This window comes from Pseudoxanthomonas sp., from assembly GCF_036845285.1.
In the GTDB taxonomy this organism is placed as follows: Bacteria; Pseudomonadota; Gammaproteobacteria; order Xanthomonadales; family Xanthomonadaceae; genus Pseudoxanthomonas_A.
Genome location: NZ_DAIUEE010000003.1, coordinates 1 through 56,844, shown reverse-complemented (window position 1 = coordinate 56,844; position 56,844 = coordinate 1). Strand labels below are relative to the sequence as shown.

General features: G+C 65.4%; 48 protein-coding genes, 1 tRNA gene and 1 pseudogene (1 of these 50 only partly in view). 21 read left to right on the top strand and 29 right to left on the bottom strand.

Going from position 1 to position 56,844, the window contains the following annotated elements; all coding sequences use genetic code 11:
- The 4 genes from V7060_RS04935 to V7060_RS04920 all read right to left on the bottom strand — a co-directional run.
- Nucleotides 1-113, bottom strand: partial view of a thiopurine S-methyltransferase gene (locus V7060_RS04935; RefSeq protein WP_334178145.1) — the beginning only. The gene continues 544 nt to the left of window position 1, outside the view; only the first 113 of its 657 coding nucleotides appear in the window; its start codon is at nucleotides 111-113; its stop codon lies off the left edge, out of view.
- 254 nt (nucleotides 114-367) lie between these two features.
- Nucleotides 368-2,611 (bottom strand): DNA topoisomerase IV subunit A, encoded by a 2,244-nt coding sequence (gene parC, locus V7060_RS04930; RefSeq protein ID WP_334178144.1) that lies wholly within the window; start codon nucleotides 2,609-2,611, stop codon nucleotides 368-370.
- Nucleotides 2,612-2,667: 56 nt separating this feature from the next.
- The gene (locus V7060_RS04925) at nucleotides 2,668-4,488 is read right to left on the bottom strand and encodes an SLC13 family permease (protein ID WP_334178143.1); all 1,821 of its coding nucleotides are present in this window, start codon (nucleotides 4,486-4,488) and stop codon (nucleotides 2,668-2,670) included.
- Between the two features lie 157 nt (nucleotides 4,489-4,645).
- Nucleotides 4,646-4,730, bottom strand: a tRNA-Leu gene (locus V7060_RS04920).
- A gap of 92 nt (nucleotides 4,731-4,822) precedes the next feature.
- Here V7060_RS04920 and rnr point away from each other — a divergent pair.
- The 4 genes from rnr to V7060_RS04900 all read left to right on the top strand — a co-directional run bounded on the left by rnr (nucleotide 4,823) and on the right by V7060_RS04900 (nucleotide 9,950).
- Nucleotides 4,823-7,309: a ribonuclease R gene (gene rnr / locus V7060_RS04915; RefSeq protein WP_334178142.1), complete on the top strand. Its 2,487-nt coding sequence runs from the start codon at nucleotides 4,823-4,825 to the stop codon at nucleotides 7,307-7,309.
- Nucleotides 7,310-7,475: 166 nt separating this feature from the next.
- Complete coding sequence (locus tag V7060_RS04910; protein ID WP_334178141.1) at nucleotides 7,476-7,949, top strand: GFA family protein; 474 nt, start codon at nucleotides 7,476-7,478, stop codon at nucleotides 7,947-7,949.
- A gap of 51 nt (nucleotides 7,950-8,000) precedes the next feature.
- Nucleotides 8,001-8,744: a 23S rRNA (guanosine(2251)-2'-O)-methyltransferase RlmB gene (gene rlmB, locus V7060_RS04905; protein WP_334178140.1), complete on the top strand. Its 744-nt coding sequence runs from the start codon at nucleotides 8,001-8,003 to the stop codon at nucleotides 8,742-8,744.
- A gap of 12 nt (nucleotides 8,745-8,756) precedes the next feature.
- On the top strand, nucleotides 8,757-9,950 hold the full coding sequence (locus V7060_RS04900; RefSeq protein WP_334178139.1) for a P1 family peptidase: 1,194 nt from the start codon (nucleotides 8,757-8,759) through the stop codon (nucleotides 9,948-9,950).
- Nucleotides 9,951-9,960: 10 nt separating this feature from the next.
- Here the strand turns inward: V7060_RS04900 and V7060_RS04895 are convergent, their stop codons facing one another.
- A complete protein-coding gene (locus V7060_RS04895) occupies nucleotides 9,961-10,500 on the bottom strand; it encodes an XRE family transcriptional regulator (RefSeq protein WP_334178138.1) in 540 nt (179 codons plus the stop codon).
- 115 nt (nucleotides 10,501-10,615) lie between these two features.
- Between V7060_RS04895 and rhtA the strand changes: the two genes are divergently transcribed.
- Entirely contained in the window at nucleotides 10,616-11,503 is an 888-nt protein-coding gene (gene rhtA, locus V7060_RS04890; protein WP_334178137.1) for a threonine/homoserine exporter RhtA, read from the top strand.
- 12 nt (nucleotides 11,504-11,515) lie between these two features.
- On the opposite strand, the gene rnt is transcribed toward rhtA, so the two are convergent.
- The 10 genes from rnt to pstS (V7060_RS04840) form a co-directional block, all read right to left on the bottom strand.
- Nucleotides 11,516-12,145, bottom strand: a complete 630-nt coding sequence (gene rnt / locus V7060_RS04885; RefSeq protein ID WP_334178136.1) for a ribonuclease T — start codon at nucleotides 12,143-12,145, stop codon at nucleotides 11,516-11,518.
- A gap of 226 nt (nucleotides 12,146-12,371) precedes the next feature.
- Complete coding sequence (locus tag V7060_RS04880) at nucleotides 12,372-13,121, bottom strand: putative DNA-binding domain-containing protein (protein ID WP_334178135.1); 750 nt, start codon at nucleotides 13,119-13,121, stop codon at nucleotides 12,372-12,374.
- Nucleotides 13,114-13,965 (bottom strand): DUF692 domain-containing protein, encoded by an 852-nt coding sequence (locus V7060_RS04875; RefSeq protein WP_334178134.1) that lies wholly within the window; start codon nucleotides 13,963-13,965, stop codon nucleotides 13,114-13,116. Before V7060_RS04875 ends, V7060_RS04880 begins: the two co-directional genes overlap by 8 nt.
- A gap of 51 nt (nucleotides 13,966-14,016) precedes the next feature.
- Nucleotides 14,017-14,415, bottom strand: coding sequence for a hypothetical protein (locus V7060_RS04870; protein ID WP_334178133.1), 399 nt, complete (start codon nucleotides 14,413-14,415; stop codon nucleotides 14,017-14,019).
- A gap of 149 nt (nucleotides 14,416-14,564) precedes the next feature.
- Nucleotides 14,565-15,275 (bottom strand): phosphate signaling complex protein PhoU, encoded by a 711-nt coding sequence (gene phoU / locus V7060_RS04865; protein WP_334178132.1) that lies wholly within the window; start codon nucleotides 15,273-15,275, stop codon nucleotides 14,565-14,567.
- A gap of 138 nt (nucleotides 15,276-15,413) precedes the next feature.
- On the bottom strand, nucleotides 15,414-16,232 hold the full coding sequence (pstB, locus tag V7060_RS04860) for a phosphate ABC transporter ATP-binding protein PstB (RefSeq protein WP_334178131.1): 819 nt from the start codon (nucleotides 16,230-16,232) through the stop codon (nucleotides 15,414-15,416).
- The gene (gene pstA / locus V7060_RS04855; RefSeq protein ID WP_334178130.1) at nucleotides 16,225-17,076 is read right to left on the bottom strand and encodes a phosphate ABC transporter permease PstA; all 852 of its coding nucleotides are present in this window, start codon (nucleotides 17,074-17,076) and stop codon (nucleotides 16,225-16,227) included. The genes pstB and pstA overlap by 8 nt, the downstream gene beginning before the upstream one ends.
- Nucleotides 17,076-18,047, bottom strand: a complete 972-nt coding sequence (gene pstC, locus V7060_RS04850; RefSeq protein ID WP_334178129.1) for a phosphate ABC transporter permease subunit PstC — start codon at nucleotides 18,045-18,047, stop codon at nucleotides 17,076-17,078. Before pstC ends, pstA begins: the two co-directional genes overlap by 1 nt.
- Before the next feature lie 118 nt (nucleotides 18,048-18,165).
- Nucleotides 18,166-19,260 (bottom strand): phosphate ABC transporter substrate-binding protein PstS, encoded by a 1,095-nt coding sequence (gene pstS / locus V7060_RS04845; RefSeq protein ID WP_334178128.1) that lies wholly within the window; start codon nucleotides 19,258-19,260, stop codon nucleotides 18,166-18,168.
- A 209-nt stretch (nucleotides 19,261-19,469) separates the two neighbouring features.
- Entirely contained in the window at nucleotides 19,470-20,483 is a 1,014-nt protein-coding gene (pstS, locus tag V7060_RS04840) for a phosphate ABC transporter substrate-binding protein PstS (protein ID WP_334178127.1), read from the bottom strand.
- A 429-nt stretch (nucleotides 20,484-20,912) separates the two neighbouring features.
- Between pstS (V7060_RS04840) and V7060_RS04835 the strand changes: the two genes are divergently transcribed.
- Nucleotides 20,913-22,217 (top strand): porin, encoded by a 1,305-nt coding sequence (locus V7060_RS04835; protein ID WP_334178126.1) that lies wholly within the window; start codon nucleotides 20,913-20,915, stop codon nucleotides 22,215-22,217.
- 84 nt (nucleotides 22,218-22,301) lie between these two features.
- Here V7060_RS04835 and V7060_RS04830 read toward each other — a convergent pair whose 3' ends face one another.
- The 9 genes and pseudogenes from V7060_RS04830 to V7060_RS04790 form a co-directional block, all read right to left on the bottom strand.
- A complete protein-coding gene (locus V7060_RS04830) occupies nucleotides 22,302-23,342 on the bottom strand; it encodes a hypothetical protein (protein WP_334178125.1) in 1,041 nt (346 codons plus the stop codon).
- A complete protein-coding gene (nadE, locus tag V7060_RS04825; RefSeq protein WP_334178124.1) occupies nucleotides 23,339-24,340 on the bottom strand; it encodes an NAD(+) synthase in 1,002 nt (333 codons plus the stop codon). The genes V7060_RS04830 and nadE overlap by 4 nt, the downstream gene beginning before the upstream one ends.
- Entirely contained in the window at nucleotides 24,337-25,254 is a 918-nt protein-coding gene (locus V7060_RS04820) for a HemK/PrmC family methyltransferase (protein WP_334178123.1), read from the bottom strand. The genes nadE and V7060_RS04820 overlap by 4 nt, the downstream gene beginning before the upstream one ends.
- Nucleotides 25,251-25,508 carry an acyl carrier protein gene (locus V7060_RS04815; protein WP_334178122.1) on the bottom strand — a complete coding sequence of 86 codons (258 nt, stop codon included), beginning with the start codon at nucleotides 25,506-25,508 and terminating at the stop codon, nucleotides 25,251-25,253. Before V7060_RS04815 ends, V7060_RS04820 begins: the two co-directional genes overlap by 4 nt.
- A gap of 2 nt (nucleotides 25,509-25,510) precedes the next feature.
- The gene (gene asnB / locus V7060_RS04810) at nucleotides 25,511-27,481 is read right to left on the bottom strand and encodes an asparagine synthase (glutamine-hydrolyzing) (RefSeq protein WP_334178121.1); all 1,971 of its coding nucleotides are present in this window, start codon (nucleotides 27,479-27,481) and stop codon (nucleotides 25,511-25,513) included.
- Nucleotides 27,482-27,910: 429 nt separating this feature from the next.
- A pseudogene (locus V7060_RS04805) lies at nucleotides 27,911-28,012 on the bottom strand (endonuclease III); the annotation flags it as partial.
- A gap of 44 nt (nucleotides 28,013-28,056) precedes the next feature.
- A complete protein-coding gene (gene nth, locus V7060_RS04800) occupies nucleotides 28,057-28,722 on the bottom strand; it encodes an endonuclease III (RefSeq protein WP_334178120.1) in 666 nt (221 codons plus the stop codon).
- The gene (locus V7060_RS04795; RefSeq protein ID WP_334178119.1) at nucleotides 28,719-29,084 is read right to left on the bottom strand and encodes a hypothetical protein; all 366 of its coding nucleotides are present in this window, start codon (nucleotides 29,082-29,084) and stop codon (nucleotides 28,719-28,721) included. The genes nth and V7060_RS04795 overlap by 4 nt, the downstream gene beginning before the upstream one ends.
- Nucleotides 29,085-29,098: 14 nt before the next feature.
- Complete coding sequence (locus V7060_RS04790; RefSeq protein ID WP_334178118.1) at nucleotides 29,099-29,881, bottom strand: enoyl-CoA hydratase-related protein; 783 nt, start codon at nucleotides 29,879-29,881, stop codon at nucleotides 29,099-29,101.
- A 166-nt stretch (nucleotides 29,882-30,047) separates the two neighbouring features.
- Between V7060_RS04790 and V7060_RS04785 the strand changes: the two genes are divergently transcribed.
- The 3 genes from V7060_RS04785 to V7060_RS04775 all read left to right on the top strand — a co-directional run bounded on the left by V7060_RS04785 (nucleotide 30,048) and on the right by V7060_RS04775 (nucleotide 32,619).
- Nucleotides 30,048-30,749 carry an FKBP-type peptidyl-prolyl cis-trans isomerase N-terminal domain-containing protein gene (locus V7060_RS04785; protein WP_334178117.1) on the top strand — a complete coding sequence of 234 codons (702 nt, stop codon included), beginning with the start codon at nucleotides 30,048-30,050 and terminating at the stop codon, nucleotides 30,747-30,749.
- Nucleotides 30,750-30,961: 212 nt separating this feature from the next.
- Nucleotides 30,962-31,765, top strand: a complete 804-nt coding sequence (locus V7060_RS04780) for a CoA pyrophosphatase (protein ID WP_334178116.1) — start codon at nucleotides 30,962-30,964, stop codon at nucleotides 31,763-31,765.
- Entirely contained in the window at nucleotides 31,762-32,619 is an 858-nt protein-coding gene (locus V7060_RS04775; RefSeq protein ID WP_334178115.1) for a sulfurtransferase, read from the top strand. The genes V7060_RS04780 and V7060_RS04775 overlap by 4 nt, the downstream gene beginning before the upstream one ends.
- Before the next feature lie 12 nt (nucleotides 32,620-32,631).
- Here V7060_RS04775 and V7060_RS04770 read toward each other — a convergent pair whose 3' ends face one another.
- Nucleotides 32,632-33,408 (bottom strand): enoyl-CoA hydratase/isomerase family protein, encoded by a 777-nt coding sequence (locus tag V7060_RS04770; protein ID WP_334178114.1) that lies wholly within the window; start codon nucleotides 33,406-33,408, stop codon nucleotides 32,632-32,634.
- A 38-nt stretch (nucleotides 33,409-33,446) separates the two neighbouring features.
- Between V7060_RS04770 and V7060_RS04765 the strand changes: the two genes are divergently transcribed.
- Nucleotides 33,447-33,890, top strand: a complete 444-nt coding sequence (locus V7060_RS04765) for a copper chaperone PCu(A)C (RefSeq protein WP_334178113.1) — start codon at nucleotides 33,447-33,449, stop codon at nucleotides 33,888-33,890.
- A 94-nt stretch (nucleotides 33,891-33,984) separates the two neighbouring features.
- Here V7060_RS04765 and V7060_RS04760 read toward each other — a convergent pair whose 3' ends face one another.
- Nucleotides 33,985-34,404 carry a thioesterase family protein gene (locus tag V7060_RS04760; protein WP_334178112.1) on the bottom strand — a complete coding sequence of 140 codons (420 nt, stop codon included), beginning with the start codon at nucleotides 34,402-34,404 and terminating at the stop codon, nucleotides 33,985-33,987.
- Nucleotides 34,401-37,358: an excinuclease ABC subunit UvrA gene (gene uvrA / locus V7060_RS04755; protein ID WP_334178111.1), complete on the bottom strand. Its 2,958-nt coding sequence runs from the start codon at nucleotides 37,356-37,358 to the stop codon at nucleotides 34,401-34,403. The genes V7060_RS04760 and uvrA overlap by 4 nt, the downstream gene beginning before the upstream one ends.
- Nucleotides 37,359-37,801: 443 nt before the next feature.
- Here uvrA and rplU point away from each other — a divergent pair, with 443 nt between their 5' ends.
- The 3 genes from rplU to cgtA all read left to right on the top strand — a co-directional run bounded on the left by rplU (nucleotide 37,802) and on the right by cgtA (nucleotide 39,638).
- Nucleotides 37,802-38,110, top strand: coding sequence for a 50S ribosomal protein L21 (rplU, locus tag V7060_RS04750; RefSeq protein ID WP_062355039.1), 309 nt, complete (start codon nucleotides 37,802-37,804; stop codon nucleotides 38,108-38,110).
- Between the two features lie 12 nt (nucleotides 38,111-38,122).
- Entirely contained in the window at nucleotides 38,123-38,383 is a 261-nt protein-coding gene (gene rpmA / locus V7060_RS04745) for a 50S ribosomal protein L27 (RefSeq protein ID WP_062355042.1), read from the top strand.
- 202 nt (nucleotides 38,384-38,585) lie between these two features.
- On the top strand, nucleotides 38,586-39,638 hold the full coding sequence (gene cgtA, locus V7060_RS04740; RefSeq protein ID WP_334178110.1) for an Obg family GTPase CgtA: 1,053 nt from the start codon (nucleotides 38,586-38,588) through the stop codon (nucleotides 39,636-39,638).
- Between the two features lie 136 nt (nucleotides 39,639-39,774).
- On the opposite strand, the gene rpsT is transcribed toward cgtA, so the two are convergent.
- Entirely contained in the window at nucleotides 39,775-40,044 is a 270-nt protein-coding gene (gene rpsT, locus V7060_RS04735; protein WP_055935648.1) for a 30S ribosomal protein S20, read from the bottom strand.
- Nucleotides 40,045-40,171: 127 nt separating this feature from the next.
- On the opposite strand from rpsT, the gene murJ reads away from it, so the two are divergent.
- The 5 genes from murJ (at nucleotide 40,172) to ispH (ending at nucleotide 47,490) form a co-directional block, all read left to right on the top strand.
- The gene (gene murJ / locus V7060_RS04730; protein ID WP_334178109.1) at nucleotides 40,172-41,791 is read left to right on the top strand and encodes a murein biosynthesis integral membrane protein MurJ; all 1,620 of its coding nucleotides are present in this window, start codon (nucleotides 40,172-40,174) and stop codon (nucleotides 41,789-41,791) included.
- An 81-nt stretch (nucleotides 41,792-41,872) separates the two neighbouring features.
- Entirely contained in the window at nucleotides 41,873-42,820 is a 948-nt protein-coding gene (locus tag V7060_RS04725; protein WP_334178108.1) for a bifunctional riboflavin kinase/FAD synthetase, read from the top strand.
- Nucleotides 42,817-45,648, top strand: a complete 2,832-nt coding sequence (gene ileS / locus V7060_RS04720; protein ID WP_334178107.1) for an isoleucine--tRNA ligase — start codon at nucleotides 42,817-42,819, stop codon at nucleotides 45,646-45,648. The genes V7060_RS04725 and ileS overlap by 4 nt, the downstream gene beginning before the upstream one ends.
- Before the next feature lie 93 nt (nucleotides 45,649-45,741).
- Nucleotides 45,742-46,239: a signal peptidase II gene (gene lspA / locus V7060_RS04715; protein ID WP_334178106.1), complete on the top strand. Its 498-nt coding sequence runs from the start codon at nucleotides 45,742-45,744 to the stop codon at nucleotides 46,237-46,239.
- A 300-nt stretch (nucleotides 46,240-46,539) separates the two neighbouring features.
- Nucleotides 46,540-47,490 carry a 4-hydroxy-3-methylbut-2-enyl diphosphate reductase gene (gene ispH / locus V7060_RS04710; protein ID WP_334178105.1) on the top strand — a complete coding sequence of 317 codons (951 nt, stop codon included), beginning with the start codon at nucleotides 46,540-46,542 and terminating at the stop codon, nucleotides 47,488-47,490.
- A 186-nt stretch (nucleotides 47,491-47,676) separates the two neighbouring features.
- Here the strand turns inward: ispH and V7060_RS04705 are convergent, their stop codons facing one another.
- Nucleotides 47,677-48,051, bottom strand: coding sequence for a DUF2834 domain-containing protein (locus tag V7060_RS04705; protein WP_334178104.1), 375 nt, complete (start codon nucleotides 48,049-48,051; stop codon nucleotides 47,677-47,679).
- A gap of 133 nt (nucleotides 48,052-48,184) precedes the next feature.
- On the opposite strand from V7060_RS04705, the gene V7060_RS04700 reads away from it, so the two are divergent.
- From V7060_RS04700 to V7060_RS04690, 3 genes are all read left to right on the top strand, one after another.
- Complete coding sequence (locus V7060_RS04700) at nucleotides 48,185-48,712, top strand: hypothetical protein (RefSeq protein WP_334178103.1); 528 nt, start codon at nucleotides 48,185-48,187, stop codon at nucleotides 48,710-48,712.
- 625 nt (nucleotides 48,713-49,337) lie between these two features.
- Nucleotides 49,338-50,780: a hypothetical protein gene (locus tag V7060_RS04695; protein ID WP_334178102.1), complete on the top strand. Its 1,443-nt coding sequence runs from the start codon at nucleotides 49,338-49,340 to the stop codon at nucleotides 50,778-50,780.
- A 1,079-nt stretch (nucleotides 50,781-51,859) separates the two neighbouring features.
- Nucleotides 51,860-56,143 carry an RHS repeat-associated core domain-containing protein gene (locus V7060_RS04690; protein WP_334178101.1) on the top strand — a complete coding sequence of 1,428 codons (4,284 nt, stop codon included), beginning with the start codon at nucleotides 51,860-51,862 and terminating at the stop codon, nucleotides 56,141-56,143.
- The last annotated feature ends 701 nt before the right edge of the window (nucleotides 56,144-56,844 follow it).

The following is a 56,844-nucleotide window of genomic DNA, read 5'->3' as shown; positions in this document are numbered from 1 at the left end:
CCTTCCGGCAGCTTCAGCGACGGCCAGTGCTTCTGCAGCAGCGGCATCACGTCGTGGCGATGGAAGCCGATCTGCCCTTCCTGCCAGCGCTGCAACCAGAAATCGGCATCCATCGTGTGGTCCTCGCGGTAGATACATGGAAGCGAACTTGCCGGACAGCTATAGGAGGGGCTTCAGCCCCGACCGCTTCAAATGTGGAAAGCGTCGGGGCTGAAGCCCCTCCTACAACAGCGGTGCTATCACGAACGCGCTGCAGCGTGTCCGCTTGGCGAATCACTGGACATCCAGACCATCAACCTTCTGCCGCGCCACCTGAAAAGCGGGCGGTGGCGATGATGAACGCGCCGCAGCGCGCCCGTTTGGTGAATCACTGGACATCCAGACCATCCACCTTCTGCCACCCGCGCGGCAACAACCCGCCGCGCGTCGCACGCGCACCGACATACTCGTCCAGGTCCTTGAACGAGAGGCTCATCGTGCGCTGGCCGCTCTTGACCAGCAGCGTCGCGCCCGGTGACACGGCGGCGATCGCGACCACGCGTTCGGTGCCCAGCTTGGCCTTCGGGATCTCGATGATCTTGTTGCCTTTGCCCTTGTCGAGTTCCGGCAGTTCGCTGACCGGGAACGCGAGCAGGTGGCCGGCACTGGTGACGGCGACGATGCGGTCGGTGCCGGTGTTGGGTACCGGCGCCGGCTGCAGGACGTTCGCGCCGATGGTCAGGTTGAGCATCGCCTTGCCGGCCTTCTGGCGGCCGGTGAGGTTCTCGAAACGGGTGACGAAACCGTAGCCGTGCGACGACGCCAGCACGAAGCGCGCATCGTTGTCGCCGGTGGCCAATGCCTGGAACGACGCGCCGGCCGCCGGCGAGAAGCGGCCGGTCAACGGCTCGCCATTGCCACGCGCGGACGGCAGCGTGTGCACGGCGGTCGAATAGCTGCGGCCTTCGGAATCCAGGAACGCCAGCTGCTGGTTGCTGCGCGAGCGCACCGCGCCCAGCAGGCTGTCGCCATCACGGTAGGACAGCGTGGACGCATCCACATCGTGGCCCTTCGCGGCGCGGATCCAGCCCTTCTCCGACAGCACCACCGTCATCGGCTCGCTCGCGACCAGCTCGGTTTCGTCCAGCGCCTGTGCGGCATCGCGCTGCACCAGCGGCGACAGGCGCGCGTCGCCGAACTTCTTCGCGTCGGCGGTCAGCTCGTCCTTGATCAGCTTCTTCAGCTTGGCCTTCGAGTCGAGGATGCCGGCGATCTTCTCGCGCTCGGCCTGCAGCTCGTCCTGCTCGCCGCGGATCTTCATCTCCTCCAGGCGGGCCAGCTGCTTCAGCCTGGTGTCGAGGATGTAGTCGGCCTGTTCCTCGCTCAGCTGGAAACGCGCGATCAGCGCGGCCTTCGGCTCGTCCTCGGTGCGGATGATGCGGATGACTTCATCCAGGTTGAGGAACGCGACCAGCAGGCCTTCCAGCAGGTGCAGGCGACGCTCCACCTTGTCCAGCCGGTGCTTCAGGCGGCGGGTGACGGTGTCGCTGCGGAACGCCAGCCATTCGGTCAGGAACATCTTCAGGTTCTTGACCTGCGGGCGGCCGTCCAGCCCGATGATGTTGAGGTTGACCCGGTAGCTCTTCTCCAGGTCGGTGGTGGCGAACAGATGGCCCATCAGCTGTTCGGCATCCACGCGGTTGGAGCGCGGGATCAGCACCACGCGCACCGGGTTGGCGTGGTCCGACTCGTCGCGGATGTCTTCCAGCCAGGGCAGCTTCTTGGCGCGCATCTGGGCGGCGATCTGTTCGATCACCTTGGACGGCGACACCTGGTAGGGCAGGGCATCGATGACGATGTTGGTGTTGTCCTTGCGCCAGGTGGCTCGGGCACGGACGCTGCCATGCCCGGTTTCGTACATCGAACGCAGGTCGGAGGCTGCGGTGATGATCTCGGCCGTGGTCGGATAGTCCGGGCCACGCACGTGCTCGCACAGGTCGGCGACCGTTGCGTCGGGATCATCGATCAGGCGGACGCAGGCGCTGACGATCTCGTTGAGGTTGTGCGGTGGCACGTCGGTCGCCATGCCGACCGCGATGCCGGTGGTGCCGTTGAGCAGCAGGTGCGGCAGGCGCGCCGGCAGCCACGTGGGTTCTTCCAGCGTGCCGTCGAAGTTCGGCGTCCAGTCCACCGTGCCCTGGCCCAGTTCGCCCAGCAATACTTCGGCGATGGGGGTGAGCTTGGATTCGGTGTAACGCATCGCGGCGAACGACTTCGGGTCGTCCGGCGAGCCGAAGTTGCCCTGGCCTTCGATCAGCGGATAGCGGTACGAGAACGGCTGCGCCATCAGCACCAGCGCCTCGTAGCACGCGCTGTCGCCGTGCGGGTGGTACTTGCCGATGACGTCGCCGACGGTGCGCGCGGACTTCTTCGGCTTGGCGCCCGCATTGAGGCCAAGCTCGCTCATCGAATAGACGATGCGCCGCTGCACCGGCTTCAGCCCGTCGCCGATGAAGGGCAGGGCGCGGTCCAGCACCACGTACATCGAGTAGTCGAGGTAGGCGCGCTCGGCGTACTCGCGCAGCGGGATCTGTTCGAAGCCGTGGAAGGTGGGGCGGATCGTTTCGGTCATTGCGGGCGTGCGGTCTGCGGGGCGGAAAACCCGGCCATTCTACCCGCCGCCCCGTCTCAGCCGCCGATACGGGGCAGCAGCGGGCCGTCCAGCCACAGCCAGCGGGCCAGCCAGGCGGTGGTGAAGGCGATGGCCAGTGTGAGGGGCACGCCGACGCGCAGGAAATCGCCGAAGGTGTACCGCCCCGGATTGAGGATCAGCAGGTTGCCGTGGTGGCCGATCGGGGTGAGGAACGACGCCACCGCGCCCATCGCGGTGCAGACCACGAACGGCACCGGGTTCAACCCCAGTCCGGCGGCCAGGGCCAGCGCGATCGGCGCCAGCAGCACGGTGGTGGCGGCATCGGACAGGATCTGCGTCAGCAGCGCGGCGGTACCGAACATCACCAGCAGCAGCACCAGCGGCGACCAATGCGCGGTGTGGTTGAGCAGCAGGTCGGCGACCAGCGCGGCGGTACCGGTCTTCTCCATCGCGATGCCGAGCGGGATGACGCCACCGATCATCACGAAGATGCGCACGTCGATTTCCTGGTACGCGCGTTCGATGTCCACGCAGCGGGTCAGCACCATGGCGACCGCACCGGCCAGGAAGGCGATGTGCGGGGCCAGAGTCTCGGTGGCGGCGGCCGCCACTGCCGCGACCATGATCGCCAGCGCCACCGGTGCGCGCCGGCGCGGCTTCTCCTGGCCACCGAACGGCATCAGCATCAGGAAGCCGTGGTGCGTCGCCAGCGGTTCGAGCCGCTGTTGCTGGCCCCACAGCACCAGCAGGTCGCCTTCCTGCAGCACCATGTCCGACAGTTCGCCGTGCAGCCAGCCTTCGCGCCGCCACAGGCCCACCACTACCACGCCGAGGTTCCGCAGGAAATCGATGTCGGCGACGCTGCGCCCGACGAATTCCGAATGCGGCGCCACCACCGCCTGCACCAGTTGTTCCTCGCCGAGCGCTTCGGACTTGGGTTGCTCGCCCGGCTTCTCGCCGTACTTCGCCACCGCATGCAGGGCCAGGCCGGGTTCGTCGCGGATCGAGGCGATCTCGTCCGGCGACGCGCGCACCAGCAGTACGTCGCCGGCGGCCAGCAGGCTGTCGCTGCGCTGGTTGCGGCGGCGCATGCCATGGCGCAGCCAGTCCACCACCTGCAGGCGGCCGTCGAACGCCTCGGCGAACGCGCCCCGCGTCTTGCCGACCCAGGGCGACTCGGCTTCGACCAGCAGTTCGGTGTAGTAGCGGTCCAGTTTGAGGTAGTCGCCCTGCGGCGACTCGCCCTCGCGCTTGGGCACCAGCCAGCGGCCCAGCAGCATGTACACCGTGCCCAGCAGCACCAGCGCGATACCGATCGGCGTGATGGCGAAGATGTCGAGGGCGGGCAGGCCGGCGCGTTTGATCAGGTCGTTCGACAGCAGGAACGCGGGCGCACTGAACAGTGTCAGCGTCGTGCCCAGCGAGGCCGCCAGCGACATCGGCATCAGCAGGCGCGATGCGGCCAGTTTCTGCTCGCGCGCGATGCGCATCAGGATCGGCAGCATCATCGCGGTGACCATCACGTGGTGCGAGAACGCCGCCAGTGCCGCGGTCGCCGGCATCACCACGGCGATCGTCCGCCATTCGCTGCCGCCGGCCGCGCGGCCGATGCCCGCGCCGATGCGCTCGGTGATGCCGGTGGCCGACAGGCCGGCGGAGAGCACGAAGACCGCGGCGACGATGATCGCCGGCTCGCTGGCGAAACCGGACATCGCTTCCTTCGGCCCGAGGATGTCGGTCAGCGTCAGTGCGAGCAGCGCCAGCAGGGCCACCAGGTCGACGCGCAGTTTTTCGCTGATGAACAGAGCCAGGGTGATCGCCAGGATGGCGAGGAACAGGATCTGCTGGAACTCCATGCGCGCCCCCCGGGTGATGCGTCGTCGTGCGTGTATCGCCAGCCTAATCCGGGCCGGCGTGAGGGTGCGTGAGGCGCGACGACGCAGGCCTTTCTTCTCCTGCCTGGCCGACGCCAAAAACGAAAAACCCCCGCTTGCGCGAGGGTTTCGTTTTGCGTGGTGCCCAGGAGAGGACTCGAACCTCCACGGTTTTACCCGCTAGTACCTGAAACTAGTGCGTCTACCAATTCCGCCACCTGGGCAGGTAAGCGAGGCGCGCATTTTGTGGGGGTGACGGAGGAATGTCAACGGTTCCTTCGCATGGCGGTGTTCAGGCGAGGTGTACCATTCCGCCATGACCAAGAAAACACAGCACGGCGGCGGCAAGACCCCCGCCGGGAAGGGAAGCAAGCAGGGCGGTGCCTCCGCCTCCCGTACGACCGGCAAGCCGGCGGCATCGGGCAAGCCCGCCAAGAAAAGCCTGCCGCCCTGGATGCCCGACATGCCGGCGCGCGGGCCTTCGCGTCCACCGGCGGGCGGTCCGCCACCGCGCCGTTCCGGCCCGGCATCCCGTTCCGGCGCACGCTTCGTGGATCCGCACGCGCAGCGGGAAGCGCGGCGTTACGAACAACCCATCGCCAGCCGCGAAGCCATCCTCGGCTTCCTCGAAGCGGCCGAGGGTCCGCAGACCGCGGAGGAAATCGCCGGGCCATTGGGCCTCGACGCACCCGACCAGTTCGATGCGCTGTCCAAGCGCCTGGGCGCGATGGTCCGCGACGGACAACTGGTGCAGAACCGCCGCGGCGGTTTCGCGCCGGTCCAGCAGACCGACCTGATCGCCGGCACGGTGATCGCCAATCCCGATGGCTTCGGCTTCCTGCGGCCGGATACTGGCGGCGGCGACGACCTGTTCCTGCCGCCGTATGAAATGCGCAAGGTCATGCACGGCGACCGCGCGCTGGCCAACGTCACCGGCATCGACCGCCGGGGCCGCCGCGAGGGCAGCATCGCGCGCGTGCTGGAGCGTGGCGTCACCCGCCTGATCGGCCGTTTCGGTTTCGAAGTCGGCATCGCCTACGTGGCGCCCGATGACAAGCGCATCCAGCGCAACGTGCAGATCCCGCAGGACGCTACCGGCGGCGCGCGCGACGGCCAGCTGGTCGTCGTCGAGCTGACCCAGGCGCCCGACGCACGTCGTCCGCCCATCGGCAAGGTCATCGCCGTGCTGGGCGACAGCCTGACGCCGTCGCTGGTGGTCGAGGCCGCCATCCACGGCCACAACCTGCCGCATGAATTTCCGCAGGAAGTATTGGACGAAGCCACCGCGGTGCCGCTGGTGGTGGAGCCGTCGATGATCGGCGACCGCGTCGACCTGCGGTCGATGCCGCTGGTGACCATCGACGGTGCCGATGCCAAGGACTTCGACGATGCGGTGTATTGCGAGAGCAACCGCCAGGGATTGCGGATGAAGAACCGCAGCGGCTACCGCCTGGTGGTGGCCATTGCCGACGTCTCCCATTACGTGCGCCCTGGCACCCCGCTGGACGATGAAGCGCAGAAGCGCGCGACCTCGGTGTATTTCCCCGGCTACGTCGTGCCGATGCTGCCGGAGACGTTGTCGAATGGCATCTGCTCGCTGAATCCGAACGTCGACCGCATGTGCTTCGTCTGCGACATGCAGGTCAACGGCGAGGGCGAGGTCGTCCAGTCGAAGTTCTACGAGGCGGTGATGCGTTCGCACGCGCGCCTGACCTACGACCAGGTGTGGAAGGCGGTCGGCGAGAACGACGCCGACGCGCGCCAGTCGATCGGCGCGCTGTTGCCGCACGTCGAACGGCTGCATGAACTGTACGGCCTGCTGTCCAAGGCACGCGAGCAGCGCGGCGCGATCGAATTCGAGACGTCCGAAGTCCGTTTCGAGCTGGACAACCGCGGCGAGGTCGCCCAGGCGGGCATGCTGCAGCGTAACGACGCGCACAAGCTGATCGAGGAGTGCATGATCGCGGCCAACGTGCAGGCGGCCCGTTACCTGCTGGGCGCGCACATTCCTGCGCCGTACCGCGTGCACGACCGTCCACCGGAAACCAAGTACGCCGACCTGCTCGAATTCCTCAAGGAGTTCAAGCTGAGTCTGCCGCCGTGGGGCAAGGTCCAGCCTCGCGACTTCACCCAGCTGCTGAAGAAGATCCGCGAGCGTCCCGATGTGGCGCTGCTGGAATCGGTGGTGCTGCGCAGCCAGAGTCTGGCGGTGTATACGCCGGACAACGCGGGCCACTTCGGACTGGCCCTGGACGCCTACGCGCACTTCACCTCGCCGATCCGCCGCTACCCGGACCTGCTGGTGCACCGGGCCATCAAGTACGCACTCACCAAGGGCCGTCCGGACAAGTTCCTGTACTCGGCCCACGAGATGGCGGCGCTGTCGCTGCAGTGTTCCGAGCGTGCCCGCCGCGCCGATGAAGCCGAGCGCGAAGTGGACGAACGCTTCCGCGCGGCGTGGATGGAAAAGCACGTCGGCGGCCAGTTCGATGGCGTCATCAGCGGCGTCACCAGCTTCGGCCTGTTCGTCGAACTGGACCAGTCCAAGGTCAACGGCCTGGTCCACGTGACCCAGCTGCCGCAGGACTACTACCACTTCGACCCGGTCCGCAAGACGCTGTCCGGCGAGCGCCGTGGCCTGTCGTACCGCCTGGGTGACCGCGTGCGCATCATCGTGCTGAAGGCCAGCCTGGAGGAGCGCAAGATCGATTTCCGCCTGGTCGAGGACAAGACGAAGGACGGTGGATTGCCGCCGCCTGCGCCACGCGGCCAGCCGGCGAAGCGCACGAAGAAGAAGTATTGATTCAGGGCCGTCATCCCGGCGAAAGCCGGGACCCAGTGTCTTTGGCTTCCATCGCAGTGTCCGAGCACAGGCGTCATCGCGATGAAAACGAAAGTCGCTGGGTCCCGGCCTTCACCGGGATGACGGCGTTGGTTTACTTGTTTTCCCTTGCCTGATGGGAGCGAGCATGTCTTCCGAAATCCACACCGGCGGTTGCCAATGCGGCGCGATCCGCTTCCGCATCACCGGTGCGTTGAAGGACGCGTCGATCTGCCATTGCCGGATGTGCCAGAAGGCCTTCGGTGCGTACTACGCGCCGTTGGTCTCCACGCGCGGCGCATCGCTCGAATGGACGCGCGGGGAGCCGAAGCGCTTCCGGTCGTCGAACGTCGTGCAGCGTGGCTTCTGCGCCGACTGCGGCACGCCGCTGACCTACGAGGCGCCGGACGGTGTGGCGCTGGCCGCGGGCGCCTTCGACGATCCGGCCGGGCTGGCGCCGTGGGTGCAGTACGGCGTCGAAGGCAAGCTGCCGTATGTGGACGGCCTGCCGTCGCTGCCGCAGCGGCGCACCGAAGAAGACGAGGCGGCCGCCGCGTTCCTGGCCGGGGTGGTGTCCTTCCAGCATCCGGACCATGACACGACCGCGTGGCCGCCGCGCTGACCTGCCGACCGGTGCGATAATGCCGGCCTTTCCAACGCGGCCGTACAGCGCATGAGCAAGCAGAACCAGTGGATCGTCGGTGTCAATGCGGTGGCGTCGGCCGTCGAGAACGATGCCGACAACGTGCGCGAGATACTGGTCGAGGGCGGCAGCAAGAACGCGCGCCTGACCGAGATCGAAGAGAACGCGCGCCGCAAGGGCATCGAGGTGCGCCGCGTCACCGGGCAGGCGCTGGACGGCGTGGCCGGCTCGCTGCGCCACCAGGGCGTGGCCGCGCGCTACGCCGCCGCGCCGACCTGGGACGAGAACGAACTGCAGGGTCTGGTGGAAGCGGCCGAAGGCAAGGCGCTGCTGCTGGTGCTGGACGGCGTGCAGGATCCGCACAACCTGGGTGCCTGCCTGCGCAGTGCGGCCGCCGCCGGCGCCACCGCCGTGATCATTCCCAAGGACAAGTCGGTGGGCGTCAACGCCACCGTGCGCAAGACCTCGGCCGGCGCTGCCGACCGCATTCCGGTCGTGCAGGTGACCAACCTGTCGCGCTGCCTGCGCGACCTGCAGCAACTCGGCGTGTGGATCTACGGCCTGGCGGGCGAAGCGGATGCCTCGCTGTATTCCATCGACCTGCGCGGCAACGTGGCGCTGGCACTGGGCGGCGAAGCCGACGGCCTGCGCCGGCTGACACGCGAACACTGCGACGGACTGGTGAAGATCCCCATGCCCGGCGACATCGAAAGCCTCAACGTCTCGGTCGCGGCCGGCGTCACGCTGTTCGAAGCCGTCCGCCAGCGCCAGTAGGAGAAGCACACCATGAGCAGGGAATGCCGCATGATCTTCCGCCACCTGGCCGCGCTGTCGCTGGTGGCGTGTTCGTTTTCCGCCAGCGCGAAGGACGAAGCGCGCGTCCGTGCGCGCGACCTCGGCGTCGCTCCCGGCATCTTCGCGACCGGTACGCACAACGCCATCACCGATGTCGCAGGCGTGCGCGTCGGGCAGGTGACGCTGAAGGAAGGCGACACCGTGCGCACCGGCATCACCGCGATCCTGCCGCACGCGGGCAATGTCTACCGTTCGCGCGTGCCGGCGGCGGTGCACGTCGGCAACGGCTTCGGCAAGTTCGTCGGCAGCACGCAGGTCAACGAACTGGGCGAACTGGAAACGCCGATCCTGCTGACCTGCACGCTGTGCGTGTGGAAGGCCGCCGATGCGATGGCGGAGTGGATGCTGGCCAAGCCCGACATGCAGCAGGTGCGTTCGCTCAACGTGGTGGTCGGCGAAACCAACGATGGCGGGCTCAACGACATCCGCGCGCGCCCGGTCACCGCCGACGCCGTGCGCCGTGCGCTGGAGACCGCATCCGGCGGCGCCGTGCAGGAAGGCAGCGTCGGCGCCGGCACCGGCACGGTGGCGTTCGGCTGGAAGGGCGGTATCGGGACCTCGTCGCGGAAACTGCCCGCCTCGCTGGGCGGCTGGACCGTCGGCGTGCTGGTGCAGAGCAATTTCGGCGGCGTGCTGCAGGTTTCCGGAGCGCCGGTCGGGCGCGAACTGGACCGCTTCGCCTTCCAGAAGGCCGTCGCCATGCAGGCCGACGGCCGCCGTGGCCTGGCCGACGATCGCGGCGACGGCTCGATCATCATCGTCATCGCCACCGATGCGCCGTTGGGTGATCGCAACCTGCGTCGTGTCGCCTCGCGCGCGATGATGGGCCTGGGCCGCACCGGCAGTTCGGCGTCGAACGGCAGCGGCGACTACATCCTCGCGTTCTCCACCGCGGAATCGGTCCGGCGTGCCTTCGATGCGCCCCGCCTGGAGACGTCGGAACTGGCCAACGAACAGATGAGCGGCGTGTTCCAGGCGAGCGTGGAAGCGGTCGAAGAAGCGATCTACAACTCGCTGTTCATGGCGACCACGGTCAGTGGCAACGGCGAGACGGTCGAGGCCATTCCGCTGGATCGCGTGCGCGACATCCTGCAGCGGCACGGCATCGCTCCGCCGAAGAAGTGACGCCCAAGCATCAGTGCACGACGTTGCGGATGAAGCGCAGCGGCGTGTCGCCATCGTTGCGGTAGGCGTAGTCGCGATCGCTGGGGAACACGAAGAAGTCGCCGGCCGCGACGACGTGTTCGCGATCCGGCAGTTCGATCACCAGATGGCCGGCGATGACGAAGAACATCTCGTGCCAGCCGGCCGGGTCGGCCGCCGACGTGTAGCGGTCGCCGGGCATCAGCGTCCACGCCCATAGTTCGACATCGTGTGAGGCGGGTGCGGTGGCCAGCAGGACGCCCTGCGATCCCGGCGTGCGGCCGCTCCAGGCCAGTGCGTCGATGCGGTCCAGGCCGGGCGCGCCGGGCGGCTTCACCAGGTCCGCGAACGTCACCTTCAGCGCCTCGGCGATGCGGTCCAAGGTGTTGAGGCTGACATTGGCGTCGCCGGATTCGATGCCGACGAGCATGCGCCGGCTGACATCCGCCGCCTCGGCCAACGCCTGCTGGCTGAGGCCTGCACCTGTCCGCAGGCGACGGACATTCTCTGCTACGTGTTCCAGCACACTCATGGGCAGGGGTTGCGCACTATATTGCGCATCCGGTAAGCTTCGGTATGCGCAATATAGTGCGCAATTCATCCTTCCTTCAAGCGTGGCGCGCCAGGCGCACGCAGGTACCGCGGTCATGTCGTCCCCCAACTCCCACGCGTCCCTCCACTGGCAGCCGATCGCGCTGCTGCACGTCGCCATGCTGTCCATCCAGGCCGGCGCGTCGATGGCGAAGAGCCTGTTTCCGGCCGTGGGCGCGACCGGGGCCACCGCGCTTCGGCTTGCGCTGGCCACGCTGATCCTGGTGGCGGTGTTCCGGCCGTGGCGCGCGCGCGTCACCCGTGATCAGTGGCCGTTGCTGCTGTTCTACGGCGCCGCGCTGGGCCTGATGAACCTGCTGTTCTACAAGGCGCTGGAGACCGTGCCGCTGGGCATCGCCGTCGCACTCGAATTCACCGGCCCGCTGGCGGTGGCGCTGCTGGGCTCGCGCCACCTGCGCGACGTGGCGTGGGTGGTGCTGGCGGTGATCGGTCTGGTGCTGCTGGTGCCGGAGCAGGGCGCGCAGGCACTGGATCCCGTCGGCGCCGCATATGCGCTGGGCGCTGGCGCGTGCTGGGCGATGTACATCGTGTTCGGCCAGAAGGCGGGCAATGCGCACGGGCCGCAGACGGTCGCCATCGGCAGCTGCATCGCCGCCGCGGTCGCGGTGCCCGTCGGCGTCGCGCATGCCGGCACCGCGCTGCTGGCGCCCGCACTGCTGCCTGTTGCGTTGGCGGTGGCGCTGCTGTCCACCGCGATACCCTACAGCCTGGAAATGGTGGCGCTGACGAAGATGCCGACCCGCACCTTCGGCATGCTGATGAGCCTGGAACCGGCGATCGCCGCACTGTGCGGCCTGCTGTTCCTGCACGAGCGCCTGTCGCAGCCGCAGTGGCTGGCGATCGCCGCGATCATCGTCGCGTCCGCCGGTGCCGCGATGACCTCGCGCATGCCGGCGCAACCAACCGGATGCGCCGAGGGTTAGCGCGCCTGTGGTTCAGCCCAGCGGCCTGGGCCATGCGTTGACGATCTTGCAGAACAGGCGCGCGGTCTGTTCGGCGTCGTACACGGCCGAGTGCGCGTCGTCGGCATTCCAGTCGAAACCGGCCGCCTGCACCGCACGCGCGAGCACGGTCTGGCCGTAGGCCACGCCGGCCAGGCTCACCGTGTCGAACACGCTGAAGGGATGGAACGGGTTGCGCTTGTGCGCCACGCGCGCGACCGCGGCGTTGAGGAAGTTGAGGTCGAAATGCGCGTTATGACCGACCAGGATCGCGCGCTGGCAGCCGTGCTTCTTCACCGCCGCGCGTACCGGCGCGAACACATGGTCCAGCGCCTCCTTCTCGTGCTTGGCGAAGCGGAACGGATGGCCCAGGTCGATGCCGGTGACTTCCAGCGATTTCGGGTCGATCTCGGTGCCGGGCGCCGGATGCAGGTGCACGCTGGCGGTCTCGCCGCAGACGAGCAGGCCATTCTCGTCCAGGTCCAGCGGCACCGCCGCCAGTTCCAGCAGCGCATGCCGGTTCCAGTCGAAGCCGCCCGTCTCCACGTCCACCACCACGGGCAGGTAACCACGGAAGCGGTGGGCCATGGGGGTGATGCGGGCGGATTCGGCGGTGTTTTCCATGGGGGAAAGGGTAGCAGAGGGCAGGGACGCTTCCTTGGCTGGAAGCACAACCGCGACCATGAATCCCTGTAGGAGCGACGTAAGTCGCGACTGCGAACCCGACGTCTCGAGACGGGCTGGAGGATCCGTGTCGGGGGCAGAAGCCGATAGCAACTGCCAGCGCTCGTTCGCAACGCGCTAGGTCGCTCATGCCTTCCGGTCGCGACTCACGTCGCTCCTACAGAGATCACGGTCCCGGGCGCGTCCCTAGCACCGTGCCTTCTTCGCGCATGCGCACGAGCATGGCGGCACCTAGCTCGACGAATGCGGGCACATCGTCCACGCTGGCTTCGATGGCTAACTGGCGCAGCACGTCGGCTCCCTGACGGCCGCCTTCGCCCAGCAGCTCTACCAGGCGATACACCAGTGGCGAGATGGCCGCGAAGCGCACCTGGTGGCCGGCATCGCGCCGGACCAGCAGCAGGGTGGGTTCCGCCGGCGGCGTGTCCGGCCGGAAATCCGGACCGATGCGATGTACCGGCCACTGGTAAGCGAGCGCCCAGGCGAAGGGCGATACGACGGGTTCGCCGGTCAGCAGGTCGCCGTCCGGCACATGCATGGGTGTCTCGTCCTCGGCGATCTGCAGCGCCAGTTCCACCCATTCGTAATGCGCGAGTTCGCGTAGCCAGGGCGGCAGCGCGTCGTCGTCGCGCGACTCGAGATAGCGGATGAATTCGCGCGCGATTTCCGGGAACAAGGGCGTCTGGCTGCGGTGCTCCGCATAGAACCGGCGCACGAGTGCGCGCCATGCATCGTCGCCCAGCGTCTTGCGGATCACCGGGAAGTTGCCGGCCAGCAGGCCTTCGATGTTGTTGAAGAACAGGTCGCGGTAGATCGCCAGTCGCCGATCTTCGATGTCGGGCGGCGGCGGATGCAACGACGGATCGCGCAGATGGCGCGACAGTGCGAACTGCTGGTCGTGCAGCGCGTCAGCCATGGGTGGCCTGCGTTCGCCCGATGGCCTGCGCGGCCTGCAGATCGCGGATCCGCTGCACTTCCGCGGCGAGTTCGGACAGCGGCGGGAAATTGAAGTCGCGCTCCAGCAGCGTGGGCCGCACGCCGTGCGCGGCGTAGGCCGCGGCGAGCAGCGACCACACGTCGTCCTTCACCGGTGCGCCGTGCGTATCGACCTTCAGGTCGTCGGCTTCATCGTAATGGCCGGCGATGTGGTACGACGCGATCCGTGCCGATGGCATGCGTGCCAGGAAGGCGCGGGCATCGTACCCGTGGTTGATGGCATTGACGTAGACATTGTTGACGTCGAGCAGCAGGTCGCAGTCCGCCTCGTCGAGCACGGCGCTGACGAAATCGACTTCCGCCATCGCCTGGTAGGGCGCGGCGTAGTAGGAGACGTTCTCCACCGCGATGCGGCGGCCCAGTGCGTCCTGCACCTGGCGGATGCGCGCGGCGACGTGGTGGATGGCTTCCTCGGTGAACGGGATCGGCATCAGGTCGTACAGATGGCCATCGTCGGCGCAGTAACTCAGGTGTTCGCTGTACAGCGTGACGCGATGCCGATCGAGGAAGCGGCGCGTGCGTGCGAGGAAGGTGTCGTCCAGTGGCGCCATGCCGCCCAGCGACAGCGACAGGCCGTGGCAGGTGATCGGATGACGCGACGACAGCGTCTGCAGGGCCTCGCCGTAGCGACCGCCCACGCCGATCCAGTTGTCCGGGGCGCACTCAAGGAAGTCGAACGTGCCGGCGGGCGCGTCGAGCAGTTCGTCCAGCAGGGCGCGGCGCAGGCCGAGGCCGACGGTGTTGAGGGACAAGGTGGTACTCATGCGCAAGCTGAAGCAGGTCCCGACGCGATGCCGGGACCTGCTTCGATCGGCTTACTTGGTTTCGCCGGTCTTCTTGTCGGCGCCGCACTTGCCCTCGCCGCACTTGCCTTCACCGCACTTGCCCTCGGCGCCCTTGGCGCCGGCGTGGGCCTTGTGCTCGGCGGCGTCGATGAAGCCGTCCTTGTTGGTGTCGATCTCGGCGAACTTGTCGGCCTTGTCGGGATGGGCGGCGGTGAACTCGGCCAGCGAGACCTTGCCGTCCTTGTCGGTGTCGACCTTGGCCATGCCGCACTTGCCTTCGCCGCATTTTCCTTCGCCCGCCTTGGCGGCTTCGCCGGCCGCCAGCAGGTAGCCCTGCGCCAGCGGCTCCATGGCGAAGGCGGAACCGGTCAGGGCGAGGCCGCCGACCAGGGCGATGGCAACGGCGGCGGGCTTGTTCGTCTTGGACATCGTCGTGCTCTCCAGAGGAGTGCGGCAGGGCCGCACGGGAAGTGGCGGCAGTGTAGCCGCCGGACGTTAGCGGTTCGTATGCACCGCGCCGGAAACGGAAACGCCCCGCGCGGGCGGGGCGTTCCGGGTGCTGCGGTGCCGCAGGCGGCTCAGACCGCGCCGGTGGTGCTGGTCTCGTCGCGCTTGTCGCGCGGCGGCAGCGGCTGGTCGCCATGCACCAGGAACCACACGTTCTCCGCGATGTTGGTGGCGTGGTCGCCGATGCGCTCCAGGTTCTTCGCCATGAACAGCAGGTGCGTGCAGGGCGTGATGTTGCGCGGGTCTTCCATCATGTACGTCAGCAGCTCGCGGAACAGCGCGGTGTAGTGCGCGTCCAGTTCGGCATCCCGCTCGCGCACCTGCACGGCCTGTTCGGCGTCGCCGTTCTGGTAGGCGACCAGCACGTCGCGTACCTGCCGCGCCGCCAGCTTGCCGAGCGCGCGCAGGCCGGTGATGTGCGGCATCGGCGGCGACACGTTGAGGGCGATGGACCGCTTGGCCACGTTGGCGGCGTAGTCGCCGATGCGCTCGATGTCGGCCGGGATGCGCAGGCCGGCGAGGATCTCGCGCAGGTCGCGCGCCATCGGGCCGCGCAGCGCCAGGTGCATCACGTCGTGGCTGACCTGGTGCTCGATGGCATCGATCGCTTCGTCGTTGGCGATGATGCGCTGGGCCGCCTTGTCGTCGCGGCGTTCGACCACGTCCAGCGCGGCCTCCAGCTGGGCGACGGCGGTTTCGCCCATGCGCACGATCTCGGCCACGATGCGGCGCTGTTCTTCGTCGTAGCTCTTCACGATATGGTCGTTGGGTTGGGTGTTCATGGGGAGACCGTGATGGGTGATGGGTGATGGGTGATGGGTGGAGCCGTGATTGGTGATCCGTGATCCGGGATTGGCGCAAGCCGCCGCTGGGGTTGTCGCTCTTGCGAATCACCAATCACACATTGCGAATCACGGCGGTCAGCCAAACCTGCCCGTGATGTAGTCCTCGGTCTGCTGCTTGCCGGGGTTGGAGAAGATCGTCGACGTGGCGTCGTGCTCCACCAGCTCGCCCAGGTACATGAAGGCGGTGTAGTCGGAGACGCGTGCCGCCTGCTGCATGTTGTGGGTGACGATGGCGATGGTGTACTGGTGCTTCAGCTCTTCGATCAGCTGTTCGATCTTGCTGGTCGAGATGGGGTCCAGTGCCGAGGTCGGCTCGTCCAGCAGGATCACGTCGGGGCGCAGTGCGACCGCGCGCGCGATGCACAGGCGCTGCTGCTGGCCACCGGACAGGCCCAGTGCGCTCTGCTTCAGCTTGTCCTTCGCCTCGTCCCACAGCGCGGCCTGGCGCAGCGCCTGTTCGACGCGCACATCGAGGTCGGCCTTGTTCATCCGTTCGTGGTGGCGAATGCCGTAGGCGACGTTCTCGAAGATCGTCATCGGGAACGGCACCGGCTTCTGGAACACCATCCCCACCTTGCTGCGCAGGCGGTTCATCGGGTACCTGGCGTCGAGGATGTTCTCGCCGTCCAGCAGCACGTCGCCGGTGGCGCGCAGCTTCGGATACAGCGAGTAGATGCGGTTGAAGATGCGCAGCAGGGTGGACTTGCCGCAACCGGAGGGACCGATCAGCGCGGTGACGCGCTTTTCCGGGATTTCCAGGTCGATGTTCTTCAGCGCATGGAAATCGCCGTAGTAGAAGTCCAGGCCCTTGGCCGCCAGCTTCACGCTGGCCGGCGCGGCGAGGTCGTCGTGGCGCTGCGGCGTCACCACGGCAATGCGGGCGGCGTCATTCATGGGTCACCTTGTTTCGAAGAAGGATGGTTCGCGCAATCAGGCTGAGCACCAGCACCATGCCGGTGACGAGGAAGGCACCGGCCCAGGCCAGCGAGTTCCACGAGTCGTAGGGGCTCATCGCGTACTGGAAGATCACCATCGGCAGGTTGGCCATGGACTGGTTGAGATCGGTGCTCCAGAACTGGTTGTTGAACGCGGTGAACAGCAGTGGCGCGGTTTCGCCGCTGATGCGCGCCAGCGCCAGCAGGATGCCGGTGACGATGCCCGGCAGCGCCGAGCGCATCAGCACCTGGGTGATGACCTTCCACTGCGGCACGCCCAGCGACAGCGCGGCCTCGCGCATCTGCTGCGGCACCAGCCGCAGCATCTCGTCGGTGGTGCGCACGATCACCGGCAGGGCGATGAACGCCAGCGCCACCGCGCCGGCCCACGCCGAGTAGTGGCCCATCTGCGCCACCATCACGGTGTAGATGAAGAGGCCAAGCACGATGGACGGGGCCGACAGCAGGATGTCGTTGACGAAGCGGACGGTTTCGCCCAGCCAGTGCTTGTTGGCGTACTCGGCCAGGTAGGTGCCGGCGGCGATGCCGATCGGCGTACCCAGCAGGATCGCGAGCAGGCTGATCACCACGCTGCCGAACAGCGCGTTAGCCAGGCCGCCCGGCTCGTTCGGAGGCGGTGTCATCTGGGTGAACAGGTCCAGGTTGAGGCTGCCCATGCCCTTGGTGATCGTGGTCCAGAGGATCCAGACCAGCCACATCAGGCCGAACAGCGCGGCGACGATGGACAGCGACAGCGCGACGGCATTCTTGACCTTGCGCCAGGTATAGAGCGGAGCGGACATCAGTTGCCCTCCCGCTTGGCGAGCTGGCGCAGCATCAGGCGGGCGATCGCCAGCACGATGAAGGTCAGCACGAACAGGGTGAAGCCGAGCAGCAGCAGCGAGCCCTTGTGCAGCGGGTCGGTGGCTTCGGCGAATTCGTTGGCGATGGTCGCCGCGATCGAGGTGCCCGGTTCCAGCAGCGCCAGGCTGATCGCGTAGGCGTTGCCGATGACGAAGGTCACCGCCATCGTTTCACCCAGTGCGCGACCGAGGCCGAGGAACACGCCGCCGATCACCGCGGAGCGGGTATACGGCAGCACGATGTCCCAGACCACTTCCCACTTGGTCGAGCCGAGTGCATAGGCGGACTCCTTCAGGCGGCCCGGCACGGTCAGGAAGACCTCGCGCATCACCGACGAGATGAAGGGGATCACCATGATGGCCAGCACCAGGCCGGCGGTCATCATGCCGATGCCCAGCGGCGGGCCCGACAGCAGCACGCCAACCAGCGGCAACTGGCCGAGGGTGTCGTTGATCCACGGATAGACGTGTTCGCTCAGCTGCGGCGCCAGCACGAACAGGCCCCACATGCCGTAGATGATCGAGGGGATGCCGGCCAGCAGCTCGATGGCCATGCCGACCGGGCCGCGCATCCAGGCCGGCGCGACTTCGGTCAGGAACACGGCGATGCCGAAGCTCACCGGCACCGCGATCAGCATGGCGATGCCGGCGCTGACCAAGGTGCCGAAGATCGGCACCAGGGCACCGAATTCGCGCGTGCCGACGTTCCACTCGGTGCTGGTGAAGAAGCCCAGCCCGAAGGTCTGCAGGGCTTCGCGGCCGCCCCACAGCATCGACACGGCGGCGGCGATCAGGGAGAACAGGACGAACAGGCCGGCGCCGGTCAGCGTCAGCCGGAACAGCGTGTCGGCGCGCGCGTCTTTCGCGGTGCGCACGTCCGTCAATGAAGCGGGGAGGGCGGTGGCGTTCATGCAACCCGGGGAGTGGGGAGGGGGCGGTTGGCGTGTGAAGCGCTAGTGCACGGTGCTGCGGTTACCGCGTGATGACAGCGGGCCGCCCTCGTGGACGGCCCGCGGGTCGGTGCACGGATCAGAGCTTGATCTCGGTGCTCCAGTACTGCTCGATCTGGCCGACGAGTTCGGGCGGCAGCGGCACGTAGTCCAGTTCGTTGGCCTGCGCTTGGCCCTGTTCGTAGGCCCACTTGAAGAACGCCAGCGTGTGTTTGGCCTTGGCCGCGTCCTTGGGCTGCTTGTAGACCAGGATGAAGTTGGTCGCGGTGATCGGCCAGGCCTGCTCGCCCGGCGCGTTGGTGATGACCAGGTTGAAGTCCTTGGCATTGGCCCAGTCGGCGCTCGCGGCCGCGGCGGCGAAATTCTCGGCGGTAGGCTTCACGAACTGGCCGGCGGCATTCTGCAGCGACGCGTACGACATGTTGTTCTGTTCGGCGTACGCCAGTTCGACGTAACCGATCGAACCCTTCAGCTGGCGCACGTAGGCGGCGACGCCCTCGTTGCCCTTGCCGCCCACGCCGCCCGGCCAGTTGACCGAGGTGCCTTCGCCGACCTTCGCCTTCCAGTTCGGGCTGACCTTGGACAGGTAGTTGACGAAGTTGAAGGTGGTGCCCGAACCATCGGAGCGGTGCACGGTATTGATCTTGCCGGCGGGCAGGGCGACGCCGGGATTCAGCGCGACGATCGCCGGGTCGTTCCAGGTGGTGATCCTGTGCAGGAAGATGTCGGCCAGCACGGCGCCGCTGAGCTTCAGCTGGCCTGGCTGCAGGCCTTCGACGTTGATCACCGGGACCACGCCGCCGATGACCGACGGGAACTGCGCCAGGCCGGCCTGCGCCAGTTCTTCCGGCGACAGCGGCTTGTCGGACGAACCGAAGTCGACGGTCGCGGCCTTGATCTGCGCGATGCCGCCGCCGGAACCGATGGACTGGTAGTTGATCTTGGCGCCGGTGGCCTTGTTGTAGTCGGTGGACCAGCGCGCCATCAGCGGATAGATGAAGGACGCGCCCGCGCCGGTCAGTTCGGCGGAGATCTTCTGCGCGCCAGCGGCGGCGGTCGGGGCCGCGTCGGTGCCGGCAGTGGTAGCTGGTGCGTCGGTCTTGCCGCCGCAGGCCGCAGCGAAGAAGGCGGTGGCCAGGGCCAGCGTGGCCAGGCGGGCGGTGCGGATGTGCATGGACTCTCCAGACAGGTCGTGTGTGATCCACGCTATGAAATGATGTTTTTGTTACAGCGTGATGACATCGCCATCTCGTGCCGTCATGCGACGACTGCCAGCGCCGCGACCAACAAAAAGGCGGACCCGAAGGTCCGCCCGGTGACGCCGGCGTGGGAGGGACGCCGCATCGGGCCGGCACGGGGAGAGACCGTGCCGGCGGGGTGCGATCAGTACTTCAGGTTCGCCTTCCAGTAGGTTTCGATCTGCTGCACCAGCGCCGGCGGCAGCGGCACGTAGTCGAGCGACTTGGCCTGGGCGTCGCCATTGGCGTAGACCCAGCGGAAGAAATCACGCGCGTCCTTGTTGCCCTTCTTCGGCGCCTTGTACATCAGGATGAAGTTGGTGGCGGTGATCGGCCAGGAGTTCGCGCCGGGGGCGTTGGTCATGACCAGGTAGAAGTCCTTCGACTTGCCCCATTCGGCGCTGGCGGCCGCGGCGGCGAAGCTCTCTTCGCTCGGCTGCACGAAGGCGCCCGAGGCGTTCTTCAGGCTGGCGTAGGCCATCTTGTTCTGCAGCGCGTAGGACAGTTCGACATAGCCGATGCCGCCCTTGATCTGCTTCACGTACGCGGCGACGCCTTCGTTGCCCTTGCCGCCCACGCCGGTCGGCCACTGCACGGTGGTGCCTTCACCGACCTTGCTCTTCCACTCCGGGCTGACCTTGGACAGGTAGTTGACGAAGTTGAAGGTGGTGCCCGAACCGTCCGAACGGCGGACCACGGTGATGCGCTGCGCAGGCAGGGTCACGCCCGGGTTCAGCGCGGCGATGGCCGGGTCGTTCCAGGTCTTGATGGTGCCCAGGAAGATGTTGGCCAGGGTCGGGCCGTCCAGCTTCAGCTGGCCCGGCTTCAGGCCGGCCACGTTCAGCACCGGCACCACGCCGCCGATCACCGACGGGAACTGCGCCAGGCCGTACTTGGCCAGTTCTTCCGGCTTCAGCGGGGCGTCGGACGAACCGAAGTCCACCGTGCCGGCCTTGATCTGCGCGATGCCGCCACCCGAACCGATCGACTGGTAGTTGACGCGGTTGCTGGTGGCCTTGGCGTAGTCGGCGGACCACTTGGTCATCACCGGGTACACGAACGACGCGCCGGCGCCGGTCACGTCGGCGGCGAACGCCTGCGCCGAGAAGGCCGAGGCGAGCGCGAGCAGCGCGACGCGGGATTTGATCGAGTTGAGCACGGAAATCTCCTGGGAGAAGGCAGAGTGGAAGGACGGGGCGTGCCCGTTGGGTGGCCATTGCACGACGTTTGTGTGACAGCCCCGTGTCGGCATTGCGACAGTCCCGTGACGCTGGCCGGCATCGCCCCGCCAGAGGACGCGCGCTCAAGAAGATGAGTGGCACTGGTCACGCGGGGCGACTCCGATCCGGACCCGCGTTCGCGCGAGCGCGCCATATGGAAGGGTTCACCGGCCAACGCGAGCGGCAGGGGCGATACACCATCGCTGTCACACAGCGGTCATGAAACTCACATGTGACTGCAAGATTCCACTCGCATCCTTTAGCGCATCTTTGACGGGCGCTTAATGATTTCCGAAGGTGATCTCGGAAGCGAAGCAAGGCGCCCACGAAGCCTGCGCCTTCACTTCCATTCCACTCGGAGAGTCACCATGCGTTATTCCCTCCTGGCCGCCGCGCTCGCCGTCGCCATGGGCAGCACCAGCTTCTCGGCGTCCGCCGCCGACTCCCGCGATCAGACGATCGCCGAACTGAAGGCGCAGCTGGAAGCGTTGTCGGCCAAGGTGGCCGAGCTGGAAGAGCGCACCGACGCGCAGTCCGATGTCAACCTGGACACCGCTTCGCAGCTGGACAAGCTCAACACCGGATCGCCGAAGGTCGACACCAAGGGCGGCATGAAGATCACCTCGGCCGACGGCAAGTTCGAAGCCTCGCTGGGTGGACGCATCCACTTCGATACCTACGCCTTCGACCGCGATCTGAATCCGGGCAGCACCACCGGCGGCACCGAATTCCGCCGCGCCCGCCTGACCCTGTCCGGCAAGGCCTATGGCTGGGACTACAAGATGGAGCAGGACTTCGGCGCCGGCAGCAACCTCGACGGCCTGCGTGACGCCTACATCGCCAAGAGCGCGCTGGGCGGCAAGTTCACCATCGGCCACTTCAAGCCCTACCGCGCGATGGAAGAGCTGACCAGTTCCAACGAACTGTTGACCATGGAACGTCCGTTCGTGTCGGCCACCGGCCTGTTCTCCAGCCGCCAGTTCCAGCAGGGCGTGGGCTACCTGCGCGCCGGCGAGAACTACACCGCCGGTGTCAGCGTGTTCAACCTGCGCGGCGCCGCCGCCACCCGCAACGAGGGCGTCGGCTCGGCCGGCCGCTTCACCTGGGCGCCGATCAACACCGACAACAGCACGCTGCACCTGGGCGCCTGGTACAGCTACGAGAATGCCAACCAGGGATCGGCCGACCTGACCTCGACTTCGAACTACGCCGGTCGCCGCGGTCCGTCGCAGGTGATCGCCACGGTCACCGGCGCCAGCCGCAACGAGATCAACGTGTATGCCGTGGAAGCCGCCGGCTCGTTCGGTCCGGCCTTCTTCCAGGCCGAGTACGCCGACGCCACCTTCGGCAAGCCGCTGGGCCGCGACGAGGACGTGACCAGCTACTACGTGCAGGGCAGCTTCATGCTCAACGGCGGCCACAAGCCGTACAAGGGCGCCACCGGCGTGTTCGGTTCGCCGAAGGTCGCCGACAAGGGCCTGTGGGAACTGACCGGCCGCTACGACTACGTCGAGAACGAAACGCTGAACCGCGAAGTCACCAGCTGGATCCTCGGTCTGAACTACTACGTCAATCCGAACCTGCGCTTCATGTTCAACTACACGCAGGGCGACAACGAAGTCACCGGCGACGAGACCGCCCAGTACGCGCTGCGCACGCAGTTCAGCTGGTAAGCCATCGGTCGGCCCGCATGGCGGGCGCGGTGCGCGAAGGGACATGCCATCGGCATGTCCCTTCCGCGTTGCAGGCCCGGGCGACTATTCGTCTTCGTCGAACGGCATCAGCCGGAACGCCGCACGCGGCGCCGCAGCAGGCTGTTTCCAGCGCGCGTATACCGGCCGTCCCTGCCGCGCGAAGAACCCGTGCCTGCGCAGCAAGGCCTTCTCGCCGTCGAGCAGGCAGCCCTCCAGCGAGACCGAGCGGCAGCCCAGCCGGTAGGCGATGTCCGCGAGCACGGCCAGGCTGCGCGAAGCGTCGCCTGCGGGGTCGGTCTTGAAGTCGACCACGCGCAAGGTGTCGGCGTCCTGCTGGCAGACGAACCATGCGCAGGGCTGCGTGTCGCCCTCGCGCCGGAGGTAGAGGAAGCGGAAGCTCGCCAGCGGGCAGCGCGCGAATCGCCATTCCAGCGCCTCGCGGTCATGCACGCCTTCCAGCGTGCCCGGCGTGGACCATGCGCGCGCGTGCACCGTGTCATGCGGCGTGTCGCGCCATTCGGCATGCAGGCGGCGCCCGCTCGACCGGTGGAGACGGTCGCGCAGCCGCACAAGGCGGTCGATGCCACCGCCCAGTACGCCGGCGACGGCAGCGGGCAACCGCCGCGCCAGATAGGACGCATGGCGCACGGCACGCACGTAGGTGGTCATGTCGCCGACATGGACATACCCCAGCCGCTTCACCACGGGCACTGCGTTGGGATTGGGGAAGCCGTAGACCAGGTCGCCTTCCCGAAGGGCGGTCTCGCAGGCCGTGCGCTGCAGCAGCAACGCAGGTCCCAGCATGCGATGGCCGGCCATGACCGCCATGTCGGCAAGCAGTCCGCCCCGCAATGCATTGCCGTCCAGCCGCATCCGCCGCCAGCCGACGCCTGCCGTACCGACGATGGCATCGCTGGGTCGGTGCACCAGCACCTGCAGCAGCGCCGCATGCGGCGCGCTCCGGTAGAACCAGTCCAGTTTCAGCGTGCGCGCCTGGCCGTCGTGCAGACTGGCCCGCCATACGTCGACCACGGCGTCCCGATCGCGCACGAAATCCGCGGCCGTGATCGCATACGGGCTGTCGTCGGCGACCTGCACGTTCATGCGGTGCGTTCACCCGCGGTGTCGCCAACGGAGACTGACCCCAGCAGCACCGGGCGCAGGTGCAGCGGCGCGGTGCTGCGGCGCTTCCTGACGATGTCGGCGTAGACCGCGTCGGCCTGTTCCACCGTCGTTTCCAGCACGTGCGCGAGTTGCGCGGCCGGTACGTCGTGCTCCAGGCCCCAGAGCGCCAGGTCCATCGCGCGGTAGGGCAGGGCGAAGTAGAACTCGTCCTGGCCCTGTTCCAGGCTGTAGGTGTCGGTGGTCGGCTGCGCGTTGCACAGCCGCTCCGGCAAACCGAGGTGGCGGGCCATGCCGTAGACCTGCGATTTATAGAGGTGCGCGATCGGCTTGATGTCGGCCGAGCCGTCGCCGTTCTTGACGAAGAAGCCCTGGTCGTATTCCAGCCGGTTCGGCGTGCCGAGTACCGCGTAGTGCAGGCGGTCGGCGTGGAAATACTCGATGGTCTTGCGCAGCCGCTGCTTGTAGCTGGTGGCGGCCACGATGGTCAGGTACTCGTGCAGGCGGAGTTCGCGCTCGTGCATCGTGCCGTCGGGCGATTGCGCGACCAGGCGGAAGCGGTTGATCGCGCCCTCGCTGCCGCCGGCGATGGCCAGCTTCATCTTCCACGTGTCGTTGTACTCGGGCAGCACGGTACGCACGGCGGCATCGCGCGCGGCATAGGCGCCGATCGCCTCCAGCGCCGGCGCGATGTCGAAGGTCTCCACGCCCACGCCCAGTGTTTCGGCCAGCAGATCGGCGCGCGCGGCGCTGTCCGGGTCGGAGTCGCGCTCCGGCAGGATCAGGCAGTGCACCCGCTCGCTGCCCAGCGCGCGCACGGCCAGCGCGGCGCACACCGAACTGTCGATGCCGCCGGATATGGCGACCACCAGCCCCCGCCTGCGCAGCGACTGCGCCACGGTCTCGCGCAGGCGCGCGCAGATGCGCTCGGCTTCCTGTTCGTAGTCGATGTCCAGTACATCCCAGCCGAATCCGCTCACCCGTTGTCTCCCATTGCGCGGTCCGCGCGTCGCGCCAGCAACGCGCGCACGGCTCCGCCTTCATCCATCAGTTCGCGCACGTCGTCCCATGCGCCATCGTTGCGCAGGCGCCGCGCCATCGCATTTCCCTGGCCCAGCCCGACTTCGAACGCGAGCCAGCCACCGGGGCGGACGAAGCGGCTGCCGTCCTGCATCAGCCGCGCCAGCAGCGACACGCCGAGCGGGCCGCCATCGAAGGCCAGCCGGGGTTCGTGCGCGGAGATTTCGCCGGGCATGGCCTCCACCTTCCCGCTGCTGATGTAGGGAGGGTTGCAGAGCAGCAGGTCGACCATGCCGTGGAAAGTGTCGTCATCGAACGGTGCGAGCAGGTCGCCCGCGCGGAATTCGACGCGGTCGGCCAGGCCGAGCAACGCCGCATTGCGGCGCGCCAGCGCCACCGCGTCTTCGCTGAGGTCGGCGCCGAACACGCGCAGGCCGTCGACGTGGTGCGCCAGCGCCAGCGCCAGGTTGCCGGAGCCGGTGCAGACATCGACCGCGACCACGGGCCGGTCGTGCGAGGCGGCGGCACGCGCGAGTTCGATCGCCGCGCGCCCCAGCAGTTCGGTTTCGCGGCGCGGTATCAGCGCTTCGGGGCCTGCCAGCAGGTCCAGGCCCAGGAAATGCTGGCGTCCGGTCAGGTGCGCCAGCGGCACGCCCGCCAGGCGCTGCTCCAGCAACGCATCGAGCCGCCGCATCGCGTCGGCGTCCAGTTCGGGAAGCGCGATGTGGGTGGCGGCGACGGCCGACAGCGGCCTCCCCGCAGCGGCGGACCACAACGCCCGCAAGGTGTTGTCCGGCGTTTCCTCGGGCTTGTCGTGCGCGGCCTGCCAGTGCGCCCGGAGCGTGTGCAGCCGTTGCTCGGCCGTCGCGGTCATGCCGCCTTCGAGCGCATGACGAACGACACGATCCTGTCCACCGAATCGAAATTCTCCGGCACCATCGCCGAGTCCTTCACCTGCATGGCGAAGTTCTCCTCAATGACCAGCACCAGTTCGAGCACGCCGGTGGAATCGATCACGCCGAGATCCAGCAGCGAGGCATCGTCGGCGAGCCGGGCCTGGTCGTTGGTGAACATCAGGTTGTTGAGGATGTGGCCGCGGATCTTCTCGCGGATGGCGGTTTCGGTCATGGTCATTCCGTTCCGGTGGCAGGCAATGTGGTGGTCCGCGACATGCGATCGCGGATGAAGCCGTCGTGCAGCAGCATCGTCGACAGGATGCCGACGAAGGCCTGGTTGTCGGCGAAGCCGACGGCGCGGCCGCTGCGGCACTTGTCGAACAGCAGGCGGACCTTGCCGGCGTCGAAGCAGCCGGCGTCGCGGATGCGTTCGGACGACAGCAGCTCTTCGACATAGTCGGCAGGACGGCCGTCGCTGAAGAAGCTGCTCGCATCCGGCGCCCGGTAGGGCTGCTTCGTGCGGTGGGCGATCTCGGCGGGCAGCAGGGGCGCCAGCGCCTTGCGCAAGATGTGCTTCTCGGTCAGGCCGCGCAGTTTCCATTGCGGCGGCAGGCGGTTGGCGAACTCGATCAGGCGGTGGTCGAGGAACGGGAAGCGGCCCTCGATGGAGTTGGCCATCGCGACGCGGTCGCCTTGCGAGGAAAGCAGATAGGCGGCCATCAACGACTTCGCTTCCACGTACTGGTCGCGCGCCAGCGGCGACCATTCGTGGATCGCCGGTGGCAGCCGCCGTTCGTAGAACGCGAACGGATCGAACGCGGCGGTACGTGCCTGCAGCTCCGGTGTCAGGAAGCCGAGCGCACGGCGCGAGGTCGTCCAGCGCGGCACGTGCGCGAACACCGGTCGCGGCAGGTGCTCCATGCCCTGGCCGAAGAACGTGCGGGCAAACCCGGGCGTGCCGACCGGCGAGTGCTTCAGGTAGCCGTACAGGCGGCCCAGCAGCGCGTGGCGCCACTGCGAATCGGGATTGCGCGCCCAGAAGCGGCGCACCTTCGCTTCCTTGAACAGATCGTAGCCGCCGAACACTTCGTCGGCGCCTTCGCCGGTCAGCACCACCTTGTAGCCGGACTGCCGCACGCGGGCGGACAACAGCATCAGCGGCACCGGCGCGGTGCGCAGCACGGGCGCTTCGGTGTGCCGGATCAGGGCAGGGAAGGCATCGGCGATGTCGCGGCGCGTGCAGTGCAGCGTGGTGTGGTCGGTGCCGAGATGGCGGACCATCGCCTGCTGCTGCTCGCGTTCGTCGAATTCGGCGTCTTCGAACGTCACCGAGAACGTGCGCACGGCCGCGATCCCGGCCTGTTTGGCGAGCGCGACGATGCCGGAGGAATCCAGTCCGCCGCTGAGGTAGGCACCGACCGGCACGTCCGCGCGCAGCTGCAGGCGCACGGCATCGTCGAGCAGGTCGCGCAGCTCGTGCACGGCGTCGTCGAAGGAGGTGAAGGCCGGCGCGTCGCCGACGCGCGGGAACGTCCAGTCCCAGTACTGGGTGAGGGTGCGCGTGCCGTCCGCCTCGACCGCCATCAAGTGGCCGGGCGGCAGGCTGTCGATGCCGGTGAACAGCGTGTCCGGATCGCAGGGACCCCAGAAGGTGAAGGCCTGCGCCAGGCCGTCCGGATTGATCGTCGCGCATTCCGGCAGCACCGCCAGCAACGCCTTGACCTCGGACGCGAACCACACGCGCCCGCGCAGGGTGGCGTGGTAGAGCGGCCGGATGCCGGCGCGGTCGCGCGCCAGCAGCAGCCGCCGCCGCTGCGTGTCCCACAGCGCGATCGCGAACTGTCCGTTGAGCCGTTCCACGAAGCGGTCGCCGTCGCGGTGGTAGAGATGGACGATGACTTCGGTGTCGGAGCGGGTGCGGAAGTGGTAGCCCTGCTGCTCCAGTTCGTCGCGCAATTCGACGTAATTGAAGATCTCGCCGTTGAACACGGTCCAGACGGTTTCGTGGCCGTCATGCAACGGCTGCTGGCCGGTCGCCAGATCGATGATGGCCAGTCTCGCGTGCGCCAGCCCCACCCCCGGCGCCACATGCGTGCCGCTGCCGTCCGGCCCGCGGTGATGCAGCGTGCCGATCATGCGCTGCAACGCCAGGCGATCGTCGGGAACGCCCTGCACTGCACCGGCGAAGCCTGCGATTCCGCACATCCGTCAGACGCCGTCGGGGGTTGGCGCGGTGCGGACCGTCCATGGATACGGGCGTGCTGGCGGTCGAGGCGTTGGCATGGCGTCGTGCGCTCTCCGGGCGCGCCATGTGCGGCGGCCCAAGGTGGTGGTTGAAAGGTCCAGGCAGGCGTACGCCCCGTGCTACGCCTGCTTTCAACAGGATGAACGGACGTCGGATCACATTCCGGACAGCAGCGGCGGTCGGTCCATCCATCGATGGAGGTGGACGTCCTGGCCGGCATTGCGTCCGGTCCGGCACGCATGGCGTGCGGATGCAACGCCATGGGCGCGCGGCGTGATCGCGGACGGCTCCGTGGAAGAGGGAGTGCGGGTGGTTGGAACCGAGCGGGTCGCGGGTCGCGGGTCGCGCGCACGGGCAGGGCTGCGGTGTGGGAGCCAAGGACCGTCGGGTCAGGCGGTCGTCTTTTCCTTGAACCGGCAGAGATCGCGGATCACGCACTGGGGGCAATCAGGCTTGCGTGCCTTGCATACGTAGCGTCCGTGCAGGATGAGCCGGCCCGCAGCGGCGTGTGTGCGTCCTCTTCACTGAGGCCGCGTCAGGCGGCGGTCTTTTCCTTGAACCGGCAGATATCGCGGATCACGCACTGGGGACAATCAGGCTTGCGTGCCTTGCATACGTAGCGTCCGTGAAGGATGAGCCAATGGTGCGCATCCTGCATGAACTCCGGCGGCACCACCTTCACCAGCCTGTCCTCCACCGTGCGCACGTCCTTGCCGGGTGCCAGCCCGGTGCGGTTGGCGACGCGGAAGATGTGCGTGTCCACCGCGATGGTGGGTTCGCCGAACGCCGTGTTCAACACCACGTTGGCGGTCTTGCGGCCCACGCCGGGCAGCGCTTCCAGAGCATCGCGCGAGCGCGGCACTTCACCGCCGTGTTCGTCGATCAGGATGCGGCACGTGGCGATGACGTTCTTCGCCTTTGCGTTGAACAGGCCGATGGTCGAGATGTACTTCTTCAGCCCTTCCTCGCCCAGCGCCAGGATCGCGGCGGGGGTATTCGCCACGGGGAACAGCCGCCGCGTGGCCTTGTTGACGCCGACGTCGGTCGCCTGCGCGGACAGCGTCACCGCCACCAGCAGTTCGAACGGGGTGCTGTAGTCCAGTTCGGTGGTCGGCTTCGGATTGAGTTCGCGCAGCCGGGAAAACAGCTCCACGACTTCGGCGCGGGTCAGCGTGGCGCTGCGCCGAGGCGCGCGCGTCATGGCTTCATCCTCTCAGCAGCCTTGGCTTTCGCGCGGGCCAGGATGGCGGCCGCGCCGGCAGGCAGAACGGGGCGGGAGGCCTGGACGGTACCGGTGCCCTCGACGGCCTTCACCCGGCGGGCATCGCGCTCAGCCGCGCGACGGACCATGCGGGCCTCGCGTTGCCGATAGCGTTCCCGCGCTGCCCATGCCGTGCGCAGGCGCTCCTGTGCCCGCACCACCACCGCGACGCGGTCGTCGGCGCACGCGCAAGGCTGGAACGCCATCAGCCCGGCATCGATCGCACCGTCGACATCGCCGGCCACGAGTTGGTCATGCAGCGCGCGCGCCTGGTCGCAGCAGGGGCAGGGCATCGCGGGCATGCGGAACGCGGGCCTCAGCGGCCCGTGAACGCGGGTTTGCGGCGCTCGACGAACGCGCGTGTGCCTTCGCGCATGTCGTCGGTCGCGAACATCAGGCCGAACTGCGCGCTTTCGTACTGCAGCCCTTCCTCGATGCCGCATTCGCCGCCGATATTGATCACGTCGAGCGTCGCACGCAGGGCAAGCGGCGCCGACGCGGCCAGTTGGGTGGCGACCTTCAGGGTTTCCGTTTCCAGTTCCGCGGCCGGCACCACGCGCGTGACGATGCCCAGGTGGAGGGCGCGCTCGGCGGTAACCGGTGCGCCCAGCAGGCACAGCTCCAGCGTGGCGGAACGGCCCGCCAGCCGCAGCAGGCGCTGGCTGCCGCCGAAGCCGGGGATCAGTCCCAGGTTGATTTCCGGCTGGCCCAGCTTGGCGGTGTCCGCCGCGATGCGCAGGTGGCAGCCCATGGCGAGTTCCAGGCCGCCGCCCAGCGCGAAGCCATTGACCATCGCGATGACCGGCTTGGGCATCGTTTCGATGGTGCGCATCAGTGTCTGCCCGCGCAGCGAGAAGTCGCGACCCTCGGTCGCACGCAGGTCCGCCATTTCGGCGATGTCGGCACCGGCCACGAAGGCCTTCGGGCCGGCACCGGTCAACACCACGACCCGCACGGCCGCGTCGGACGACGCGTCGTCGAACGCCCCCTGCAACGCATCCAGCGTCGCCGCGTTGAGGGCGTTCAGTTTGTCGGGGCGGTTGACCGTGAGGCGGCGGACGCCGGCGTCATCGGAGACGAGCACAAGGGGTTCGGACATGGGTTTTTCGCTGGAATTTGTAAATTTTAGGTGAAATTGGAACTCTGCCGACGCGCCCCGGTCAGAGCAGCCTGTCGTCAGTAGCGGTTAAGCGCCACGGCGGCTATCCTAGCGCGTCCATTCCAGGCGGTATGCCGCCGTCGCCCTATCTTCGGAGAGTGTGTTGATGAAGTTGCGTTCGATTGCGGTCGCTGTTGCGGCATTCGCCATGGCCGGTAGCGCCCTGGCCCAGGACGTTTCGTCCGAGAAAGGCAAGCTGAGCTATTACTTCGGTTACGACTACGGCAACAACCTTGCCGAGCTGACCGCACGTGGCGAGCAGCTGGACATCAATTCCGTGGTCAAGGGCCTGCAGGATGCGTATGGCAAGAAGCAGCCTGCGCTGACGGCCGACCAGCTGAAGCCGGCGCTGGAAGCCTTCCAGAAGCGCGAGCAGACGCGCGCCCAGCAGGCCAAGGCCGAGTACGACAAGGTCGCTGCGGAAAACAAGACCAAGAGCGACCAGTTCATCGGTACGTTCAAGGGCCAGGCCGGCGTGAAGACCCTGCCCAGCGGCGTTGCCTACAAGGTGCTGGAGAACGGCACCGGTGCGAAGCCCACCCAGGCCAGCACGGTCGAATTGCTGGTGTCGGGTCCTTATCCGTTCGGCCAGCGCCCGGCGGAAGCCCGTCCGGCGCAGTCGATGAAGGACCTGAAGGTCAGTGCCGTCGAAATGCCCGCCATGCGTGAAGCGCTGCTGCAGATGCCGGCCGGCGCCAAGTGGGAAGTGGCGCTGCCGCCGGACAAGGCCTACGGTGCCGATCCGCGTACGGGCTTCCCGCCAAACGTGGCTGTCGTCTTCGAGATCAAGCTGGTCAGCGTCAAGTGACGCAATGACGCGTCCGCGCATCGCGCGGACGCCTTTGTCATTGCGTCATCCCCGCGCAGGCGGGGATCCAGCGACTCGGTTCTTGCGTCATCCCCGCGAAAGCAGGGGCCAGCGACTCGCCATGACGTTCCCTCTGCGCCGGCCTAGTGCCGGCGCAGTGCTTTTCGGCGTAGGGCGACCTTCCGCGCTACCCTCTGCAGGTGCCTGATGACATGAATACCGCATTCCGTGCCGTGCTCAGCCCGTGCATCGGCGTCTGCACGCTGGACGACGACGGGCTGTGCGAGGGCTGCCTCCGTACCACCTCCGAGATCGCGCGCTGGTCGCAGATGAGTGATGACGAACGCCTGCGTGTGATGGAGCACGTGCTGCCTGCGCGCGAACGCGCGCGCGCGCCGCTGGAGCAGCGATTGCGCGAAGGTGGAGAACTGCGGCGCGCGCTGCATCCGTTGGCGGCCGTGCCGCGTGCGGCCGGCTGGAACCACGACGATCTCATCGACCTGCTGCCCCCCGGTCCGCTGGCCGAGGCGGCGGTACTCGCCGGACTGGTGCCGCGGGAGGAAGGCACGCAGGTGCTGCTGACGCGCCGCACCGATGGCCTGCGGCACCACGGCGGACAGGTGAGCTTCCCCGGAGGTCGCATCGAGCCCACCGACACCGATGTGGTGGCGGCGGCACTGCGCGAGAGCCGTGAAGAGATCGCGTTGCCGCCTTCGCAGGTGACGCCACTGGGCTTCCTCGATCCCTTCACCACGATCAGCGGATTCCGCGTGGTGCCCGTTGTCGCGCTGATCGATCCGGCCTTCGTGCCGGTGCCGGAGCCGAACGAAGTGGCCGACGTATTCGAAGTCCCGCTCGACTACCTGATGTCGCCCGACAACCTGCGCCGTGTCGAAGTCGACTATCGCGGCCGCCGGCGCGTGGTCATGGAGTACGCGTGGCCAGGTCAACGCATCTGGGGCGCGACCGCGGCGATCCTGTTCAATCTGCGGCAACGGCTGGAGCAACTCGGATGAACTGGACGACCCTCGTCGATGCACCTGCCTTGTCTGCGGCGTTGCCCGATCCGGCACTGCGCGTGGTGGATGCGCGCTTCGTGATGCTCAATGCCGCGCCGGATGCGGGCCGCCAGGCCTACGCCGAATCGCATCTGCCGGGCGCGGTGTACGCCGATCTCAATCTCGATCTCTCGGACCTGTCGAAGGTCGGCGAAGGTCGGCATCCGTTGCCGGACAGCGCTGCCTTCGCCCACAAGCTGGGCGAGTGGGGTATCGGGCCGTCGCACCAGGTGGTGGTCTACGACGCGGGCGACGGCAGCATGGCGGCCGCTCGCCTGTGGTGGCTGTTGAGGCTGCTGGGGCATGCGCGCGTGGCGGTGCTCGATGGTGGGCTGGCCGCGTGGCGCGCGGCGGGTGGGCAAGAAACCGCTGGGGTTTCCACGCCGGCACCTGTCCCGCCGTATCCGTCGCAGTTCGATGTCGGCCAGCGGGTCGATGCACCGGGGATCCTTGCGCGGCTGGGCGCGGATAGCGGCTGGCTCATCGATGCGCGTGCCGCCGAGCGCTTCCGCGGCGATGTCGAACCCATCGATCCGGTCGCCGGTCATGTTCCCGGCGCACTCAATCGTCCGTTCACGCAGAACCTGCGTGACGCTCGCTTCAAGCAGGTCGATGAACTGCGCGCCGAGCTGTCCGCTCTTCTGGGAAACCGCTCTCCCGCGGACACCGTATTGATGTGCGGTTCCGGCGTGACGGCGTGCCATCTGCTGCTCGCCTTCGAACACGCTGGCCTGCACGGCGCGCGCGTCTATCCCGGCTCGTGGAGCGAATGGATCGGCGATCCGTCGCATCCGGTCGCGCGCGGCGACTGACGAAGCGCGAGCCTACTTTTTCAGTTTCTCCACCAGCGCCCGCAACGCCTCCTGCGTATCGGGCGCGTGCCAGGCATCGACGAAGCGTTCGAGCTGGATCAGCGACGGATCCAGTGCCTCGATCAGGTCGCGCCTGGCGAGCGTGCGCGTCTGCAGCATCGGATGGTGGGGCAGCCGCAGCAGGTGCTGCAGCCAGGCGACGGAGCGCACGATGACTGCGTCCTGGTCGACAAGCTCGTCGACCAGTCCGATCTCGAGGGCGCGTTCGGCCGGTACCATTTCGCCCGCCACCAGCAGGCGTTCGGCGCGATAGGTGCCGACCACGCGACGCATCAGGCGCTGGATGCCTTCAGGCACCACCAGCCCGACCTGGGTTTCGTTGAGGCCAAGCGCGAACGGTCGCGCGGGGTCCGCGCTGCGCGCCATCACGCGATAATCGCAGCACAGCGCCAGCACGCAGCCGCCCGCAGGCGCGTGGCCGGTGATTGCGGCCACGACCGGCACGCGCGATTCGGCAAGCGTGCGCGCGGCGCCGAAGAAGGCCTGCCACGCATCAAGCAGCGCGTTGCGGTTGTCGCCGAGCGACAGCAGGTAGGGGACGTCCATGCCGGCCGAGAAGATCTTCGGGTTGCCCGCCAGCACGATGCCGCGCACGCCCTGGTCCAGCGCCGCGTTGAGTGCGTCGATCAGGGCGCGGCACAGGTCGGTGTTGAGCGCATTGACCGGCGCGCGCGCCAGCCGGATCTCGCGGATGTCGCCGTGGTCGGTGGTTTCGATGAGGCCCGTCATTCATCCGCTCCGTGAAGTCAGGCCGGTATCATAGGCGCATGAACCGTCGCATCGAAACGCTCTGCCTGTCCGTCCTGCTGCTGTCGTCCGTGGGCGCGGTCCGTGCCGCCGAATGCCTGCCGGTCGCCAGGGCGGCGTGGGTGCGGCTGCCACCGGTCGCCATGCCGATGATGGCCGGCTTTGTCCGCATCGAGAATCCATGCAAGGCGCCGGTGAGCATCGTCGGCGCGGAAAGCCTCGCGTTCGAGGATGTGTCGTTGCATGAAACGCGAGAGGAGAACGGTGTCAGCCGCATGCGCGAAATCGCCGCGCTACCGATTGCGCCAGGCAAGGCCGCCGAGTTGAAGCCGGGCGGATTGCATTTGATGCTGCATGGCCCTTACCAGCCGCTGGTCGAAGGGGAGAAGCCGGTGATCACGCTGAAGCTGGCCGATGGCCGTACGTTGCCGGTCATGTTCGAGGTGCGAAAGAGCGCGCCCTGATTCCGGCTGTCGTGGGAGCGACGTAAGTCGCGAGCTTTTCCCGAGGCTGAAGAAGAGCTCGCGACTTACGTCGCTCCCACAACGCTCTCTGCGGTCACTCCGACACCGCGCGTATCGCCGCCGGCAGCGGCGCGCTGTGTCCCGTCTGCGTATCCATCCACACGACCACGACGTTGCCATCCGAATACAGCACGCTGTCGTCCTTGGTCGAGACGATGCGGTGGCCGATGGTGACGCTGCTCGTACCGAGGCGGTCGACATAGAGCTCGACCACGACATCGTTCGGCCACGTCAGCGGGCGCTTGTAGTTGATGTTGTTGGCGGCCACCACCGGCGCGATGCGGTCGGTCATCGACACGTCCGGCACGGTCAGCATCCAGCGCACACGCGCCTCTTCAAGATACGAGATGTACTTGGCGTTGTTGACGTGGCCCATGCTGTCCATGTCGCGCCAGCGCACGCTGATCGGGATCTTCGCCAGCAGCTTGCGGTCGGTGTCCGGGCTGTCGCTCATCGTGCGGCCTTCTTGCTCGTGGTCTTGGAGGTCTTCTTGGCGGCGGTCTTGGTGGCGGACTTGCGCGGCGGCAGCACGTCGGGCTTGGCGACGGCCGCGGGTTTGGTGGGCTTGGGTGCCTTCGCCTTCGGCAGCAGCTTGGCAAGGAAGCGGCCCGTGTGCGAACCCTCGTTCGCCGCGATGTCTTCGGGCGTGCCCGTCGCGAGGATCTGCCCGCCGCGGTGACCGCCTTCCGGCCCCAGGTCGACCACCCAGTCCGCGGTCTTGATGACGTCCAGGTTGTGCTCGATCACCACGATGGTGTTGCCTTCGTCGCGCAGCTTGTGAAGCACGGCGAGGAGGTGCTCGATGTCGTGGAAGTGCAGGCCGGTGGTCGGCTCGTCGAGGATGTACAGCGTACGGCCGGTGTCGCGGCGCGACAGTTCCTTCGATAGCTTCACGCGCTGCGCTTCGCCGCCGGACAGCGTGGTCGCGCTCTGGCCCAGCTTGATGTAGCTCAGGCCCACGTCCATCAGCGTTTCCAGCTTGCGCGAGATCGATGGCACCGGCTCGAACAGGGTCAGCGCATCCTCGACCGTCATCTCCAGCACGTCGTTGATGTTGTAGCCCTTGTAGAGGATCTCCAGCGTCTCGCGGTTGTAGCGCTTGCCGTGGCAGACGTCGCAGGGCACGTACACGTCGGGCAGGAAGTGCATCTCGACCTTGATCAGGCCGTCGCCCTGGCAGGCCTCGCAGCGGCCGCCGCGCACGTTGAAGCTGAAGCGGCCCGGCGAGTAGCCGCGGGCGCGCGCCTCCGGCACCTGCGCGAACAGCTCGCGCAGCGGCGTGAACAGGCCGGTGTAGGTCGCCGGATTGGAGCGCGGCGTGCGGCCGATCGGCGACTGGTCGATGTCCACCACCTTGTCGAACAGGTCCAGGCCGGTCACTTCGCGATACGGTGCCGGCTTGTGCGACGCGCCGTTGATCTCGTTGGCGGCCAGCGAATACAGCGTGTCGTTGATCAGCGTCGACTTGCCGGAGCCCGACACGCCGGTAATACAGGTGAACAGTCCGGACGGGATGTCCAGGTCCACGTCCTTCAGGTTGTTGCCGGTGGCGCCGCGAAGGTGCAGCGTCATCTTCGGGTTGGCCTTGTGGCGCGCTTTCGGCACTTCGATCTGGCGCTTGCCTGACAGGTACTGGCCGGTCAGCGAACGCGGCGCCTCCAGCAGGTCCTGCAGCGTGCCCTGGCCGACGATCTCGCCGCCGTGCACGCCCGCGCCTGGGCCGATGTCCAGCACGTAGTCCGCCAGTCGGATCGCGTCTTCGTCGTGTTCGACCACGATCACCGTGTTGCCGAGATCGCGCAGGCGCGTCAGCGTGCCGAGCAGGCGCTCATTGTCGCGCTGGTGCAGGCCGATGCTCGGCTCGTCGAGCACGTACATTACGCCGACCAGGCCGGCACCGATCTGCGAGGCCAGGCGGATGCGCTGCGCCTCGCCGCCGGACAGGGTGTCGGCCTTGCGCTCCAGCGTCAGGTAGTCGAGGCCGACGTCGACCAGGAAGCCGAGCCGCTCGGCGATCTCCTTGACGATCTTCGCCGCGATTTCGCCGCGCCAGCCGGGCAGGTCGAGGCCGCGGAAGAACGCCAGCGCTTCATCCACCGGCAGCACCACCAGCGACGGCAGCGGGCGGTCGGCAACGAACACGTTGCGCGCGGACTTGTTGAGGCGTGCGCCCTGGCAGTCGGGGCAGGGACGGTCGCTGATGTACTTGGCCAGCTCCTCGCGCACGGCGGGCGATTCGGTTTCGCGATAGCGGCGCTCCAGGTTCGGCACGATGCCTTCGAAACGATGCTTGCGCTGCGTGCGGCCGCCCGACTCGGTGAGGTAGGTGAAGGTGATCACCTCCTCGCCGCTGCCATACAGGACGGCCTGCTGCACTTTCTCGGGCAGCGACTGCCATGTCGCATCGGTGTCGAACTGGTAATGCTTGGCGAGCGAGGCGATCAGCTGGAAGTAGTACGCGTTGCGGCGATCCCAGCCGCGCACGGCACCGGCGGCCAGCGACAGTTCCGGATGCACGACGACGCGTGCCGGATCGAAGAACTGCGCAACGCCCAGGCCGTCGCACGTCGGGCAGGCGCCGACCGGCGAGTTGAACGAGAACAGGCGCGGTTCCAGTTCCGGCAGTGAGTAATCGCAGACCGGGCAGGAATACTTCGATGAGAACAGCAGCGGTGCGGATTCCGGCTGGTCCAGCGACATCACCTGGGCCATGCCGTCGCCCAGCTTCAGCGCGGTCTCGAAGCTTTCGGCGAGGCGCTGCTTGAGGTCCTCGCGCGGACGGAAGCGGTCGATCACCGCTTCGATGGTGTGCTTCTGGCGCAGCGCCAGCGGCGGCACCGCGTCGATCTCGTACAGTTCGCCGTCCACGCGCACGCGCACGAAACCCTGCGCGCGCAGCTGGTCGAACACCTGCGCATGCTCGCCCTTGCGCTCGCGGATCACCGGCGCCAGCAGCATGTAGCGTTGCTCGCCGTCGAGCGCCAGCACCTGGTCGACCATCTGGCTGACCGTCTGCGCTTCCAGCGGATAACCGTGATCCGGACAGCGCGGCAGGCCGACGCGGGCGTACAGCAGGCGCAGGTAGTCGTAGATCTCGGTGATGGTGCCGACGGTCGAGCGCGGGTTGTGGCTGGTGGATTTCTGTTCGATCGAGATCGCCGGTGACAGGCCTTCGATGTGGTCGACGTCGGGCTTTTCCATCACCGACAGGAACTGCCGCGCGTACGCCGACAGCGATTCCACGTAGCGGCGCTGGCCTTCGGCGTAGATGGTGTCAAACGCCAGCGACGACTTGCCGGATCCGGACAGGCCGGTGATCACGATCAGCTTGTCGCGCGGCAGGTCGAGATCGATGTTCTTGAGGTTGTGGGTACGGGCTCCGCGGATGCGGATGAAGTCCATGGCCATCGGGTGGGGGATCCGGAAAGCGAACAGGGAAGCGTAGCGATCTGCCTAGGTGGGGGCAAATGGCGCCAATGCCAGCGAAGCAGCGGGGTCGGGTGGGTGGGCGGTCAGTCTCGATGGGGGGCCATCGGTCGGGCGTCATGTCGATCGACGGGGCACCGCCCTAACGGAGCAAGGCCGAGAACGCCGCGACGAGAATCGATTCAAGTCATTGATTTACAATGGAGCGCCCCGGCGAGTGGCGCCGCCGACGGGCACCATCCGGATCAGTCTGCGCTTCGATGCGGACAAATCCTGTCCGGAATGTCGGCTGCGGAGGCTGCGGACCCGGGGACGAGTAGGGGTAGGGTTGACCCTAACTCCATGAATCCACTACAATTCCGCTTCTGTTCGCCCTCGATGGCGGGCAGGCTCCAGAAAATAACTACAGAAACCAAGGAATCCACATGTACGCAGTCGTAGTCACGGGCGGTAAGCAATACCGCGTGATGAAGGGCGAGACGCTCCGCGTCGAGAAGCTCGAGGCCGAAGCCGGCAACGAGATCACCTTCGACAACATCCTGATGCTGGGCGATGGCGAAACCATCAGCCTGGGCGACGCCCTGAAGGGCGCCAGCGTCACCGCGAAGGTCGTCGGCCATGGCCGCGCCGACAAGGTGCGCATCATCAAGTTCCGCCGCCGCAAGCACCACATGAAGCGCCAGGGTCATCGGCAGCACTACACCGAAATCGAAATCACCGGCATCACGAAGTAAGGAGAAGCAGTCATGGCACATAAAAAGGGCGTAGGTTCCTCGCGCAACGGCCGCGACTCCAATCCGAAGATGCTGGGCGTCAAGGTCTTTGGTGGTCAGGCGATCGATGCGGGCAACATCATCATCCGCCAGCGCGGCACCCAGTTCCATCCGGGTCCGGGCGTTGGCCTGGGTCGCGACCACACGCTGTTCGCACTGGTCGACGGCAAGGTCGAGTTCTCGGTCAAGGGCGCCAAGAAGCGTCGTACCGTGAGCGTGGTCGCGGAAGCCTGAGGCTTCCCCACACGCCGAGCGAAGGGCCCCGCCGCGTGCGGGGCTTTTCGTTGGTGAAGCCGTAATTGGTGATTGGTAATGAGTGATTCGCGAGCGCGTTCGGCGCCTCGCCTTTCGGCCCCCAATCACCGATAGCAGCACGCAGCCATATGGTCTTCACGGCATTTCCAATCACGAATCACCCATCGCGAATCACGCCTCCATGAAACTCGTAGACGAAGCAGAAATCCAGGTCGGCGCCGGCAATGGCGGCAACGGTTGCGTGGGGTTCCGCCGCGAGAAGTTCATTCCGCTGGGCGGTCCTGACGGCGGTGATGGCGGCAACGGTGGCAGCGTCTGGCTGCAGGCCGACGAGAACCTCAACACGCTGGTCGATTTCCGCCACCAGACGCAGTTCCGCGCACAGCGCGGCGAGAACGGCATGGGCCGGCAGATGTACGGCAAGGCCGGCGAAGACCTGACCATCACGGTGCCGGTCGGCACGGTGGTGACCAACGTCAGCACCGATGAGGTCATCGGTGACCTCACGCAGCACGGCGACCGCCTGCTGGTGGCCAAGGGCGGCAAGGGCGGCCTCGGCAACATGCATTTCAAGAGCTCCATCACCCGTGCGCCGCGCAAGGCGACACCGGGCGAGGAGGGTGAAGAGCGCCTGCTGAAGCTGGAGCTGAAGCTGCTGGCTGACGTTGGCCTGCTCGGTTTCCCGAACGCGGGCAAGAGCACTTTCATCCGCGCGGTGTCGGCGGCGACGCCGAAGGTGGCCGACTACCCGTTCACCACGCTGTATCCGAACCTGGGCGTGGTCAGCGTGGAAGCGCACCGCAGCTTCGTGATCGCGGACATCCCCGGCCTGATCGAGGGTGCCGCCGACGGTGCCGGCCTGGGCGCGACGTTCCTGCGCCACCTGCAGCGCACGCGCATCCTGCTGCACCTGGTGGACATGGCGCCGATGGAAGGCGGCGTGGACGGCATCGATCCGGTCGAACAGGTCCGCGCCATCGAGCGCGAACTTGAGAAGCACGACCCCGAGCTGCTGCAGAAGCCGCGCTGGCTGGTGCTCAACAAGGCCGACCTGATGTTCGAGGACGAAGCCAAGGAGCGCGCGGACGAGATCGTCGCCAGCCTCGGCTGGACGCAGCCGTGGTACCAGGTGTCCGCCATTTCCCGCGAAGGCACCTGGCCGATCATGAAGGACGTCATGGCCTTCTTCGATCGGCAGAAGGAAGATGCCGAAGAGGCTGCCCGCGAGGGCTGAGACGAGAAACCCGCCGGAAGGCGGGTTTTTTCTGCCGAAGACGACAGTCCGTTTCCGGCATCCATCCTGCAGGCAGGCAAAAAGAAACCCGCCTTTCAGCGGGTTTCCGTGTCTTCGCGTTGCGTGCCGCCGTGAATCAGGCCGCTTGCAGGGCCTTGATACGGGCGTTCAGGCGGCTCTTGTGGCGGGCAGCCTTGTTGCGGTGGATCAGGCCGCGCGAGCTCAGGCGGTCGAGGATCGGCTGGGCCGAAACGAACGCGGCCTGGGCGCCGGCGGCGTCATTGGCGTCGAGCGCCTTCAGGACCTTCTTGACGGCGGTGCGCAGCATCGAACGCTGACCTGCGTTGCGCGCATTGCGCACGACGGTCTGCTTGGCGCGCTTCTTGGCGGACTTGATATTGGCCACGGTGGGATTCCTGGTGAATACCTGAGAGAATTCAGGGGGTGAACGGAAGACGGGTAATTGAGCCGGAAATTATGGGGCATTCAATGGGTTGCGTCAACCTGGGTCGTTCCCGGGCAAAGGGGGGGCAATGAGCGGCAACCGCCTCCTGCGTTCCACCGCCATCTTCAGCTCCATGACCTTCCTGTCCCGGGTGTCCGGGCTGGTCCGGGATCAGGTCTACGCCATCGTTTTCGGCGCCAACCCGGCCATGGACGTCTTCATCGCGGCGTTCCGTATCCCGAATTTCATGCGGCGGCTGTCGGCCGAGGGCTCGTTTTCGATGGCCTTCGTGCCGGTGCTGGCCGAATACAAGGAAAAACACGGGCAGGATGCCGTCAAGGACCTGGTCGACCGGGTCACCGGCACCTTGCTGGCAGCCCTGCTGGTCGTCACGGCAGTGGTGCTGCTGGCCGCGCCCTGGCTGACGCGGGTCATCGCGCCCGGTTTCGAGGTCGGCAGCGACAAGCATGATCTGTTCGTCGAAATGCTGCGCATCACCTTCCCGTATGCGCTCTTCATTTCGTTGGCCTCCCTGGTCGGCAGCATCCTCAACAGCTACCAGCGGTTCGCCGTCCCGGCGCTCTCGCCGGTGCTGTTGAACCTGGCCATGATCGCTGCGGCATTGGGGCTGGCACCGTTGATGGGCGGGTCGGTCAAGGCGCTGGCGTGGGGTGTGTTCGCGGCCGGCATCCTGCAGTTGTGCTTCCAGTTGCCGGCGCTGGCGAAGCTGGGCCTGCTGCCTCGCCCGAAGCTGGATTTCGCCCATGCCGGTGTCCGCAAGATCCTGACGCTGATGGTGCCGACGTTGTTCGGATCCTCCGTGGTGCAGTTCAACCTGCTGTTCAACACGATGGCCGCTTCGTTCCTGATCAGCGGCAGCATCACCTGGCTGTATTACAGCGACCGCCTGCTGGAGTTTCCGCTCGGCATGTTCGGCGTGGCGATCGGCACGGTGATCCTGCCGCACCTGTCCAGCCGGCATGCTGCGACCGATCCCGACGGTTATTCGAAGGGGCTCGACTGGGGCTTCCGGCTCTGCCTGTTGATCGGCCTGCCGGCCTGTGCCGGCCTGATCCTGTGCGCCGAGCCGCTGATGGCGACGCTGTTCCAGTACCGCAGCTTTACCGTTGAGGACGCGCGGATGAGCAGCTGGAGCCTGATCGCGCAGTCCACTGCCGTGCCGGCCTTCCTGCTGGTGAAGGTGCTGGCGCCGGCGTTCTATTCGCGCCAGGACACCCGCACCCCGGTGAAGGCGGCCGTGGTCGCCGTGCTGACCAATGCCCTGTGCACGGTCGGCCTGTTCGCCGGCCTGCTGTACGCCACGCCGACCGGACAGGCGGCGCTGCAGGCCTCGGGCGGAAGCTGGACGCAGGCACTGGCCACCATACCCGGTGCGCATGCGCTGCTCGCGCTGGCTATCGCCGTGGCCGGCTGGGTCAACGCGCTGCAGCTGGCCTGGCTGCTGCGCAAGGCCGGCGTCTATCGCCGGCAGCCTGGCTGGGGCCGCTTCCTGCGCCAGATCGGCGTGGCCACGCTGGCGATGACGTTGACCGTGCTGGCGTTCCGGCTGCTGTGGCCGGACTGGTCCGCATGGGCGTGGTGGGAGCGTGGCCTGCGCCTGGCCGTGATGGTGGGTGCCGGCGGCGTGCTGTACGGCGGCCTGCTGTGGCTGCAGGGCATCCGGCCGCGTGACCTGCGTGGGCATTGAGGAAAGGCTGGGCCGGCTATACTTCAAGGTCTTGCATCACTCCGGATCCGCCGCCTGGCGCATCCGTCCCGACAGGAATCCATGAGCAGGCTGTTCCGTGACGTCGATGGCGGGCCTCTGTGCCCGCACGGTAGCGTGGTCTGCATCGGCGCCTTCGATGGCCTGCACCTGGGTCACCGTGCGCTGGTGCGGCATGCCGTCGCGCGTGCCCGCGCGCTGGGCGTGCCGGCCGTGGTGGTCACGTTCGAACCGCTGCCGCGCGAGTTCTTCGCCAGGGGCAACCCGCCGCCGCGCCTGACCCTGGCGCGGGCCAAGGTGCAAGGTCTGCTCGATCTGGGCGCCGACCATGTCGGCCTGCTGCGCTTCGACGCGAAGCTCTCCGCCATGACCGCCGAGGACTTCGCCCGCACGCTGCTGGCAGGTCGCCTGCGCGCGAAGGAAGTCTGGATCGGCCCCGAGTTCCGCTTCGGTCACCGCCGCGGCGGCGACCTTGCGCTGCTGCAGGCGATGGGTGGCGAACTCGGCTTCACGGCCAGCGAAATCGATCCCGTGCATGCGCAGGGCGAGCGCGTGTCCAGCACCCGCATCCGCGAAGCGCTGAAGGCCGGCGACTTCGCCACGGTCGAGCGACTGCTCGGCCGGCCCTACACCATCGGTGGCCGCGTCGTGCGCGGCAAGCAGCTCGGCCGCACGCTCGGTTTTCCCACCGCCAACCTGCGTTTCCCGAAGACGCCCGCGCTGTCCGGCATCTATGCCACCTGGGTGCACGGCGTCGGCGACCGACCCTGGCCGTCGGTCTCCAGCTTCGGCACGCGGCCGACCGTGGATGGCGTGGAGCCGCTGCTGGAAGCCCACCTGTTCGACTTCGCCGGCGACCTCTACGGGCGCCACCTCGAGGTCGAATTCGTCGCCAAGCTGCGCGACGAACTGAAATTCCCCGATCTGCCCAGCCTCACCGTGCAGATGCACCGCGACGCCGACGACGCGCGCGCGATCCTTTCCGAACATCAACGACGAGCGACGGCGTGAGCCAGGACTACAAAGCGACCCTCCATCTGCCCGCCACGGATTTCCCGATGCGCGGCGACCTGCCCAAGCGCGAGCCGGACACGCTGGCCCGCTGGGAAAGCCAGGGCCTGTACGCGCAGCTGCGCGACAACGCCAAAGGCCGCCCGCTGTTCGTGCTGCACGACGGCCCGCCTTACGCAAACGGTGCGATCCACCTGGGCCACGCGGTCAACAAGATCCTCAAGGACATCATCGTCAAGTCGAAGTACCTGGCCGGCTTCGATGCGCCGTACATCCCGGGCTGGGACTGCCACGGCCTGCCGATCGAGATCGCCATCGAGAAGAAGTTCGGCAAGGTCGGCGTGAAGCTGGACGCGGTCGAGTTCCGGCAGAAGTGCCGCGAGTACGCCGAGTCGCAGATCGACATCCAGCGCAAGGACTTCAAGCGCCTGGGCGTGATCGGCGACTGGGACAACCCGTACAAGACGCTCGACTTCCGCTTCGAAGCCAACGAGATCCGCGCGCTGGCGAAGATCGTCGCCAACGGCCACCTGACGCGTGGCGTGAAGCCGGTGCACTGGTGCTTCGATTGCGGCTCGGCGCTGGCCGAGGCGGAGATCGAATACGCCGACAAGGTGTCGCCGGCGGTGGACGTCGCCTACGCCGCGCGCGATGCGCAGGTGGTGGCGAAGGCGTTCGGTGTCGACGTACCGGCCGATGTCGAGGTCGCGCTGCCGATCTGGACCACCACGCCGTGGACGCTGCCGGCCTCGCTGGCCATCTCGGTCGGTGCGGACCTCGAGTACGCGCTGGTCGAAGGCCCCGCGCACGACGGCAAGCGTCGCTGGCTGGTGCTGGCCGATGCGCTGGCCGCGCGCGCACTGCAACGCTACGGCGTCACCGACCTCGTCGTGCACGGCCGGGTGAAGGGCAGTGCGCTGGAAGGCGCGCTGTTCGCACATCCGTTCTACGACACCCGCGACATCCCTGTACTGCTCGGCGACCACGTGTCGGCCGAAGACGGTACCGGCGCCGTGCACACCGCGCCCGGCCATGGCCAGGAAGACTACGTCGTCAGCAAGCAGTATGGCCTGCTCGACAGGTACACCGCGGCGCAGCTCAATCCGGTCGACGGCCGTGGCGTGTACCTGCCGTCCACGCCGGCCGCGCATGGCGTCGAACTGGCCGGCCTGCACATCTGGAAGGCCAACGACACCATCGTCGACGTGCTGAAGCAGAGCGGCGCGCTGCTCGCTTTCAGCAAGCTCGAACACAGCTACCCGCACTGCTGGCGCCACAAGACGCCCATCGCGTTCCGCGCCACGCCGCAGTGGTTCATCTCGATGGAACAGGCCCACCTGCGCGCCGATGCGCTCGAGGCCATCAAGCACGTCGGCTGGTTTCCGCAGTGGGGCGAAGCCCGCATCGCCGGCATGGTCGATGGCCGCCCAGACTGGACGATCTCCCGCCAACGCACCTGGGGCGTGCCGATCGCGCTGTTCGTGCACCGCGAAACCGGCGAGCCGCACCCGCGCAGCGTCGAGCTGATGCGCGCCGTCGCCGATCGCGTGGAGCAGGGCGGCGTGGACGTCTGGTACACGCTGGACGCCACCGAACTGCTGGGCGACGAAGCGAAGGATTACGACAGGATCACCGACATCCTCGATGTCTGGTTCGATTCCGGCGTGACGCACGAGGCCGTGCTGCTGGAGCGCGGCATCCCCAAGCCGGCCGACCTCTACCTGGAAGGCTCCGACCAGCATCGCGGCTGGTTCCAGTCGTCGCTGCTGACGGGCGTGGCGATCGACAAGGCCGCGCCGTACCGGCAGTGCCTCACCCACGGCTTCACGGTGGACGAGCACGGCCGCAAGATGTCGAAGTCGCTGGGCAACGGCATCGAGCCGCAGGACATCATGAAGACGCTGGGCGCGGACATCCTGCGCCTGTGGATCGCCAGCGCCGACTACAGCAACGAAATGTCGCTGTCGCAGGAAATCCTGAAGCGCAACGCCGATGCCTACCGCCGGTTGCGCAACACGGCGCGCTTCCTGCTCAGCAACCTCAACGGTTTCGACCCCGTGCGCGACCTGCTGGCGCCGGCCGACATGGTCGCGCTTGACCGCTGGATCGTGCACCGCGCCTACGAGGTGCAGGAGAAGATCAAGGCGGCCTACGACCGGTACGACTTCGCCGAGATCGTGCAGGCGCTGCTGAACTTCTGCAGCGTCGACCTCGGTTCGTTGTACCTGGACGTGACCAAGGACCGCTTGTACACGATGCGCGAGGACTCGCGCGGCCGTCGCAGCGCGCAGAGCGCGATGTTCCATATCGCCGAAGCGTTCGTGCGCTGGATCGCGCCGGTGCTCAGTTTCACCGCGGATGAAATGTGGGGCTACTTGCCGGGCGAGCGCACGGGCAACGTGCTGTTCGCCACGTGGTACGACGGCCTGGCGCCGCTGCCGGAAGGCGCCGCGCTCAACGCCGCCGATTTCGATCAGTTGCTGGCGCTGCGCGAGCAGGTCGCCAAGGTGCTGGAACCGATGCGCGCCAACGGCCTGATCGGTGCCGCGCTGGAAGCCGAGATCGCCGTGTCGGTGAATGCCGCCACGGCGGCCAAGTGGCAGCCGCTGGCCGAAGAACTGCGTTTCTTCTTCATCAGCGGCGACGTCACGGTGTCCGAAGTCAGTGCCGACGAGATCTTCGTGCTCGCCACGCCGACCACCAAGACCAAGTGCGTGCGCTGCTGGCACCACCGTGCCGATGTCGGCCAGCATGCCGCGCATCCGGAACTGTGCGGCCGTTGCGTCGAGAATATCGACGGCGCGGGTGAGGATCGCCGCTGGTTCTGACCTTCTCTTGCAGGAGGGGCTTTAGCCCCGACGCGTTTACCGGGAAGCATCGGGGCTAAAGCCCCTCCTACAGGTTTTTCCAACGGGAATGCAATGACCAAACACCCCAAACCCAATGCGCTGATCTGGCTGCTGCTGTCGGTCATCGTCATCGTGCTGGACCAGTGGACCAAGGCCTGGGTGCTGGCGTCGCTGCCGGAATACACCGCCATCCCGGTGATCGAGGGCTTCTGGAACTGGTACCGCACCTACAACACCGGCGCGGCCTTCAGCTTCCTGGCCGACGCGGGCGGTTGGCAGTTGTGGTTCTTCACGGTGCTGGCCGTCGGCATCAGCGGCCTGTTGGGCTTCTGGCTGTCGCGTACCGCGCGAAGCGACTGGCGCCAGGCGCTGCCGTACGCGTTGGTGATCGGCGGCGCGCTCGGCAACGTCATCGACCGGCAGATCCACGGCCACGTGATCGACTTCATCCAGTGGCACTGGCGGGAGCACTACTGGCCGGCGTTCAACATCGCCGACTGCGCGGTGGTCGGCGGGGCCGTCGGCATTGCGTTGTTCGGGCTGTTCGACGGCAAGAAGAAGGCCGCGTAGGGCGGGCCTTGGCGCGCCGTGTCGGTGCGTCATCGAGCGGCGGGCCAAGGCCCGCCCTACGTAGGCATCGCGGCGGTTTGCCCTCACCCCGTTCCACATCCGATGCCATCACCGCGCCCGGGCGTACCGCCAACCTTGCAAGCCGTCATCCCGGCGAAAGCCGGGACCCAGTGCCTTTTGCTGCTCCAGCCGGTCTCCCGCACCACGTCGCTGGGTCCCGGCTTTCGCCGGGATGACGGCCAAGGGCGGCCCGTCGCTGATTCATCCCTCTGACGTCCCACCTCCGGTAAAATCGCTCCCATGGACGTCCTTCTCGCCAATCCCCGTGGTTTCTGCGCCGGTGTCGACCGCGCCATCGAGATCGTCAAGCGCGCCATCGAGACGCTCGGTGCGCCGATCTACGTGCGGCATGAAGTCGTGCACAACCGCTTCGTGGTCGACGACCTGAAGGAGCGGGGCGCGGTGTTCGTGGAAGAACTCGATGAAGTGCCGGACGGGGCCACCGTGATCTTCAGCGCGCATGGCGTGTCGAAGGCGGTGCGCAACGAAGCCGAACGGCGTGCGCTGAAGGTATTCGACGCCACGTGTCCGCTGGTCACCAAGGTGCATTTCGAAGTGGCCCGCCACTGCCGCGCAGGGCGCGACGTGGTGCTAATCGGCCACGCGGGCCATCCGGAAGTGGAAGGCACGATGGGTCAGTGGAGCCGCGAGGGCGGGGTAGGGAACATCTACCTGGTCGAAGATATCGACGGCGTGGCGACGCTGGACGTGAGCCAGCCCGGGAACCTGTTCTACACCACCCAGACCACACTGTCGGTCGACGACACTGTCGGCATCATCCAGGCCTTGCAGGTGCGCTTCCCCGCCATCCTCGGTCCGAAGCACGACGACATCTGCTATGCCACGCAGAACCGTCAGGACGCCGTGCGCGACCTCGCCAAGCAGTGCGACCTGGTGCTGGTGGTCGGTTCGCCGAACAGCTCCAACTCCAACCGCCTGCGCGAACTGGCCGAGCGCGATGGCGTGGAGTCGTACCTGATCGACGGCGCGCACGAGATCAACCCGCGCTGGATCGAAGGCAAGCAGCGCGTCGGCGTCACCGCCGGCGCTTCCGCGCCCGACGTGCTGATCGACGGCGTCATCCAGCGCCTGCGCGACCTCGGCGCCGGCGGCATCAGCGAACTCGACGGCGAGCCGGAGAACATGGTCTTCGCCCTGCCGAAGGAACTGCGGCTGCAACTGGTCAGTTGAGCCGGCGCATCACATCGCGTTGAATCGCTTTTGCTTGCCGAAGCACCTGGTTGTGGCTGCCTCGGCCTTGAACTCGTCCGTATGCGCTCCTTACTTGTGGTCACCTCGGTGATTGCCGTGAATGTACGGTGTGGAGATGGCCAGTGGAGATGAGGCGATTCACAGCGACGTTTTCGCCGTCCTGGCTTACCCGGATGATTGGATGGATCCGGAATCCGCCCCCTCTTGGTTCAATCGCACGGATTGCGGCCCAGGTACAGCAAGGTGCTGTTCCCGCATCAGCAGGAATGCCGGCAATGCCAGTGATGGGCCGACCAGCATGCACAGTGCGGGAATCCATAGGCGGCGCATAGTCAGCCTTCGGCCCTCTACGGCGATGAAGACCAGTACCGCGATCCCGGACACCAGCACGTCAGCCCAAGCGAACGCTGATATCGGGGTTGCTATTGCCTGTTGCAGCAACAGCGGCACGTTGACCCCGTTGGCAGACAGCCATGGGATGAACTTGGACAAGGGCAGGGCAGCACCAAGAAGGCAAAGACCGAGGTAGATCAACTGCATATAGGCTCCTGAAGCTTGGTTCGCCCACGATGGACGAACGAGTCGGCCGAAAGGGTAAAGCCTGTCAGGCCCCATTGGCAGATACCCGATCCTTGACTACGCTCCCTGCTGACGAACGCTGGGGATAATGCCGATGTTCTGGATTGCGACTGCAAGGCTCGGTTTGTGCGCTGTCGGTCTGGCGCTTGGCACAGGTGTAGCCCTGTGCGCGTCGGCTCAGGAGTACCGTGACACTGCCGTGCCGAACGCCCAGATCCCCAACGTCCTGCGCGACGTGGCCCAGTGGCACGACTTCCAGCACCCGGACTGCAAGTACAAGCAGCCGCTGGGTTCGGTACGCGCCGAAGGCGAAGAGGGGGATGAGGAGCACTGGACCATCGTGGGGTGCGATGGACGACAGTTCACTTATCGCGTGTCCGTGATCTCGCAGCATCGTGGTGGTGTCACGGTCTTGGTCGGTAACGTAGGTGGCGAACCCGTCAAGCAAAAGCCGAAGATGGACAAGGGCCTGCGCGAGCAATGCGAAGCCATCGCCAAGGAACTCGCGTCAATGGGTGACGATATCGACAAGGTGCCGGACGACAAGATCATCCGCTACGACCAGTTGTACGCTGATAACGCAGCATGTCAGGGCGAGGCGAAAGCAGCAGGCGACCGTTAGAGCGCAACCAGCGAACACCTGAGTCGTTCCGTCTTGCTCGATGCGCCCGAGTCGATGGAAGTGCAGGGGTGCGCCAAGGAGCGATTGGTGCGCTTTGGGGCGTATCCCAGTACGGGGTGATAGCGGACTTCAGCCCGCCTGCGGGACCAGGATGCATCGGCCCCGGCTTAAGGGATGTCACCTAAGACGGGCAGAGGCGTTGGTGGGGCACGGTAATGCTTGATCCGTAAGGGGACAGGGGACTTATCCAACTGTAGGGACGACGCATCACAGATGCGCCGCTCCCCGGACTGACCCCAATGCGGGTGATCCGCATTACGGGGCATGGAAGTCCTAGAACGGCGCTTGGAACGCTGCCGCGAGCGAGCCGAAGTGGAGGATAGGATGGACACACTCCGTACGGGGGAGGGGGCAAACCCGCGCCAACTCACCCGCAGACTCTACGACTGACACTTCCGTACCGGACTAGCAGCCTATCGTCGGAGCCCGCACAAAGTGATGCTCGGAGCTGGCCGAAATACCTCCCCTTGGCCGTTGCGGGTCTTGATGGAGATGCGTCCCACGTCTGTCACCCGCGTTACATCCCATCAACGCACTTACAACCGACGGCATAAGGAGATTGCACGTGAACGATCTGGTCGCTGAGTTAGGGGGGCTGCCGGCCCGCGAAGATGAGGAGGCATGCATCGTCTTCCTACGCAAGCAAGTATCCACGTACCCTGACACCTATAGCTGGCTCCAGCCGATCCTTGAGTCCACGTTGGACGAGGAAACGCGCGAATTCCTGATCTCGGAACCACCAAGAGTCGGTAACCACACCCCCAATACGCTTTATGAGCAGTTGGACTCAGCGTCACGGCTTCTGGAGGTCTGCCTTGTGCAAAGGCAGAGCATACATTCCCTAGAGACCACGGCTATTCTCAGCGCCCTCGACATTGAGCATGCGCTGAAGACCAACGGTTTCAACGCTGAGATCGAACGTCAACGCATCCGCTACTTCGCTAGCCAGGGAAAGGGAAACGAACCTGCCGCGATGGACCCCGCCGAGACAGCCTTGAATCAGCGAACGGCCGAGATAGAAGCGTCCTTGAGGAATAAACTTGTTCTTCATGGCAAGGATGGCAGCGCCTTGAACTACGGGCAGCGCGTCAAGCTGCACCGCTACATGTACAAAGAGAACGTGCGCGCTTGCTATGAGCGCCTGGACGCTATCCGTAAAGGCATGTCGATCTTCTATTACGCAAAGCTTCCCAAGCTTCCCAAACCTGCCACCACCAAGAATCACGTTCTCGCGATGGTTAAGTGGATGCGTATCGCGATGGACATCGTGGATCGGGCAAAACCCTACGAGCGGATCATTACGAAGACGATTCTGGTGAGTAATAGCGCACCGGATGCGGGTGCTGATTTCAAATCCGAACTCGGGATGGACAAGACGATTAGATTCCGCTTTGGATTCTATCCCGGCTCGCTCGTTGACATAGGGGTTGCGACGGAGACCATGATGGTGCTGCAAGATATCAGTGCAGCGTGGTTGCTAGAAGACAACTGGTCTGAGGTGAAGGCGCTGGCGTCAGAAGCGTCAGCTCAGCCCACTGACCAGACCAAGCAAGGCAACATAAACGTACATCGTCTGGCAGATGATCTTGTCAATGTAGCTAGACCTCGCTTGTTGTCCGACATCTTGTTGATACCACCGAGACAGAACATCTTCTTAGACGATCTTCCCCCACCCGAAAAGTCTTGGCAGCCAGTAGAGCTTTGGATGTGGGATGTGTCGACATGGAGTACCGGTACGCCTTTACTCGATTCTCGCCAGAATCTGGGTAGCTCACTAGCAAACTGCTCGCCCGTAGGTGTTTGGGAACTAAGCGTCCCGATCGAAGTCCGTGTCGGCTCGTCCACTCTTCCTCGGTCCCAACTGTCTGCGTTGGCACCTAAGGTACCCGGCGGCGCTAGCAAGAAGACGGTCCTGTCGGACTTGATGGTGACATTTAGCGTGCTGGTTAATGCCCGTATGGCCCCTGACGAGCGTCTTGTCGCTGCCTTTGAGGAGGCTGGCCAGTGATCCGCATGAAGAGACCCTCACAACATTTAGAAGGCTATCCGAGCATCGCGGACACATTAGTCATCCCTAAAGGGCGAGCAGGCACCTGCTCGGACGCTGATCCGTTGGGGCGCGGGAGCCAACAGTCCGAGATTCGAAGTAGTACCGGGCACTCGCAAACAGAGTGGCAGCGCTCCGCAGAGCTTGAGGCCACGTTTCTACGCTCGAACGAAGCCTTAGGTGCAGTATTCCTTGGCCCCTTCTCTGCGGCCTTCGGCGTGCTGGGGCCTCGGCTGCTCTTGAGGTCCGGCAACATGGGGCTGCGAATTATCGGTATGTCGTTAGGACTCTACGACTCTTCTCACGGGAAGATCGACGAGCCTGCCTTCTGGCACTACGTGAACCCGCCAACCCGCCCCGCCTCTGCGCTTGGCGACTATGGTGATCTGGCCAAAGACTTAGAACTGGCGCGCGAGTTTATGGAGCATGGGAGAAAGACGCGCGCACAAGACTCAGACCATTGGAAGGAGATAGATGCGGCGGCAGAGAAGCGAGACCACGATCGCCACAGGGGTAAGCCCGATACCGAGATAGCTTGATCGTCCCAACTTGGCTCGACAGCAGTGAACGCCTCCTAGTTGACGTGCAGTTGATTGCAAAGCGAAGAATCGAAGGTCATCAATGCCTCTCGATTCCGCGTCATCGATACGGTCCGCGCTTCAGGTGCCCAAGTCGATCCTCCGCCCGAATGTGACGGGCGTCAAGTGCGTTCAGGTTTTGGTAAATGCGTTTAGCGGCAAGTGGGGTGCCGGCTACTCATTCAACGCGATGCAGGAATTGCGCAGTCCGCCAGCAGGAGTGGAAGTCCTAGAACGGTGTTAAGAACGCTAGCCCGAGTGCGCCGAAGTGGAGTACAGGGTGGATGAACTCCATACAGGCTTCTCGCCCCATAGGAGTCAGAAGCGACGTACATACGCTTACCTCAGTTCCTGACTTCCCAGGGCGGATCAGCTAGGAGTAGCTTCGCCGACATGGGGTGTCCCGCCGGGGTGGCGGACGCATGGACTCTGGCCTGCAAGGGGCCGGAAGGGAGCGAATCAGTGAACAGGAAGCTTCAAGCAACAGGTATCGTTGTTGTTTCGCTGCTCTTGGCATTCAGTTCTGACGTAGATGCTAAGAAGCCAAAGCCGCGCGAAGAAGATAAGAAGCCGGCTACGGATCTAGAGCGCGTCGTCGTCGTCGGCGTGCGGGGTCCTGGCCGGGGCTCCTTTCCAGGAATAGGCGGGATAGGAGGTATTGGTGGCCGAGTAGTGCGCGTTCCCACACCTACGGTAGTTATCGACAACCGTAACGCGCAGGGCGATTGTGATGAGGGTGAGGGAAATCCCATCATTCCAGCCACAGGCAACAAGATCGAACCCGAGACTGATTTCTCCTCTGCAGGCGAGGCTGGCCTTTACCTGTCCAGGACGTACAACCACTACTGGAAGGGCGTCGGGCTGTTCGGAAAGCACTGGATTTCCAACTTCGACTACAAACTTACCTTCGGTACGACAGCAATTAACGGCTGCTATCCGCGCGCAGGTGGAGGAGCTTGTGGCATTGGGACGAATACCATCATCTACGCTTGGCGGCCGGACGGGCGCACCATCAAATATGTGTTGAATACCGGTGATGGCGTCTTCTATGAAGACAAGCCGAGCCCCATCTCAAAGATCGTAAAGCAGCCTGATGGCTCGTTCCTACTCTATGGCGAAACCAATGATCGCGAGTACTACTCATCGGCAGGGTACGTCAGCGAGGTAAATAATCGTTACAACATCGGTTGGAAGTTCACCTATACGGGAGGCACATATCCTTACCGGGTCACGCACACATCTGGGCGTTACGTCGAGTTCACCTGGACGAGTGGGCAGCTGACCGCTGTGAGGGATCCGGCGGGCACCTACTATGGCTACTCATATAACGCCAATCTGTTCGGGTCTGGCCTTCATCGCCTCGCAGCACGAGCCCAGACATCAACCCCCGCATTGACGACCACATATCACTATGAAGTCTCGGGTGATCCTACGGCGCTCACGGGAAAATCGTTCAATGGAGTGCGCTATTCCAAGTTCACTTATAACGCGAGTGGCTACGCCACGAGTAGCGAACACAACGGACTGGAGAAGCACACGTTCTCATACAGCTCTGGTCCTAATGGGCTGTTCACAACCGTGCATACCAATCCCTTGGGAAAGGTGACGACCTACACTTACAAGAATGGCCGGCCTATTACAGTGTCTGGCCATGCAAGCCTTCATTGCGATGCGGCTAGTACGCTCACTGAGTATGACGCAAACGGATATCCGACGATGACGTCGGATTTCAATGGTGTCAACACCGCCTTCAGCTACAGCGCTAAAGGTCAGCTGACGCAGAAAATTGAGGCCTACGGTACGCCGCTGGCGAGGACTACCCAGTACGAGTGGCATCCCACAGAAAACGCCATAGTGAGCGTTACCGTGCTTGGCGTCTCGCGAACCGACTATGCATACGCTGGTAGCGGTAGATTGTGGCGTGTCGCGGTAACAAACCTGTCCTCAATCGGTGTGCCGAACCAGGTTAGAGAGACGTACTACAGCTACACCGAGTATGGCGGCACATCCGGTGGTGTAAGTGTTGCGGGGATGATCGCCAGCATAACGATTGACGGGCCTCTTGCTGGCTCTGCAGATGCCACCATTACCAAGTACGACAGTCTTGGGAATCTTCTATCCGTAGAGAACAGCCTCGGACACAAGACGTCATACTCGTTGCATAACGGTCTCGGTCAGCCTGGGCGCATCACCGGTGCTAATGGTGAACTTCGTGACTACTTTTATCACGCTCGCAGCTACATCGTGAGGGAGCGAACCTATCCGGACGGAAGTACGCCTGCAGATACCACTTACAACTACAACGCCAATGGAACGGTTGCTTCCATCGTCAGGCCCGATGGCACGACCATGAACTATCAGTACGACTTTGGTCTCCGGCCAACGGTGCAGTACATGAATTCAAGTGGTGTGCTTGCTGGCGGGGCAACTCAGGAGCGTCGAGAGTACGCATTCAATGCGGCAAGCGACATCGTAGCGGTGAGTGATTGGGCTGTGGAGCCAACGGCTCAACTGATGTTTGAGTGTCATGGGCCACTCGGCGCGCCGCCTGAGCAATGCATGGAGCCGTTTTGGTACGAAGAAACGGTTGAAGCGCCTGTCCTTAAGCGTGCTCTGTACGCTGATTACGACGAGCTGAGTCGCCCACGGGCTAGGCGCGGAAGCTACGGGTACAACCAGCGGCTGGCGTATGACTACAACGGTAACGTAATAACGGTCAAAGACTCGCAAGGGCGAAACACCGTACTCGCCTATGATGCACTTGGAAGGGTGATTTCGTCGAAAGATCCGCTTAACCAAACTACGTACTTTGAGTACGACGTGGGCGATCAGCTCACCAAGGTGACCGACCCGCGCGGAAAGATCACGACCTATGCCTATGACGGATTTGGTCAGCTATGGGCCCAGTACAGTCCGGATACAGGCTCAACCACATATCAGTACAACGCCTACGGTCAGCTAGCCACCGTAACCCGCAACAATGGAAGCGCAATTTCTTACAGCTACGATGGGTTCGGTCGAGTAACGTGGTACGGCAATGCAGGAGAAGGGCGTGGCTTTGGCTACGACTGGTGCACGAATGGTAAGGGTCGGCTCTGCAACGTTGAGGCAAATGGCAGCACCGTTCATTTCGCCTATCAGCCTGATGGTCGATTGAGTGTCCGTAGGGAACTTACTACCGCGTTCGGCGTACAGAGCGACTATTGGACCCATTACTACTACGACGCCGTTGGTAGGCTCAATGCCATCACGTATCCAAATGGCATAGCGGTCGGCTACGGATACGCAAGCGGAAAGCCTCTGACGATGACGGTGAACATCGGTGGCAATGTGTCGCTCATCGTTTCGGACAGCAAGTATCGACCGTTCGGGCCAGCAGTAGAGACGACGCTCGGCAATGGACTGAAGCGGAATAGGCCGCGTGACTTAGATGGTCGCCTGACCGCCAATGCGGTTCTCAACGGTGGCGCCGCCTTGCAGAGCATTGCTTACGGGTATGACGCTGATAGTCAGATTTCGCAGCTGACCAACTCAGTGAGTCCGACTCTGAGTCAAAGCTATGGTTACGATGCGATCTTTCGACTTACTGGCGTGACTTCCGGAGCCGGCAATCAAGGTTTTGCGTACGATGCAAATGGAAATCGTACCTCGGCTTCAGGCTCAACCTTTGGGGCTGGAGCATATTCGATTGAAGGAAGCAGTAATCGAGTGTCCTACGTCAGCGGTACGTCCCCAAGCAGGCCCATTGAGTACCAGTACGACACTTTGGGGAATCTTACTTGGACGCATGACCATGGGCGGTACATCGCCAGCTACGGATACGGCACATACCTCAACATGACGTCGGCATCGCATTTCAATGGCAGTACTACGGAAAGCATTGGATACGGGTACAACGCCTTCAATGAACGCGTCTCGAAGGCTGCGCCGAGCCACGGCCACTATCGGTATGTGTATGGCCCCGGCAGTCGCCTGATGAGTGAGCACCGGGACGAGAACGATCTTTGGACCAACTACCTTTGGTTCGGTGGCGAGCTTGTTGGCATTACGCGTGGCAGCCAGGTTTATTGGGTACATGGTGACCATCTGGGTCGTCCCGAGATCATGACCAACAGTGCCAAGGCGGTGGTGTGGCGTGCCAGCAACTACGCGTTTGATCGCACCGTAACGCTGGACGGTATCGGTGGCCTGAACGTCGGCTTCCCGGGGCAGTACTACGATCAAGAAACGGGGCTCTGGTACAACGTCAACCGGTACTACGATGCGCGGCTCGGGCGGTATACGCAGTCGGATCCGATTGGGTTAGCTGGTGGGTTGAATACGTATGGCTATGTGGGTGGGAATCCTGTAAGCCTGATTGATCCGTTGGGCTTGGCACCTGTATCAGGCGCTATGGCTGATTGTTTGTCACAGATATTTGGTCAGTCTGTTTCAGGTGTTAATGTAAGGAATAAGACTGTAGTTAATAACGACTTCGTGACAACGCGAAGAAACTCAATTCGCCTCCCGCCTTCTTTGTCGGTCGATGATTTTTTTGCCGATCACAATTTGGTTCTGCACGAGTACTATCATGTGCTGCGGCAGTGGAATACGGGTGAATTGTCTCGCACGGCTTATGCAGCAGAGTTCATGCGAAATGGATCGGCCGATGGGAACCGCTTCGAGGATGCTGCCGATTCATTTGCCAACAGCCATGCTGAGGCGCTCAAAGAATGCCTGAAGAAAGCAGAGGAATGCGAAAAGTGAGGATTGTGATGTCAATTGTTGTGGGGGCGCTAACGGCGACCGGATGCACGACTTTCGGCGGAGACATGATCATTCGGGTGTCTGGATCGGTGCCGATATCAGGATCGGCGGGAGATCCAGGAGAGCAATGCGAGCTTGGCATGGTCTCCGCACAGACGGGTGAGCGATCATCAAGAAGGGATGTCAGTGCTGACTTTTCTACGACCATGATGGTCGTTGCTGGCCCACAGGCCAGGCGCTACTACTTCGTTGCCGAGTGTGGGGATGGCCGTGAGTTCCGATCGGATACGATTACTGTCAGTAGTCGCAGTTCTTACAGTAGGAGCTTTGATCTGGGGACACTTGTAGAGAACGTTCCGTAATCCAGGCGCTATAGACGGTTGTCCAATCGCTCCGTTGAAATGAAGAAGCCCCGCAAATGTGGGGCTTCTTCTTTGCCGTTGTCTATCAGCCTGTTCTTCGAACAGTATGGCGTCTTGCCTGAGCGCCGGCCCCCTTGATCAGGTGCCGTGTAGTGTTGCGTTTTTCCTCGAGCCGCTTGCTCGCAGATAGCAGTTGTTGCGGGTCGTCGGCGAAGGGCCTTCTGGCTTGGATCGAACAACAGCAGATCGGTAGTGAGAAGCTCCCCTCAGTAGTCATTCCCAACTGGAGTTACCAGCATTCTGTGGACAAGGTCTAGCATCCATGCGATCAGCAGGAGG

What these genes read in the sequence shown, in the direction of transcription:
- parC (WP_334178144.1), bottom strand. Translation starts at nt 2,611, where the DNA reads ATGACCGAAACGATCCGCCCCACCTTCCACGGCTTCGAACAGATCCCG.
- V7060_RS04925 (WP_334178143.1), bottom strand. Translation starts at nt 4,488, where the DNA reads ATGGAGTTCCAGCAGATCCTGTTCCTCGCCATCCTGGCGATCACCCTG.
- rnr (WP_334178142.1), top strand. Translation starts at nt 4,823, where the DNA reads ATGACCAAGAAAACACAGCACGGCGGCGGCAAGACCCCCGCCGGGAAG.
- V7060_RS04910 (WP_334178141.1), top strand. Translation starts at nt 7,476, where the DNA reads ATGTCTTCCGAAATCCACACCGGCGGTTGCCAATGCGGCGCGATCCGC.
- rlmB (WP_334178140.1), top strand. Translation starts at nt 8,001, where the DNA reads ATGAGCAAGCAGAACCAGTGGATCGTCGGTGTCAATGCGGTGGCGTCG.
- V7060_RS04900 (WP_334178139.1), top strand. Translation starts at nt 8,757, where the DNA reads ATGAGCAGGGAATGCCGCATGATCTTCCGCCACCTGGCCGCGCTGTCG.
- V7060_RS04895 (WP_334178138.1), bottom strand. Translation starts at nt 10,500, where the DNA reads ATGAGTGTGCTGGAACACGTAGCAGAGAATGTCCGTCGCCTGCGGACA.
- rhtA (WP_334178137.1), top strand. Translation starts at nt 10,616, where the DNA reads ATGTCGTCCCCCAACTCCCACGCGTCCCTCCACTGGCAGCCGATCGCG.
- rnt (WP_334178136.1), bottom strand. Translation starts at nt 12,145, where the DNA reads ATGGAAAACACCGCCGAATCCGCCCGCATCACCCCCATGGCCCACCGC.
- V7060_RS04880 (WP_334178135.1), bottom strand. Translation starts at nt 13,121, where the DNA reads ATGGCTGACGCGCTGCACGACCAGCAGTTCGCACTGTCGCGCCATCTG.
- V7060_RS04875 (WP_334178134.1), bottom strand. Translation starts at nt 13,965, where the DNA reads ATGAGTACCACCTTGTCCCTCAACACCGTCGGCCTCGGCCTGCGCCGC.
- V7060_RS04870 (WP_334178133.1), bottom strand. Translation starts at nt 14,415, where the DNA reads ATGTCCAAGACGAACAAGCCCGCCGCCGTTGCCATCGCCCTGGTCGGC.
- phoU (WP_334178132.1), bottom strand. Translation starts at nt 15,275, where the DNA reads ATGAACACCCAACCCAACGACCATATCGTGAAGAGCTACGACGAAGAA.
- pstB (WP_334178131.1), bottom strand. Translation starts at nt 16,232, where the DNA reads ATGAATGACGCCGCCCGCATTGCCGTGGTGACGCCGCAGCGCCACGAC.
- pstA (WP_334178130.1), bottom strand. Translation starts at nt 17,076, where the DNA reads ATGTCCGCTCCGCTCTATACCTGGCGCAAGGTCAAGAATGCCGTCGCG.
- pstC (WP_334178129.1), bottom strand. Translation starts at nt 18,047, where the DNA reads ATGAACGCCACCGCCCTCCCCGCTTCATTGACGGACGTGCGCACCGCG.
- pstS (WP_334178128.1), bottom strand. Translation starts at nt 19,260, where the DNA reads ATGCACATCCGCACCGCCCGCCTGGCCACGCTGGCCCTGGCCACCGCC.
- V7060_RS04835 (WP_334178126.1), top strand. Translation starts at nt 20,913, where the DNA reads ATGCGTTATTCCCTCCTGGCCGCCGCGCTCGCCGTCGCCATGGGCAGC.
- V7060_RS04830 (WP_334178125.1), bottom strand. Translation starts at nt 23,342, where the DNA reads ATGAACGTGCAGGTCGCCGACGACAGCCCGTATGCGATCACGGCCGCG.
- V7060_RS04820 (WP_334178123.1), bottom strand. Translation starts at nt 25,254, where the DNA reads ATGACCGCGACGGCCGAGCAACGGCTGCACACGCTCCGGGCGCACTGG.
- V7060_RS04815 (WP_334178122.1), bottom strand. Translation starts at nt 25,508, where the DNA reads ATGACCGAAACCGCCATCCGCGAGAAGATCCGCGGCCACATCCTCAAC.
- asnB (WP_334178121.1), bottom strand. Translation starts at nt 27,481, where the DNA reads ATGTGCGGAATCGCAGGCTTCGCCGGTGCAGTGCAGGGCGTTCCCGAC.
- nth (WP_334178120.1), bottom strand. Translation starts at nt 28,722, where the DNA reads ATGACGCGCGCGCCTCGGCGCAGCGCCACGCTGACCCGCGCCGAAGTC.
- V7060_RS04795 (WP_334178119.1), bottom strand. Translation starts at nt 29,084, where the DNA reads ATGCCCGCGATGCCCTGCCCCTGCTGCGACCAGGCGCGCGCGCTGCAT.
- V7060_RS04790 (WP_334178118.1), bottom strand. Translation starts at nt 29,881, where the DNA reads ATGTCCGAACCCCTTGTGCTCGTCTCCGATGACGCCGGCGTCCGCCGC.
- V7060_RS04785 (WP_334178117.1), top strand. Translation starts at nt 30,048, where the DNA reads ATGAAGTTGCGTTCGATTGCGGTCGCTGTTGCGGCATTCGCCATGGCC.
- V7060_RS04780 (WP_334178116.1), top strand. Translation starts at nt 30,962, where the DNA reads ATGAATACCGCATTCCGTGCCGTGCTCAGCCCGTGCATCGGCGTCTGC.
- V7060_RS04775 (WP_334178115.1), top strand. Translation starts at nt 31,762, where the DNA reads ATGAACTGGACGACCCTCGTCGATGCACCTGCCTTGTCTGCGGCGTTG.
- V7060_RS04770 (WP_334178114.1), bottom strand. Translation starts at nt 33,408, where the DNA reads ATGACGGGCCTCATCGAAACCACCGACCACGGCGACATCCGCGAGATC.
- V7060_RS04765 (WP_334178113.1), top strand. Translation starts at nt 33,447, where the DNA reads ATGAACCGTCGCATCGAAACGCTCTGCCTGTCCGTCCTGCTGCTGTCG.
- V7060_RS04760 (WP_334178112.1), bottom strand. Translation starts at nt 34,404, where the DNA reads ATGAGCGACAGCCCGGACACCGACCGCAAGCTGCTGGCGAAGATCCCG.
- uvrA (WP_334178111.1), bottom strand. Translation starts at nt 37,358, where the DNA reads ATGGCCATGGACTTCATCCGCATCCGCGGAGCCCGTACCCACAACCTC.
- rplU (WP_062355039.1), top strand. Translation starts at nt 37,802, where the DNA reads ATGTACGCAGTCGTAGTCACGGGCGGTAAGCAATACCGCGTGATGAAG.
- rpmA (WP_062355042.1), top strand. Translation starts at nt 38,123, where the DNA reads ATGGCACATAAAAAGGGCGTAGGTTCCTCGCGCAACGGCCGCGACTCC.
- cgtA (WP_334178110.1), top strand. Translation starts at nt 38,586, where the DNA reads ATGAAACTCGTAGACGAAGCAGAAATCCAGGTCGGCGCCGGCAATGGC.
- murJ (WP_334178109.1), top strand. Translation starts at nt 40,172, where the DNA reads ATGAGCGGCAACCGCCTCCTGCGTTCCACCGCCATCTTCAGCTCCATG.
- V7060_RS04725 (WP_334178108.1), top strand. Translation starts at nt 41,873, where the DNA reads ATGAGCAGGCTGTTCCGTGACGTCGATGGCGGGCCTCTGTGCCCGCAC.
- lspA (WP_334178106.1), top strand. Translation starts at nt 45,742, where the DNA reads ATGACCAAACACCCCAAACCCAATGCGCTGATCTGGCTGCTGCTGTCG.
- ispH (WP_334178105.1), top strand. Translation starts at nt 46,540, where the DNA reads ATGGACGTCCTTCTCGCCAATCCCCGTGGTTTCTGCGCCGGTGTCGAC.
- V7060_RS04705 (WP_334178104.1), bottom strand. Translation starts at nt 48,051, where the DNA reads ATGCAGTTGATCTACCTCGGTCTTTGCCTTCTTGGTGCTGCCCTGCCC.
- V7060_RS04700 (WP_334178103.1), top strand. Translation starts at nt 48,185, where the DNA reads ATGTTCTGGATTGCGACTGCAAGGCTCGGTTTGTGCGCTGTCGGTCTG.